This is a genomic window from Streptomyces sp. NPDC052020, from assembly GCF_040680575.1.
Classification (GTDB): Bacteria; Actinomycetota; Actinomycetes; order Streptomycetales; family Streptomycetaceae; genus Streptomyces.
This window is the reverse complement of sequence record NZ_JBFAWY010000008.1, coordinates 109,770-165,226: the sequence shown is the minus strand read 5'-3', so window position 1 is coordinate 165,226 and position 55,457 is coordinate 109,770. Positions and strand designations below refer to the sequence as shown.

The window sequence follows — 55,457 nt, the reverse complement described above, 5'->3', positions numbered from 1 at the left end:
GGCGGACGGCTCGGTGTCGGTGACGCTCCGCGACGCGCACGCCTGGCCCGAGCTGTACTTCGAGGGCGTGGGCTGGACCCGCTTCGAGCCCACTCCCACCCGCGGCACGATGCCGTCCTACACCGTGCCGGACGCGCCCGGTGCCACGGTCCCGGACATCGCGCGGCCGTCCCGGGAGGCGTCGGCGGCGCCCTCGGCCGCGCCGTCGTCGAGCGAGGGCTGCACGGCGCAGCAGAAGAAGGTGGAGGGGTGCACCGGCCAGTCGCCGCAGGCGGCACCGGCCGAGGCGAACGACGGCCGGGCGTGGTACGTGGTACCGGCGTGGGTCCTCGGCGCACTCGCCGTGCTGGTGCTCCCGCTGGCACCGCTGCTGTGGCGGCAGCGGATGCGAAGGGTGCGGCTGGGGGCGCCCGGCCGCACCGGCGCCGACGTGGCACCGCGCACCCTGGCGGCCTGGCAGGAACTGACCGACGCGGCGTGGGACTTCGGGATCGCCCCGGACGAGTCGCAGACCCCGCGCCAGGCCGCGGCCCGGATCGCCCGGCTGGGGCGTCTGGACACGCGGGCCGAGGCCGCGGCGCACCGGGTGGCGGACGCCGTGGAACAGGTCCTCTACGCCCCGCGGCCCCGTCCGGCGGCGGGTCTGGCGGACGACGTGCGCCGGGTGACCGCCGGGCTGCGGGGGTCGGTCGGCCGGGGCGCACGGCTGCGGGCGCGGTTCGCCCCGCGTTCGGCGGTGCGGATGGTCTGGGCGGTGACGGCCTGGTGGTCCGGTGCGAGGGCGCGCGCCGCCGCCGTACGCCCGGCCCTGCGCAAGCTGTCGCGGCAGCGGGGCTGAACGGCCGGGCGGTCGGCCCCGCTGCCGGGCCGCACGCGACCGGACGTCCCGGCGGCAGGGGCTGAACGGCCGACCGGACGTCCCGGCGGCAGGGGCTGAACGGCGGACCGGGCGGCCGGCGGTGTGGCTGCGGCCGGGGGTGGGATGGCCCGGGCGGCGAGTGGTGCCGCCGCCCGGCTCCCTGGGACCCGGGGCCGTCGCCGGGGGCCCGGGGACCGGAGCCCGGGGACCGGAGCCCGCCACGCCGCCCCGGGCCGGATGATCCCGGCCCAGCCCGCGTTCTCCGGATGCGCGCCCGCGTCGCGGGGCGTCTCTCACCGCTCGCCGGAGCCGCCGGGGCGGCCCGCCCCGGCCCTTCGGCACGGCGCCGGACACGCATGGGTGAGGGGGCGGCCACCCTTTCGGTGGCCGCCCCCTCACCCGTGTCTTCGCTTATGCCCGGTGGGCGTCGTCGGCGGGCCGTCGCCCGCCGGTCAATGGCCCTGTTCGTCGCGGCGCCGCTGCCAGCGCTCTTCGATGCGGTCCATCATGGAGCGCCGCTGCCGTGCCTGACGGCGGGCGTGCGGGCCGCCGGCCGCCGGCTGCTGCTCGCCCGGCTTGGGGGCCTTGCGCCAGCCGGTCACGGCGAGGACCGCGCAGCCCAGCATGACGAGGAAGCCCACCACACTGAGCCAGACCTGCTTGGCGACCATTCCGGCCATGAGGAGCGCAATACCTACGAGGAAGCCCGCGACCGCCTGGTAGACCCGCCGCCGGGTGTACGTACGCAGCCCGCTTCCCTCAAGCGCCGACGCGAACTTGGGATCTTCGGCGTACAGCGCTCGCTCCATCTGCTCGAGCATGCGCTGCTCGTGCTCCGAGAGCGGCACGGAGTCCTCCTCATCGTGCAGTCGCCGGGGCGACCCTGGGGGGTCTCTTCAGGATAGGCAGGGAATCGCCCCCGTGAAACCCGCCCCTCTGCGCCAATTGGCCAACCGGGATCCGTCACGGACGTCCCGGCTCGCTGAGACTTCCATTCCCCAGCGACCGGCCCGTCATGCCGGGCGGTCTCCCTCGATCATACGGCGCCGGCCCCCCATTCGGGGGGCCTGTGGCGTACTCCATCCGCAGCCGCACCGCTGATCAGCGGTGCGGCTCACCGGTGCCTCAGGCCCCGCCGGCCCCGGCAGTCGCCCGCGTCTCACCGAGCACGTGGAGCTGCGTGGCCACGGAGTGGAACGCCGGGAGCTCGGCCGCCGCGGCCTCCAGCTTCAGCAGCGCGTCCAGGGCCCCGGGCTCGGTGTCCACCAGCACGCCGGGGACCAGGTCGGCGAAGACCCGCACCCCGTGCACGGCGCCGACCCGCAGGCCCGCGCCCTCGACCAGGCCGGTGAGCTGTTCGGCGGTGAAACGGCGCGGCATCGGGTCACCCGAGCCCCAGCGGCCGTTCGGGTCCTCCAGGGCCTGCTTGGCCTCGGTGAAGTGGCCGGCGAGGGCCCGCGCCAGCACCGCACCGCCCAGTCCGGCGGCGAGCAGGCTCAGCACGCCCTCGGCGCGCAGGGCGGCCACCGCGTTGCGCACGCCCTCGGCCGGGTCGTCGACGTACTCCAGGACGCCGTGGCACAGCACCGCGTCGTAGCCGCCGCGCTCGGCGACGTCGAAGAGGCCGTGGGCGTCTCCCTGGACGCCCCGCACACGGTCGGCGACTCCGGCCTCGGCGGCGCGGCGCTCCAGGGCGAACAGCGCGTTGGGGCTGGGGTCGACGACGGTGACGTGGTGGCCGAGGCGGGCCACGGGCACGGCGAACTTGCCGCTGCCGCCTCCGGTGTCGAGGACGTCGAGCGCCTGGCGACCCGTCGCCTTGACCCGGCGGTCGAGGGCGTCCTGGAGGACCTCCCAGACCACGGCGGTACGGAGGGAAGCGCGGGGGCGCATCGGGTCCGACACGGCAGTTTGACTCCTCGGCGCGGCACCGCCTCGTCTGCGGCGGAGCGAACGGGGTGCCTTCCGGCCCGGCTGCGGGAAGGAAGGCTGCTTTTCCGGCGTCCCCACCCTATTGCCTCCGCCGCCCCGCGCGGTCACCCCGGTGCGCTCGCTGCGCGCCGGTGACCGGCGGCGACGGCCCGTGACGCGCCCCGTGGCGGAGCCCCTGACGAGGGCTCGCGCCGTCGGCCGGGCCGGGCGGCCGGGCCGACGGGCGGCGGCGCCCGGCGGTCAGCCCGCGTCCGGCAGGCCGCCGCCGGGGCCGCCTTCCTCGGCCCCGTCCGGGTCCGGGCGCGGCTGGGGCAGGACCGGCTGGAGGTCCAGCATCCGCTCCACCAGGCGCAGGAACATCGCCGCGTCCCGTATCAGGTCGTCGGCGTCGCGCCTGCCGGCCGCGCCCTCGATACCGGCCTCGGCCCGGGCGCGGCGCCCGGCGCCCGAGGCGAACAGGGCGCTCCACTCGGAGAGCTCGGGCGCGATCTCCGGCAGCACCTCCCAGGCGCTGCGGATGCGGGCCCGGGCCCGGGGCGTGGTCTCCGGCCGCCCGCGCGCGGCCAGGACGGCGGCGGCGGTGCGCAGGGCGGCGAGGTGGGCCGTCGCGTACCGCTCGTTGGGCGTTTCCAGGGCGGTGGCCTCCTCCAGGCCGGCGCGGGCCTTGGCGAGCAGGTCCAGGGCGGCGGGCGGGGCCGTGGTCCGCCGGAGCACGGGGTGCACGTCGCTCGCCGGTCCGGTCAGTGAGGGTGCAGGGCCGAGGGCGCGGCGCCGACGGGCGGCGGCTGCGGAGGGGTTGGCCATGACGAACCTCCTGTCGTCTGCGTGACGGCACTGTGGCCGTATGTACCCATCGTGAGGTATGCCACTGACAATCCGTTCTGACCTGGGCTTTTGCCGCGATCCGAGGTTCGGGATAGTTTTTGCACTGACCAGTCAGTTCAAATCGGCCAGGATGCAGGGGGATGCGGTGGGAGGAGCCGGCGTCACCGCGCGGGGACTGGGGCTCAAGGGCCCGCGCGCATGGGTGTTCCGGAGGATCGGCATCGAGGCGGAGCCCGGCTCGCTGATCGCTCTCGAGGGGCCGTCGGGGTCGGGCCGTACGTCGTTGCTGCTCACGCTGACGGGGCGGATGAGGCCCACCGAAGGCACCGCCGCCGTGGGCGGGGCGGCGCTGCCGCGCCGGATGGCGGCCGTGCGCCGGCTCAGCGCCCTGGCACACGTTCCGGGCGTCACCGACCTCGATCCGGCCCTGACCGTCGAGGAGCACCTGCGCGAGCGCGCGCTGCTGGAGCGCCGGTTCGGCGGCTCGCCGCGCGCACTGCTGCGGCCCCGCGGCGCGCGGGCGGCGGAGAGCCGGCTGCGGATCGGCGCCGCGCTGGCCGCCGCCGGGCTGGACCGGGAGGCGCTGCCCAAGGGCCCGCGTACCGCCGTACGGGATCTGGAGCGCCTGGAAGCGCTGCGCCTGTCCGTCGCCCTGGCACTGATCGGCGGGCCGCGGCTGCTCGGCATCGACGACGCCGACCTGAAGCTCTCCGACGCCGAGCGGCAGGAGTTCTGGGGGCTGCTCGGGGCCCTGGCCGCCTCCGGCGTCACGGTCCTCGCCGTGTGCAGCCAGGCCCCCGAGGGCGCCCTCACCGTGTCCACCGGCGGCGACCGGCACGACGAGCGGAAGGAGGAGGCCGATGCGCTCGCCGAGACTGGCCGCGCTTGAGCTGAGGCGCTTCGGGCGCGGCCGGCTGCCGCGTGCCGCCCTGGTGGCCCTGCTGGTGCTGCCCCTGCTGTACGGCGCGCTGTACCTGTGGTCCTTCTGGGACCCGTACGGCCGGCTGGACCGCATCCCCGTGGCGCTCGTGAACGAGGACGAGGGGGCGACCGCCGGCGGTGAGCGGATCACGGCGGGCGACGACATCGTCGAGGGGCTGCGCGACAGCGAGACCTTCGACTGGCACGAGGTGAGCGCCGCCGAGGCCCGCGAGGGCCTGGAGGACGGCAGGTACTACCTGTCGCTCACCCTGCCCGCCGACTTCAGCGAGCGCGTCGCCTCCGGCTCGGGCGACTCCCCGGAGACGGGGGCCCTCCAGGTCCGTACGAACGACGCGAACAACTACATCGTCGGGCAGATCTCGCGGACGGTCTTCGGCGAGGTGCGCCAGGCGGCGTCCGCCAAGGCCTCGCGGTCGTTCCTGGACCGGATCTTCCTCTCCTTCTCCGACATCCACGGCGAGACCGTCGAGGCGGCCGAGGGCGCCGACACGCTCAAGGGCGGCATCGGGAAGGCGGAGCGGGGCTCCCGGGACCTCGCCCGCGGCCTGAAGGACGCCAAGGACGGCAGTGGCGAGCTGGCCCGGGGGCTGGCCGGGCTCCACCAGGGCGCGGACGACCTGGAGGACGGCGCCCGGCGGGTCGCGGAGGGCACCCGGGCCCTCGCCGCCAAGGCCGACGGCGTCGCCGGCGAGGTGGGCCCCTTCCTGAAGGACAACGAGAAGGCCATCGGGGAGACCGTCCGGTTCGTCGCCGACGCCTCGGGGGCGCTCCGCGGCGACCTCGGTGCCCTGGCGGACAGGGCGCACACCGCCGCCGAGGACGCCCGCGCGGACGCCGCGGCCCTCGCCGCCGCCCGCACGGCGCGCTGCGCGGACCCGGCGCTGCCCGACCCCGCCTGCTCGGACCTGGAGAAGGCCGAGGACGCCGCCGCCCGCGTGGCGGCCGTCGCCGACGACATCGACACGCTGGTCACCGGCCGCGAGGCCGGCCTGGACGACCTCGACCGGCACCTGGCCATCCTCCAGAAGCAGGCCCGGGCCCTGGCCGACCGCGGCCCGCGCCTGTCCGAGGACCTCGACGCCGCCGTGGCGAGGATCCACGAGCTGGACGCGGGCGCCGCCAAGGTCGCCGAGGGCGCCGGGAAGCTGCGCCGGGGGCTCGGCACGGCCAGCGGCGGCGCGGCCGACCTGGACCGGGGCGTCGGTGACCTGAAGACGGGCGCCGACGACCTGAGCGGCGGCATGTACCGGCTGGCCGACGGCTCGCGAAAGCTCGCCGGCGGGCTGCACGACGGCGCCGGGCGGATCCCCGACTACGACGAGAACGAGCGCGACGCGCGCACCGGCGTGATGGCGGACCCGGTCCGGCTCGTCTCCCAGGACCTGCACAAGGCCCCCAACTACGGCACCGGTTTCGCCCCGTACTTCATCCCGCTGTCCCTGTGGGTGGGCGCGATGGTGGCGTACATGCTGATCGCGCCGATGAACCGGCGCGCGCTCGCCGCGGGCGCATCGGCGTGGCGGATCGCGCTGGCGGGCTGGCTGCCGGTGGTCGCGATCGGAGCCTTGCAGACGGTGGCCCTGATGTCGGTGCTGCACTGGGCGGTCGGTCTGGAGATGGCCCGCGCGGCCGGGACGGTGGGCTTCCTGTTCCTGGTGACGGCGTGCTTCGCGGCGATCGTGCAGTGGCTCAACGCGCGCTTCGGGGCGGCGGGCCGCATCCTGGTCCTCGCGCTGCTGATGCTCCAGCTGACCTCCGCCGGCGGTACGTATCCCGTGCAGACCAGTCCGGGCTTCTTCAACGTCCTGCACCCGTTCCTGCCGATGAGCCACGTCGTCGAGGCGCTCAGACGGCTCATCACGGGCGGCGGCCTGGAACCGGTGTGGCGGGCGTGCGCGGTGCTCGCCTTCTTCACCGCGGCCGCCCTGGCGCTGACCGCGCTGTCGGCCCGCCGCCGGCAGGTGTGGACCCTGGACCGGCTGCACCCGGAGCTGAGCCTGTGAACCCTGCGGTGACGGCCCCGGGACGGTTGCTGTGACAATCGGGGCCATGGAAAGCAGCAGCACCACCTCGCACGGCGGCGGCCGCCGCGAGGCCACCCGGCAGAAGCTCTACGAGGCGGCCGTCACCCTCATCGCCGAGCAGGGCTTCTCCGCGACCACCGTCGACGAGATCGCCGAACGGGCCGGGGTCGCGAAGGGCACGGTCTACTACAACTTCGCCAGCAAGTCCGTCCTCTTCGAGGAGCTGCTGCGGCACGGCGTGGGACTGCTCACCGCCTCCCTGCGGGAGGCGGCCGAGGAGACGGCCCGCCGGGGCGGCGGCAAGGTCGACGCCCTGGACGCGATGATCCGCGCGGGCCTGGTGTTCATCGACCGCTATCCGGCCTTCACCCAGCTCTACGTGGCCGAGCTGTGGCGGACCAACCGGGCCTGGCAGTCCACGCTGATGGTGGTCCGGCAGCAGGCCGTCGCGGTCGTCGAGGACGTGCTGCGCGACGGTGTGCGCGGGGGCGAGTTCAGCGCGGAGATCGACGTGCCGCTGACCGCCGCGGCGCTGGTCGGCATGGTCCTGGTGGCCGCGCTGGACTGGAAGTCGTTCCAGCCGGAGCGCTCCCTGGACGACGTGCACGCGGCCCTGTCACGGCTGCTCCAGGGACGGGTGAGCGGCCGCCGCCCCTAGCAGGGCCTCTCGTTCGGATCACGCCGGGCTCGCGGGGTCCGGCCCGATCCGGACGAAAGACCCTGAAGGCGGCGGCGCGCGCGGAAGCGCCGGCCCGGTGTGGCCGCGTCCCCCGCGGGCCACCGCCGGACCGGCGCTCCCTCGTGCTCCCCCGTGTCCCCCGTACGTTCCCCCGCGAGACCCCCCGTTTCGGTCGCCCCGGGTTCCCCCGTGCCTCGCTCCCGCCGGCCGCGCCGGCGGAAGGAGCGGACCCGGGGGCCGCCGCGTTCCGGCGCCCCGTGTCGCCGGTGCCGCGGCCGTGCCCCCGTCCGTGTCCCCCACTCTCTCGTTTCCGCAGGTCGCGGCCTATCCGCACGGGTACTCATCTCGCGCGCTAGGTACGGATACTCAGCCCTGCGCACTCCTGCCCACAGCGCCGCGCCGCCCTCTGGCGCGGACCCCTCCGTGCCGGTACTCCCCCGCCGGCCCCCGCCGCCCGGGCACCGCGGCGGAGGGGAACCGGCCCCTCGGGCGGGGCGGCCGGCGGCGGCCGATAAAGTCCCGGACATGGCACGGATTGCGGTGATCGGCGCCGGGATGGGCGCGATGGCGGCCGCCGCCCGGCTGGCCGTGGCGGGCCACCGGGTGACGGTGTACGAGCGGACGCGGACGTACGGCGGGGCGCTGCGCCGCTTCGAGCGGGATGGCTTCGCCTTCGACACCGGCCCCGGGCTGCTGCCCCTGCCCGCGGTCTGGCGCGATCTGTTCGTCAAAACCGGCAAGGAGCCGCTGGAGGAGTGCGTCGATCTGGTGCAGGTCGATCCGTCGTCCCGGCACCTGTTCGCCGACGGCACCGAGGTCGCGGTGCCCAACGCCTCCCGCGCGGGTGTGGTCGCCGCCCTGGACGAGGCGCTCGGCCGGGGTGCCGGGCAGCGCTGGGGCGACTTCCTGGTGCGGGCCCGCGAAGCCTGGGACCGGACGCGCCGGCCGCTGCTGGAGGAGCCGCTGTGGCCCGACTGGGGGGTGCTGGCCGAGCGCGAGCCCTACCCCGCGGTCCCGCACAAGCGGCTGCTGCGCACCCGCCGGGCCGGCACGCTCGCCGAGATCGGCGCCTGGGAGCTGCGCGACGCCCGGCTGACCGCCCTGCTGGAGAGCCACGCGCTCGCCTACGGCCTGGATCCCCGGGACACCCCGGCGAGCGCGGCCGTGCTGCCGTACATGGAGCACGCCTTCGGCACCTGGTACGTGCGCGGGGGGCTGCGGGAGCTGGCGCGCGCCGTCCACGAGCGGTGCCTGGCGCGCCGGGTGGGCTTCCGCTTCGGCGCCGAGGTCACCGGCATCACCGAGAAGGACGGCAAGGTCACGGGCGTGGAACTGGCCGACGGGACGGTCGCCGAGGCGGAGTACGTGGTCGCCGGTGTCGCGCCCGAGGTGCTGGACCGCCTCGCGGGCGGGGCGGCGGTGCGCGGCGCGGGCGAGGTGCCGCCGCGGCGCGGGACGGCGAGCCGGCTGACGGTGCTGCTGGCGCTGCGCGGCGCCCGCCCCGCGGGCACGGCCCACCGCACCGTGGTGCACGCGCCGGACCGGGAGGCCGAGCTGGCGGCGCTGTCCGGGGCGGCACCGCGCGCGGCCGCGCGGCCGACGGTCACCGTCCTGCGGCCCGACGACCCGCGGCTGGTCCCGGACGCGGAGCACGAGGCGGTCACCCTCACCGCGGTGGTGCCCGCACGGCCCGACGCGGCGGGCCCGGAGCACGCCGAGGAGCTGATCACCGCCGCCGAACGCGCGCTGCCCGGCCTGCGCGACCGTCTCCTGTGGCACGAGGTGCGCACCCCGGCCGACATCGCGGAGGCGACCGGTGCCGCGCGGGGCGCGGTGCCGCCGCCGGCGCTGGCGGCGGCCGGCGGCCGGCTGCTGCACCCGTCGAACGGCACGCGCCTGGGCGGCCTGTTCACCGTGGGCGGCTGGTCGCACCCCGGTGGCGGCCTGCCGCACGCCGGCATGTCGGGCGCGCTGGTGGCCGGGTTGATCGTGGAAGGGCCCGGGTTCCGGGGCTCCCAGTGAGCGGCCGGCCGGGCGGCTGGTGACGCCGGTGGCGAAGCCCCGGCCGGCTCAGTAGCGGTACTGCTCGTCGAGGCCCTGGCCCTGCGGCTGCCCGCCGTCGTGGTACGGGTAGGGCTGCTGCTCCGGCGGGAGCTCTCCGCCGGAGGGCTCGTCGGTGGTGCGCTGCTGCGGGACCCATATGCCGCCCGGGGGCGTCTGGCCGTAGCCGCCGGTGGCGTACGGGTCCTGCCCGTAGCCCTGCCCGGCGTGGCTCTGCCGGCCGGTGTGGCCCGTGTCGTACGCGGGGCCGCCGTAGGCGTGGGTGCCGATGTGCGGGTCGGAGTAGGCGGCGTACTGCTCCCCGCCCGCGGTGTCGTAGCCGTAGCCGTGCTCGCCGTAGCCGGAGTGGCCATAGGCGTAGGGCTGGGCGGCGGCCGGGCCGGCCGGCGCGGGCGGGGCCTGGTCGCGACCGGGATCGCCGTACAGGCCGTACGAGCCGGTGTCGTCCGGCAGGGGCTGCGGCTGGTGGACGGCGGTGGTCTCCGCGGCCGCGGGAGCGACGGGGCGGGCGGGGGTGAAGACGTCGTCGCGGTCGTAGTCGTCGTCGTGGCCGTAGGGTACTCGGTCCTGGACCCGGGTGCCGTCGTCGTCGCCGTGGCCGGCCCCGGCCGCCTCCAGCCCGGAGACCTGGAGGGCCGGCTCCTGGCGGGTCTGCGCGGCGCGGCGGCGCCGGTCGCGGGCGAGCCCCGGCGCGGAGACCGCCCAGCCGGCGGCGAAGCCGCGGCGGAACGACAGGGTGACGAAGGTCTGGCCGACCGCGAAGGCCGCCGCGCCCAGCGCGATGACGACGACGGAGGGGATCAGCACCCCGACCACGACGCCGAGGAAGCCGGCGAAGGCCAGCAGCCGCCAGCGCAGGCGCGCCTTGTACTGCAGCAGCACCTCGCCGAGCAGCCACAGCGCGACGATGCCGAACGCGATGTAGAGGACCGTCCAGCCCATGTACGCCCCTCTCCCAGTGGACGCTTCGCAGTGTGTCGTACGCCCGTGCGGCCGGTCTAGTCCTGCGGTGGGTGGTGCAGGCCCAGGTTCTCGTAGATCTCCAGCGTCGCCGTGGAGTTGTTGAGCGTGATGAAGTGCAGGCCGGGAACTCCCTCGGCCAGCAGCCGCGCGCAGAACTCCGTGGCGAAGTCGATGCCAATGGAGCGTACCGCCGCCGGATCGTCCTGTGCCGCGAGGATCCGCTCTTTCAGCTCGTCCGGGAAGGAGGCGTTGCTGAGCTTGGGCAGCCGCTCCAGCATCTTCACGCTGGTCACCGGCATGACCTCGGGGATGATCGGCGTCTCGCAGCCGGCCGCGGCGACCTTGTCGCGCAGTCGCAGATAGGACTCGGGCTGGAAGAACATCTGCGTGATCGCGTAGTCGGCGCCGGCCCGGCACTTGTCGACGAAGTGCGCGACGTCCGCGTCCCAGTCGGCGGAGCGCGGGTGCATCTCCGGGAAGGCCGCCACGCCCACGCAGAAGTCGCCCGACTCCTTGATGAGGCGGACGAGTTCGGCCGCGTAGGTCAGGCCCCGCGGGTGCGGGACCCACTCGCCCATCGGGTCGCCGGGCGGGTCGCCCCGCACGGCCAGCATGTTGCGGATCCCGGCGTCGGCGTACTGGCCGATGATGTTGCGCAGCTCCGCGATGGAGTGGTTGACGGCGGTGAGGTGGGCGACCGGCGTCAGGGTGGTGTCGGCGACGATCTGCTGGGTCTCCTTGACCGTGCCCGCCCGGGTGGAACCGCCGGCCCCGTACGTGACGGAGACGAAGTCGGGGGCGACCGCCTCGACCCTGCGCAGCGCGCTCCACAGGTTCCTCTGGCCCTTGGGGGTCTTGGGCGCCGAGAACTCGAACGAATACGTCGTCTTGCCGGCGGCGAGGATGTCGCGCACGGTCCGTGCGCGATCAGTCCTGGTGGATGCGGTTCCAAGGGCCATACGGGCAGGTTAGCCAGGGGGCGTCGGTCCCCCAACCGGAGGGGGTCTTTTACCCGCTATGCCCCCTTTTTTGTCCACCCCTTGGACAGCACTCCGGACAGTCGGCCCCGGACAGCCCGCCTCCGACAGCCGCACGGGCCCGGTCGCTACGCCTGCCGCAGCCGCTTGGCGAACTCGGACGCCGCCGCGCCCGGATCGTCCGCCTCCGTGATCGCGCGGACCACGACGACACGCCGGGCGCCCGCCCGGAGGACCTCGTCGAGGTTGCCCAGGTCGATGCCGCCGATGGCGAACCAGGGGCGCTCGGTGCCGAGCGCGGCGGCATAGCGGACCAGGTCCAGGCCGGGCGCGTGGCGGCCGGGCTTGGTGGGGGTCGGCCAGCACGGGCCGGTGCAGAAGTAGTCCACGCCCTCCTGGACGGCGGCCGCGGCGGCCTCGGACTCGGCGTGGGTGGAGCGGCCTATGAGCACGCCGTCGCCGAGGAGGGCGCGGGCGGCGGGCACGGGCAGGTCGCCCTGGCCGAGGTGGAGGACGTCGGCGCGGGCGGCGTGGGCGACGTCGGCGCGGTCGTTGACCGCGAGGAGCTTGCCGTGCCGGGCGCAGGCGTCGGCGAAGACCTCCAGGTGCTCCAGCTCCTCGCCCGCCTCCATGCCCTTGTCGCGCAGCTGCACGATGTCGACGCCGCCGGCCAGCACCGCGTCCAGGAACTCGGGCAGGTCGCCCTGGCGGGTGCGGGCGTCCGTGCAGAGGTAGAGCCGGGCGTCGGCGAGCCGGTCGCGGGCGGTGGCGGCGTTGTCGGGCATGCGGGTGTCCCCCCGGTGTCGGTGGCGTACGGGCCGCGCCGCGCCGGGGCCGTGGCCCCGGCCGGCCGCGGCCCGTACGCCGGACGGTAGGTCGGTCAGACGGCGAGCGCCTGGGCGCGGCGCTTCACCTCCGTGCCGCGATTCTCGCGCAGCGCCTGCGCGGGGGTGCCGGGCAGGGTCGGGTCGGACGTGAAGAGCCACTCCAGCATCTCTTCGACCGTGAAGCCGTCGTCCCGCAGGAGCGTCAGGGTCCCGGACAGGCCCTTGACGACCTTGTCCCCGTCGATGAAGTCCGCGGGGACGTGCAGCGCGCGGTTCTCACCGCGGCGTACGGCGATGAGCTGGCCGTCCTTCACCAGCTGGCGCACGCGGGTCACCTCGACCCCGAGCATCTCCGCGATGTCCGGCAGGGTGAGCCAGGCGGGGACGAGGGCATCGATCTTTGCGTCAATCTCGGTCACGCCTCCAGCCTGCCATCCGGCACCGACAGTGGGAAACCGGACCCCGCCCGGACCGGCACGGGGCGCCCCGGCCGTCTCCCGGCCTCAGGCGGTGGCCGACTTCAGCGGCCGGGCCGCATCCGCCAGCAGCTTTGGGTCCATGGGCGTGCCGGCCTCGATCAGCCGCCTGCCCTGGGCCAGGTCCCGGGGGCGCCCCACCGCCAGCAGGCCGGCCAGCCGGTTCTCCCGCAGCCAGCACACCGTCCAGGCGGGTCCGGACGGGTCGCCGCGCCACAGGGTGGTGTCGGCCGCGGGGTGGTGGCCGGCGTACTGGACGAAACGGCCGAACTGCTCGGACCAGAAGTAGGGCACCGGGTCGTAGGCCGCCGCGGCCCCGGTGACGATGTCGGCGGCGACCGTGCGCGGCCCCTGGAGGGCGTTGTCCCAGTGGTGGACCGTCAGACGCGTGCCGTACCGCGCCGACGGGAAGGAGGCGCAGTCGCCGACGGCGTAGACGTCCGGCACGCCGGTGCGCAGGCGGTCGTCGGCGACGACCTCGCCGTGCGCGCCGAGCTCGACGCCGGAGCCGGCCAGCCAGGCGGTGGCGGGCCGGGCGCCGATGCCGACGACGACGGCGCCCGCGGGCAGCCGGGTGCCGTCGTCGAGGACCACCGCGCCCGGCTCGACGCGCTCCACGCGCGCGTGGGTGCGCAGTTCGGCGCCGGCGTCGGCGTACCAGGCCGCCATCGGCGCGGCCACCTCGACGGGCAGCGCTCCGGCCAGCGGGCGGCCGGCGGCCTCCACGACGGTCACCGCGCAGCCCGCCTCGCGCGCGGCCGTGGCGAACTCGGCGCCGATCCAGCCGGCCCCCACGACCACGACGTCGTGCTGCCGGGCGAGGACCGGGCGCAGCCGTTCGGCGTCGTCCAGGGTGCGCAGCAGATGCACGCCGGGCACGCCCTCCGCGCCCGGCAGGCGGACCGGTTCGGCGCCGGTGGCGAGGACGAGGACGTCGTACGGCACGGGCCCCGCGGAGGTGTCCAGGACGTGCGCCTCGGGGCGCAGGCCCAGCGCCTCGCAGCCCAGCCTGAGGTCGATGCCGAGCGCCTCGAAGTCGATGTCGAAGGCGGAGTGCTCGGCGGTGCCGAGCAGGATCGCCTTGGACAGCGGGGGCCGGTCGTAGGGCTGGTGCGGTTCGGCGCCGATCAGCGTCACGGTGCCGGCGAAGCCCTGCTCGCGCAGGGCGGCGGCGGTCTGCACGCCCGCCATGCCGGCGCCCACCACGACCACGCGGCGCGGCGCGGACGCTCCCGTCCGTCCCGGCTCGCCCGTCTCCGCCGCTTCCCGCCTCTGCTCGCTCACCCGATCACCATAGACACCCGCGTCACCTCCGGCGCCTGACGGGGCATCAGTCACCGTTTTGGGTCCGGGATCTGCTCCACCACGCTCGTCCCGCTGCCCGCCCGCGACTCCCACTGCCAGGTCTCCTCCAGCCGCACCCGCCCGTCGGGCAGGTCCACGACCGTCGCCAGGCAGTGCCCCGACGACGTGCCGCCGTCGGTCTTGAGCTGCACGTACCGGAAGTCGAGCCGGTCGCCCTCGCGGGTCCCCACCAGGAACCCGCGGACGACGTCGCCGCCGGCGTACTCGGCCCAGACCTCGCCGTCCTTCTCGTGGTAAGTGAACCGGGTGCGGGTGCCCACCTGGCCCGGCGCCTGGTCGGCGACGGGGGCGAGCACGAGACCGTGCAGCGAACGGGCCATGGGGGGAGGCTCCCTTACAGACATGCGGCGGCTAGGGCTAGGGTGGCCAACGTAAAGCACTCGCGGGAGCCCGGACGCACCGGGCTGAGAGGGAGGCTGGCGGCCTCCGACCGTACGAACCTGATCCGGGTCATGCCGGCGAAGGGAGGGGCTGGACGCCCATGTCACGCACGTCCGACACCTCAGACGTCCTTGTCGTCGGGGGCGGGATCATCGGCCTGGTCACGGCCTGGCGGGCCGCGCAGCGGGGGCTCGCCACGGCCCTGGTGGACCCCGAGCCGGGCGGCGGGGCCGCCCAGGTGGCGGCCGGGATGCTGGCCGCCGTCACGGAACTGCACTATGGCGAACAGACCCTGCTCGCCCTGAACGTCACCTCCGCGCGCCGCTACCCGGAGTTCGCCGCCGAACTCACCGAGGCCACCGGTCACGACCTCGGCTACCGCCGGTGCGGCACCCTCGCCGTCGCCCTGGACGCCGACGACCGCGCCCATCTGCGCGAGCTGCACGCCTTCCAGCTCCAGTCGGGGCTGACGGCGGAGTGGCTGTCGGGGCGGGAGTGCCGGCGCCTGGAGCCGATGCTCGCGCCCGGCGTGCGCGGCGGGCTCAGGGTGGACGGCGACCACCAGATCGATCCGCGGCGCCTGGCCGCGGCCCTGGTGGCCGCCTGCGAGCGGGCGGGCGTGGTCTTCCACCGGACGTGGGCCGACCGGCTCACCGTCGTCCGGGACCGGGCGACCGGGGTCGTCACCGCCGACGGCACGGCGCTCGGGGCCGGCCGGACGGTGCTGGCCGCGGGCAGCCTCAGCGGGCGGCTCGCGGGCGTGCCGGACGCCGTCCTGCCGCCGGTGCGGCCCGTGAAGGGGCAGGTGGTGCGGCTGACGATGCCGGACGGGCGGGCGCCGCTGCTGAGCCGCACCGTGCGCGCCGTGGTGCGCGGCAACGCCCTGTACCTGGTGCCCCGGGAGAGCGGCGAACTGGTCGTCGGGGCGACCAGCGAGGAGATGGGCTGGGACACGACGGTGACCGCCGGCGGCGTGTACGAGCTGCTGCGCGACGCCCACGAACTGGTCCCCGGCATCACCGAGCTGCCGCTGGCGGAGACCCGCGCGGGCCTGCGCCCCGGCTCCCCGGACAACGCGCCGCTGCTCGGCCCGACCGCGCTGGAGGGCCTGCTGCTGGCCACCGGGCACTACCGCAACGGCGTGCTGCTCACCCCGGTCACCGGCGACGTCATGGCGCACGTCCTGACCACCGGCGAGCTGCCCGCCGAGGCCCGCGCCTTCACCCCCGGGCGCTTCACCGCCTTCCCCCCCGCCCCCGCACTCACGGAGCAGTCCGCATGAACGTCCTGGTCAACGGGGAGCCGCGCGAGGTGGCTCCCGGCACGGCCCTCGACACCCTGGTGAGGACCCTCACCCAGGCGCCGTCCGGAGTGGCCGCCGCCCTGAACGAAACCGTCGTCCCGCGCGCGCAGTGGCCGGACACGGCCCTGGCCGAGGGTGACCGCGTCGAAGTCCTCACCGCCGTCCAAGGAGGCTGAACGATGGCCGACGATCCCTTCGTCATCGGCGGGACGACCTTCACGTCCCGCCTGATCATGGGCACGGGCGGGGCGCCCAGCCTCGACGTGCTGGAGCGGGCGCTCGTCGCCTCCGGGACGGAGCTGACCACCGTCGCGATGCGGCGCGTGAACCCCTCGGTGCACGGGTCCGTGCTGTCGGTGCTGGAGAAGCTCGGCATCCGCGTGCTGCCGAACACGGCGGGCTGCTTCACGGCCGGCGAGGCGGTGCTGACCGCCCGCCTCGCGCGCGAGGCCCTCGGCACCGACCTGGTCAAGCTGGAGGTCATCGCCGATGAGCGGACCCTGCTGCCCGACCCGGTCGAGCTGCTGGAGGCGGCCGAGACGCTGGTCGACGACGGGTTCACGGTGCTGCCGTACACCAATGACGACCCCGTGCTGGCACGGAAGCTGGAGGACGTCGGGTGCGCCGCCATCATGCCGCTCGGGTCGCCGATCGGCTCCGGGCTCGGCATCCGCAATCCGCACAACTTCCAGCTGATCGTGGAGCACGCGCGCGTGCCGGTGATCCTGGACGCGGGCGCGGGCACGGCGTCGGACGCAGCGCTGGCGATGGAGCTGGGGTGCGCGGGTGTGATGCTCGCCTCGGCGGTGACCCGGGCGCAGGAGCCGGTGCTGATGGCGGAGGCGATGAGGCACGCGGTGGAGGCGGGCCGGCTGGCCCGGCGGGCCGGGCGCATCCCCCGGCGCCACTTCGCCGAGGCGTCCTCACCGGCGGAGGGCCTGGCCCGGCTGGATCCGGAGCGGCCCGCGTTCTAGGGAGTGTCCCCAGATCCGGAAGCGGTCCCAGGTCTGCCGCGGGACCCCGGCCGACGTCTCGGCGGTGAGCGGTGTCGGCGGCGGCTCGTAGACTCGCCTGCGTGGACACGACCCTTCAGGACCCTCTGGTCGGGCGACTGCTCGACGGCCGGTACCGCGTCGACGCGCGGATCGCGGTCGGCGGGATGGCCACGGTCTACCGGGCCGTGGACACCCGCCTGGACCGTGTGCTCGCGCTGAAGGTGATGCACCCGGCGCTCGCGGCCGACGCCTCCTTCGTCGAGCGGTTCATCCGCGAGGCCAAGTCGGTGGCCCGCCTCGCCCACCCCAACGTCGTCCAGGTCTTCGACCAGGGCACCGACGGGGCGTACGTCTATCTGGCCATGGAGTACGTCTCCGGCTGCACCCTGCGCGACGTGCTGCGCGAGCGCGGGGCGCTCCAGCCCCGGGCCGCCCTGGACATCCTGGAGCCGGTGCTGGCCGCGCTGGGCGCGGCACACCGCGCGGGGTTCGTGCACCGGGACATGAAACCGGAGAACGTCCTGATAGGGGACGACGGCCGGGTCAAGGTGGCCGACTTCGGGCTGGTCCGCGCCGTGGACACGGTCACGCACACCACCGGGGCCGTCCTCGGCACCGTCTCCTACCTGGCGCCGGAGCAGATCGAGCAGGGCACGGCCGACCCCCGGGTCGACGTGTACGCGTGCGGTGTCGTCCTGTACGAGATACTCACCGGCGCCAAGCCGCACGACGGCGACTCCCCCGCCCAGGTGCTCTACCGGCACCTCCACGAGGACGTCCCCCCGCCGTCGGCCGCCGTGCCGGGGCTGCCGTACGAGCTGGACGAGCTGGTCGCGTCGGCGACCGCGCGCACCCCGGAGATCCGGCCGCACGACGCCGTGGCGCTGCTCGCGCTGACCCGCGAGGCGCGCGGGGCGCTCACCGAGGAGCAGCTGGACGCGGTGCCGCCGCAGGCGCTGGCCGCGGGGCACGACAACGCCGAGGACCGCACGAGCGTGCTCCCCCGCGCGCTGACCGTCCCCCGGCCGCTGCCCGTCAACGAGGACGACCGGGAGGAGCGGCCCGGCCCGCGGGGCCCGGACGACGGGCTCCACCGCACCAGCCGGCTGGAGCCCCCGGCGCCGGTTGCGCCGCGCCGCCCCGCCGCCCGGCGCGGCCCGCTGGCGATCGTCGCCGCCGTGCTGCTGGTGCTCGGCGTCGGCGCGGGCGTGTGGTACATCAACTCCGGCCAGTTCACCAAGGTGCCGCCGCTGCTGGAGAAGACCGAGGCGCAGGCCCGGGACCGGCTGGAGCGGGCCGGCCTGGACGTCGGCGCGGTCCGGCACGCGCACAGCGACACGGTCGAGCGCGGCTCGGTCATCAGCACCGACCCCGGGCCGGGCGCCCGGATCCGCGGCAACGACGCGGTGTCGCTCACCATCTCCGACGGCCCCGCGTTCGTGAAACTGCCCGACCTGGCGGGCTACCGGCTGGACAAGGCGCGCACCGTGCTGCGGCAGGAGGGCCTGGAGCCCGGCATGGTCACGCGGGCGTTCAGCGAGGACGTCCCCAAGGGCTTCGTGATCTCCACCGACCCGGCGACGGGCACCCGCATGCGCGCGGGCGCGGCGGTGGCACTCACCGTCAGCAAGGGCCGTGCGGTGGATGTGCCCGACGTCACGGGCGAGGATCTGGACGACGCGAAGACCGCCCTGGAGGAGGCGGGCCTGAAGGTGCGCGTCTCGGCCGACCAGGTCACCTCGGAGCACGACAAGGGCCAGGTCGCCCGGCAGTCGCCCGGCTCGGGGCGCCAGGCGGCCGAGGGCGACACCGTGACCCTGACGCTGTCCAAGGGCCCGGAGATGGTCGAGGTCCCGGACGTGGTGGGGGACGGCGTCGACGACGCCCGGCGCGCGCTGGAGGGCGCCGGCTTCCAGGTCGAGGAGGACCGCGGCCTGCTGGGGCTGTTCGGCGACACCGTCAAGAGCCAGTCCGTGGAGGGCGGCGACACGGCGCCCAAGGGATCCGAGATCACGGTCACGATCCGCTGACCGCAGGCTCACCCGCCGCAGGCACCCGGAAGGGGACGGTCCGGACTCATGCCACCCTGAATGGGTGAAGAGTCAACAGCCCGTCCCCTCCCCCCTCTCCCGTCCCTCCTCGGCCGCCCCCCGCACCCGCAATCCGGTCGGCGCCCACGTCCCGGTCGCCGGGGGCCTGCACTCCGTGGGTCTGCCCTACGCCCGCGACCTGGCGGCGGAGGCCGTGCAGGTCTTCGTCGCCAACCCGCGCGGCTGGGCCACGCCGGCCGGGAACCCGCGGCAGGACGAGGCGTTCCGCGCGGCGTGCGCGGCCGAGTCGATCCCCGCCTACGTACACGCGCCGTACCTGATCAACTTCGGTTCGCACACCGAGGCGACGGTGGAGCGGTCGGTGGAGTCGCTGCGGCACTCGCTGCGGCGGGGCCGGGAGATCGGCGCGCTCGGCGTCGTCGTGCACACCGGCAGCGCGACGGGCGGCCGGGACCGGGCCGTGGCGCTGGAGCAGGTGCGGGAGCACATGCTGCCGCTGCTGGACGAGCTGACCCATGACGACGACCCCGATCTGCTCCTGGAACCGACGGCCGGCCAGGGCGCCTCGCTGTGCTCGCGGACCTGGGACCTCGGACCGTACTTCGAGGCGCTGGACGCCCACCCCAAGCTGGGCGTGTGCCTGGACACCTGCCACATCTTCGCCGCCGGGCACGACCTGACCGGTCCCACCGGCATGCACCAGACCCTGGACCTGCTGGTGGAGACGGTCGGCGAGGGACGGCTGAAGCTGGTCCACGCCAACGACTCCAAGGACGTGGCGGGCGCCCACAAGGACCGGCACGCGAACATCGGCGCCGGCCACATCGGCGAGGACCCGTTCCGGGCGCTGATGGCGCACCCCGCCACCGCCGGCGTGCCGCTGGTCATCGAGACGCCGGGCGGCAAGGAGGGGCACGCGGCGGACGTGGAGCGGCTGAAGAAGCTGCGCGAGGGGTGAACCGAACACGGAAGGCGGAATACCCCTGGGGGGTATATGGTTCCCCTGAGCGCGGGAACCGTCATCCGGCCTCGGGGGCAGTCATGCAGCACGACGCACACCACGCACACGCCGCGCGCGACCACCGGCACCAGGGGCACGCGCACGCCCAGGGGAGCGGGGACGCCGGGTGGGCCATGGCCGTCCGGGCCACCCTGCACTGCCTGACCGGGTGCGCCATCGGCGAGGTGCTCGGCATGGTGATCGGCACCGCGCTGGGCTGGGGCGACGTCCCGACCATGGCCCTGGCGATCGCGCTCGCCTTCCTCTTCGGCTACGCGCTCACCCTGCGGGGGATCCTGAAGGCCGGCGTGGGGTTGCGCGCCGCCGTCCGGGTGGCGCTGGCCGCGGACACCCTGTCCATCGCGGTGATGGAACTGGTCGACAACGGCGTGCTCGTCCTGTGGCCGGGTGCGATGGAGGCCCACCTCGACTCGGCGCTGTTCTGGGTGGCCCTGGCCCTCGCCCTGGCGGTCGCGTTCGCCGTCACGACCCCGGTCAACAAGTGGATGATCGGCCGCGGCAAGGGCCACGCGGTGGTGCACCGGTACCACCGCTGATCCCGCCCGCGCGGGAGATCAGAGCTCGGGGCCGTCCCCGGGCTCCTCCTGGTAGGAGTAGCGCTGCTCCTTCCAGGGGTCGCCGATGTTGTGGTAGCCGCGCTCCTCCCAGAAGCCCCGGCGGTCGGCGGTCATGTACTCCACGCCGCGGACCCATTTGGGGCCTTTCCAGGCGTACAGATGGGGGACGATCAGCCGCAGCGGGAAACCGTGCTCGGCGGTCAGCAGCTCGCCGTCCTTGTGCGTGGCGAAGAGCGTGCGCTCCGAGGCGAAGTCGGACAGGCGGAGGTTGGAGCTGAACCCGTACTCCGCCCACACCATCACATGGGTGACGGCGGGCGCGGGCGGGGCGATGTCGAGGATGGTGCGGGCCGGGATCCCGCCCCACTCGGCCCCGAGCATGCTGTACTTCGTGACGCAGTGCAGATCGGCCACGACGGTGGCGTACGGCAGGGCCGTGAACTCCTCGTGGGACCAGCGGCGCTTCTCCCCGTCGGCGGTGGCGCCGAAGACCCGGAACTCCCAGCGCTCGGGCCGGAACCGGGGCACCGGCCCGTAGTGCGTGACCGGCCAGCCGCGCTGCACGCGCTGCCCCGGCGGAAGCTCGGACCGTACCGCTTCTCCAGATTCACGCTCCACCGGCTGACCCATGTCTCCATCCTGACAGACCGGGACCGATGCACCCGACCAGGGACCGATACACCTGGCCAAGACCGCCCCAAACCGGACAACTCCCAATAAGCATGCCCTTACTTACTAAGTAAGCACTTACTGGACGATCTTCTGCGGCGGTGTCATCATGCGGCGGCAAGCTCCCCCGTTCTCTCGACGTGGAAGGAAACCCCGCCATGCAGGGCGACCCCGAGGTCATCGAACTGCTGAACGAGCAACTGACCGCCGAGCTCACCGCGATCAACCAGTACTTCCTGCACTCCAAGCTTCAGGACCACAAGGGGTGGACGAAACTCGCGAAGTACACGCGCGACGAGTCCTTCGACGAGATGCGGCACGCCGAGCTCCTCACCGACCGGATCCTGCTCCTGGACGGCCTGCCCAACTACCAGCGGCTGTTCCACGTCCGGGTGGGCCAGTCGGTGACGGAGATGTTCCAGGCGGACCGGCAGATCGAGATGGAGGCGATCGACCGGCTGCGGCGCGGCGTGGAGGTGATGCGCAACAAGGGCGACGTCACGTCCGCCAACATCTTCGAGGCGATCCTCGCCGACGAGGAGCACCACATCGACTACCTCGACACCCAGCTGGACCTGATCGAGAAGCTCGGCGAGTCGCTCTATCTGTCGACGGTCATCGAGCAGAGCCAGCCGGATTCCTCGGGTCCCGGCACGTACTCGGCCCACTAGTGCCGCTCCAGGCCGGGCCGGGCGGTTCCTAGGCGGCGGCGCCGGGCAGCCCGGCCGCCGGAGTGAGCCGGGCGAGGGCCGACTTGCCCTGGTCGGCCAGTTCCCGGCGCGGGCAGGCGCCGCGGCCCAGCAGGGCCTGGATGCGCCGCACACAGCCGCCGCAGTCGGTGCCCGCCTTGCAGGCCGAGGCGATCTGCCGAGGGGTGCACGCACCGGCTTCCGCGTGCTTCTTCACCTGTTCCTCGGTCACGCCGAAGCAGCTGCAAACGAACACGCGGTCCACCTCCCGACGGGACTCCTGGGTCGTGCCACCACCCGCTTTCTCGGTGAGGCAAACCTAACCTTACCCGTCACGCAAGGACCGCAAAAGCCACGTGGGGCGCGGATCGTGTGATCCGCGCCCCACGAGGACGACCGGGCCCCCCAGGGACGGAACGTCACTGGTCGCGGTACATCTCCGCCACCAGGAACGCCAGGTCCAGGGACTGGCTGCGGTTCAGCCGCGGGTCGCAGGCGGTCTCGTAGCGCTGGTGCAGGTCGTCGACGAAGATCTCGTCGCCGCCGCCCACGCACTCGGTGACGTCGTCGCCGGTCAGCTCGACGTGGATGCCGCCCGGGTGGGTGCCGAGCGCCTTGTGGACCTCGAAGAAGCCCTTGACCTCGTCGAGCACGTCGTCGAAGCGGCGGGTCTTGTGGCCGGAGGCCGCCTCGAAGGTGTTGCCGTGCATCGGGTCGGTCACCCAGGCCACGGTGGCGCCGGAGGCGGTGACCTTCTCGACCAGCTCGGGGAACTTGTCGCGGATCTTGTCCGCGCCCATGCGGACGATGAAGGTCAGCCGGCCGGGCTCGCGCTCCGGGTCCAGGCGCTCGATGTACTGGAGCGCCTCCTCGGCCGTGGTCGTCGGGCCGAGCTTGATGCCGATCGGGTTGCGGATCTTCGACGCGAACTCGATGTGCGCGTGGTCCAGCTGGCGGGTGCGCTCACCGATCCACACCATGTGCGCCGAGACGTCGTACAGCTGCCCGGTGCGGGAGTCGACCCGGGTCAGGGCGGACTCGTAGTCGAGCAGCAGCGCCTCGTGCGACGCGTAGAACTCGACGGTCTTGAACTCCTCCGGGTCGGCCCCGCAGGCGTGCATGAAGTTCAGCGCGTTGTCGATCTCGCGGGCGAGCTGCTCGTAGCGCTGGCCGGACGGCGAGGACTTCACGAAGTCCTGGTTCCAGGCGTGCACCTGGCGCAGGTCGGCGTAGCCGCCGGTGGTGAAGGCGCGCACCAGGTTCAGCGTGGACGCCGACGCGTGGTACATGCGCTTGAGCCGCTCGGGGTCCGGGATCCGGGCCTCTTCGGTGAAGTCGAAGCCGTTGACGGAGTCGCCGCGGTAGGTCGGCAGGGTCACGCCGTCGCGGGTCTCGGTCGGCTTGGAGCGCGGCTTGGAGTACTGGCCGGCGATCCGGCCCACCTTCACCACGGGCACGGAGGCGGCGTACGTCAGGACGGCGCCCATCTGGAGCAGCGTCTTGAGCTTCGCCCGGATGTGCTCGGCGGACACCGCGTCGAACGACTCGGCGCAGTCGCCGCCCTGGAGCAGAAACGCCTCTCCCTTGGCGACGGCCGCCATGCGCGCGCGCAGCTGGTCGCACTCGCCGGCGAATACCAGGGGGGGATACGTCTCGAGCTCGGCGATCACATCGCGCAGAGCCTCGGCATCCGGGTACTCGGGCTGCTGCGCCGCGGGCAGGTTTCGCCACGTCGCCTGAGCGGCGACACTTCGGGAATCAGCGTTCACGGTCACGCCTCAACCCTACGCGGTCGGCCCGGGGGTCCATCGCCGCGCTCAGCCTGTGAGACGGGTGCGCGTGACGACGCGGAACCGGGCCGCGTCACGGTGATCTCGTGTAGCCTGCGTTCCATGCACGCGCACTCGACCCAGAACCAGAACTGGTGGTGGACCGCTTCTTCGGCGGCCCACTGATCGCGCGTACGCACCGACTTCGCGAAGGCCGCCCGAGGGGCGGCCTTCCGTGTGTCCGGCACCGGGGCCGTTCCTCACCGAACATCGATGGAAGAGGACCCCATGGACCTGGACTCGAAGCTGGCACGGCTCGTGCCCGACGACCGCCCCTTCGCCCTGCTCCGCCGCCGCACCCCCGGCCATGACCACGACGTGGTGGAGCTGCTGATCGGCCCCGTGGCCGCGTACGGACGGCTGGCCGACCTCCCCGGCGAGAGCCTCGCCCTCGTCCCCTTCCGGCAGATCCGCGAGCGCGGCTTCGACGTCCGCGACGACGGCACCCCCCTGCTGGCGCTCACCCCCGAGGAGCGGCACGCGATCCCGCTCGCCACCGCCCTCCGGGAGCTGCCCGCGCACGGCGTCCGCGTCGAGGACGGCGGCTTCGACGTGGCCGACGAGGAGTACGCGGAGATCGTCGGGCGCGTGCTGCGGGAGGAGATCGGGCGCGGCGAGGGCGCCAACTTCGTGATCCGGCGGACCTATGAGGGGCGGATCCCCGGCTTCGGGCGGGCGGACGCGCTGGCGCTGTTCCGGCGGCTGCTGGAGGGGGAGCGGGGCGCGTACTGGACGTTCGTCGTGCACACCGGGGAGCGCACGCTGGTGGGCGCGAGCCCCGAGGTGCATGTGCGGATGTCCGGCGGCACCGTCGTGATGAACCCGATCAGCGGCACCTACCGCTACCCCGCCGGCGGCCCCACCCCCGAGCACCTCCTCGGCTTCCTCGCCGACGGCAAGGAGATCGAGGAGCTGTCGATGGTCGTCGACGAGGAGCTGAAGATGATGTGCACGGTCGGCGACATGGGCGGGGTGGTCGTCGGGCCGCGGCTGAGGGAGATGGCGCACCTGGCGCACACCGAGTACGAGCTGCGCGGCCGGTCCTCGCTGGACGTGCGGGAGGTGCTCAAGGAGACGATGTTCGCGGCGACGGTGACCGGCTCGCCGGTGCAGAACGCCTGCCGGGTCATAGAGCGGCACGAAAGCGGGGGGCGCGGCTACTACGCGGGGGCGCTGGCGCTGCTCGGCCGGGACTCCGGGGGCGCCCAGACCCTCGACTCCCCCATCCTCATCCGCACCGCCGAGATCGGCGCGGACGGGCGGCTGCGGGTGCCGGTCGGCGCCACTCTGGTACGCGGCTCGGATCCGGCGGGCGAGGTGGCCGAGACCCACGCGAAGGCGGCGGGGGTGCTGGCCGCGCTGGGGGTCGTGGAGCGGCGGTCCCGTGGGGAGGCCGTCCGGCCGCGGCTCGCCGACGACCCGCGCGTGCGGGCGGCGCTGGACGGGCGCCGGGCCTCCCTGGCTCCGTTCTGGCTGCGGATGCAGGAGCGGACGGACGCGCTGGCGGGGCACGCCCTGGTCGTCGACGCGGAGGACACCTTCACCGCGATGCTCGCGCACGTGCTGCGCTCGGCGGGGCTGGAGGTGACCGTCCGCCGGTACGACGAGCCGGGGCTGCGGCGGGCGGTGCTCGCGCACCCGGGGCCGGTGGTGCTGGGGCCCGGCCCGGGCGACCCCTCCGACGCGGCCGACCCCAAGATGCGGTTCCTGCGGGCGCTGACCGCCGATGTCGTCCGGGACCACCCGCACGGCGTCCTCGGCGTCTGCCTCGGGCACGAGCTGATCGCGGCCGAGCTGGGGCTGGAGATCGTCCGCAAGGAGGTCCCGTACCAGGGGGCGCAGACCCGGATCGACCTGTTCGGACGGCCGGAGACCGTCGGCTTCTACAACAGCTTCACGGCGCGCTGCGACGACGAGGCGGCGGCGGAGCTGGCCGCGCACGGGGTGGAGGTGAGCCGGAGCGCCTCGGGCGAGGTGCACGCGCTGCGCGGGCCGGGGTTCGCCGGGGTGCAGTTCCACCCGGAGTCGGTGCTGACGCTGAACGGCGCCGCCGTCGTCCGGGAGCTGCTCCGTCAGCTCCGCGGCACCAGCACGTTCTCCGAGCGGCGGCCGGCCCGGTAGTCCAGGACGTTCTTCACCGTGGCCTCGACGATCTGGCCGACGGCGTCCTCGGTGTAGTACGCCTGGTGCGAGGTGACGAGGACGTTGGGGAAGGTGACGAGGCGGGCCAGGGTGTCGTCCTCGATGGCCTGAAGGGACTTGTCGAGGAAGAACAGGCCCGCCTCGGCCTCGTACACGTCGAGGCCCACGCCCGTGAAGCGGCCGGCGCGCAGCTCCCCGACCAGGGCGGCGGTGTCGATGAGGCCGCCGCGGCTGGAGTTCACCAGGATCGCGTCGTCCTTCATGGCCTTCAGGGCGTCCGCGTCGATCAGGTGCCGGGTTTCCGGCATCAGCGGAACGTGCAGGCTGACCAGGTCGGACTCGGCGAGGAGCTGCTCCTTGGGGACGTAGCGCATGCCCAGTTCCATGCAGGCGGGGTTCTCGGCGACGTCCCAGCCGAGCAGCCGCATGCCGAAGCCGTGCGCGATCCGGGTGAACGCCTCGCCGATCTTGCCGGTGCCGAGGACACCGGCGGTGCGGCCGTGCATGTCACGGCCCATCAGGCCGTCGAGGCGGAAGTCGAAGTCGCGGGTGCGGGTGGAGGCCCGCACGACACGGCGGTTGACGGCCATGGCGAGCGTCCAGGCGAACTCCGCGACCGAGTACGGGGAGTAGTACGACACCCGGGCGATCGTCATGCCGAGGCGTTCGGCCGTCCTCAGGTCGATGTTGTTGAAGCCGGTGGAGCGCTGGGCGACCAGGCGGGTGCCGCCCGCGGCCAGGGTCTCCAGGACCCGCGGGCCGAGGTCGGCGTTGACGGAGGTCGAGATGATCTCGTGGCCGGCCGCGATGGGGGCGGTGTCCTCGGTGAGGAAGACGTCCAGGCAGCGCACGTCGTGCCGCCCCCGGAAAGCCTGCTCGATCAGCGGCCTCTCGTCGGCCTGCACACCGAAGGCGAGGATCTCCACGACCGCTCCCGTTCTGCCGGTGATCTACGGTGCCGAATATACGGGCCGGGGCCCGGCGGCGCCGGTCGGGAGCGGCGGCCGTGCGCGGGCCGGAGGCGAAGACGTCTCGAAGTCCGGACCGCGTCCGTCCCGCGCACGACCCGCGTCCGTCCCGCGTAAGGCGCGCCTACGCGTCGTCGAGTCCGCGCTCGATCGCGTACCGCACCAGCTCGACGCGGTTGTGGAGCTGGAGCTTGCCGAGGGTGTTCTGCACATGGTTCTGCACCGTGCGGTGGGAGATGACCAGGCGCTCGGCGATCTGCTTGTAGCTCAGGCCCTTGGCGACCAGGCGGAGCACCTCGGTCTCCCGCTCGGTCAGCCGGGGCGCCTTGGGGCCGTCGGTGTCCGGGGCGGGCGCCGGTTCGGAGGCGAGCCGGCGGTACTCGCCGAGGACCAGGCCGGCCAGGCCCGGGGTGAACACCGGGTCGCCGGCGGCGGTGCGGCGCACCGCGTCCTGGAGTTCCTCCGTGGAGGCCGACTTCAGCAGGTAGCCGGTGGCGCCCGACTTCACCGCCTCCAGCACGTCCGCGTGCTCGCCGCTCGCCGACAGCACCAGGACGCGGACCGCCGGGTCGGCGGCCACGACCTCCTTGCAGACCTGGACGCCGGGCTTGCCGGGCAGGTTCAGGTCGAGCACCAGGACGTCCGGCGCGGCGGCCCGGGCGCGGCGCACCGCCTGGTCGCCGTCGCCCGCGGTGGCGACGACCTCGAAGCCGGACTCGGACAGGTCGCGGGCGACCGCGTCGCGCCACATCGGGTGGTCGTCGACCACCATCACCTTGATCGCGTCCCGCCCTTCCGGCGTGGTCTGCGTCATCACCGCTCCGCCTTCCCCCGTGTGTCCTTCGCGTTCTTGGGTACCTTCAGTTCCACTTCCGTGCCCTGCCCCGGCACCGAGATCAGCTCCGCGCTGCCGCCGAGGTCGCGCAGCCGTCCGCGGATCGACAGGGCCACCCCCAGCCGCCCCTCGCCCTCGGCCTGCGCCAGCCGGCCCTCCGGGATGCCGGGCCCGTCGTCCCGCACGGTGACGATCACTTCGTCCGGTTCGTCCTCGATCAGGAGCCACGCGCGCGCCTGCTCCCCGGCGTGCCGGCGGACGTTGTCCAGGGCGGCGCCGACGGCCGCGGCGACCTCGCGGGCCGCGTCCGGCGCCAGCGGGACGGGCGCCCCGGGCTCGGCGAGGCTGACGCGCGCACCGGCGTACGGGGCGAGCAGGGCCCGCAGATCGACGGGGCCGTCCCCGCCGGTCTCCGCGCCGGCCCGCCCGGCGGCGTGCCCGGGGCCGCCGGACGCGGGCAGCGGGGAGGCGGGCACCCGGGGCGCGGGCACCACCCCTTTGGAGACCAGCGTGCGCAGCGCCACCTCCTGCTCGCCGGCCAGCCGCCCCAGCTCGGCCGCCTCACCGCCGATGACGGCGCCGCGCCGCTGCACCATGGCCAGCACCTGGAGCACGCTGTCGTGGATGTCGCGGGCGAGGCGCTCCCGCTCCCGGGTGGCGGCCTCGATCTCCAGGGCGCGGGCGAGGGTGCGCTCGGAGGCGCGGGCGACCTCGACGACGTACCCGATGGCGATGGCGGCCACCCAGACGAGGATGACGTTGTGCACGGTGTCGCGGGCCGGGGCGCCGCGCTCGATCAGGTTGGCGGCGGCGACGAGGGTGGAGGCGAGGGCGGCCCAGCGCCAGCCGCCCTTGATCGCGAAGGCCAGCACGGACCCGGCGGTCCATATCGAGGGCAGGGTCGGGCCGCCCGCGGTGATCCGCTCGTGGGTGTCGGCGAGGGGGGTGAGCAGGATGCCGGTGAGGGCGATGGCCAGGTCGGCGGTGAGGAAGCGCTTGGTGCAGCCGGCCGCGCCGGCGACGTTGCGGAGGGTGGCCAGCGTCCACACGGACAGCACGGCGTAGTAGGCGACGGCCAGCCAGGGGCGCGTGAACTCGTGGTACGCGGTGGCGAACAGGCCGATGGCGTACACCGTCGCGAGCACCCGGTAAGCGGTGAGCGCCTGCCACAGCGGCTGCTCGACCGACATCCTCCTGACCGACTCACGCCTGGCCATGTCCCCCACCCCGGCCCTGTCCCCCGTGCGGGACTAGGGCTGCTCGTTCTCCGCGCGTTCCTTGTCCGCCTGGTCCTGCTCGGCCCGGGCGAACGCGGCCTTCGCCGCCTTGCCCGCCTCCTTCTCGGCCTTCGCCGCCTCCGCGAGCTGCCGCTTCATGGCGGTCGCGTACATGTCGACGTACTCCTGGCCGGACAGCTTCATGATCTCGTACATGACCTCGTCGGTCACCGCGCGGAGCACGAAGCGGTCGTGTTCCATGCCCTGGTAGCGGCTGAAGTCCAGGGGCTTGCCGATGCGGATGCCCGGCCGCATCAGCTTCGGGACGATCTTCCCGGGCGGCTGGATCTTCTCGGTGTCGATCATGGCGACGGGGAGGACGGGGGCGCCCGTGGCCAGCGCCACGCGCGCGAGGCCGCCCGGCTTGCCCCGGTACAGGCGGCCGTCGGGCGAGCGGGTTCCCTCCGGGTAGATGCCGAACAGCTCGCCGCGCTTCAGGACCTCGATGCCGCTCTTGATCGCGGCCTCGCCGGCCCCCCGCGCGCCGGAACGGTCCACCGGGAGCTGGCCGACACCCTTGAAGAACGCGGCGGTCAGCCGCCCCTTGACGCCCGGCGTGGTGAAGTACTCGGCCTTGGCGATGAAGGTGACCTTGCGGTCGAGGACGGCGGGCAGGAAGAACGAGTCGGAGAACGACAGGTGATTGCTCGCCAGGATCGCGGGGCCCTCGGCGGGGACGTGCTCCAGGCCCTCCACCCAGGGCCGGAAGGCAAGCTTCAGCGGACCCCCGACGGTGACCTTCATCGCGCCGTACAACAACCGAGTGCCTCCTGTGTGTCTCGAACAGACCTTAACCCGGCCCGCCGCCCGAAGGGGCCGACGACCCTGGTCGGTGTCAGTGCGGTCGCGTACGGTGAAGTACCTGCAACCGGCGGCGTGCCCGCCCCGTCCCGAACAGACGACGTGCCAGCCCCTGCACGCCCACACGAAGGAGACCGAAAGGTGCCGGTCCTCCCCGGAGCCGAGCCGTACCGCCACGAGGGCGGCGACGCCGGCGTCCTGCTCTGCCACGGCTTCACCGGTTCCCCGCAGTCGCTGCGCCCCTGGGCGCGGTACCTCGCCGCGCGGGACGTGACCGTCACCCTGCCGCTGCTGCCCGGGCACGGCACGCGCTGGGAGGACCTGCGGCCGACCGGCTGGCAGGACTGGTACGCGGAGGTGGACCGCGAGCTGCGCGCCCTGCGCGAGCGGTGCGCGCGGGTCTTCGTGGCCGGTCTGTCCATGGGCGGCGCCCTGGCGCTGCGGCTGGCCGCGCGGCACGGGGACGCGGTCGACGGCGTGATCGTCGTCAACCCGGCGAACAAGGTGCACGGCCTGTCCGCGTACGCCCTGCCGGTCGTCCGCCACCTCGTCCCTACGGCGAAGGGCATCGCCGACGACATCGCCAGGCCGGGCGGCGCCGAGCTCGGCTACGACCGGGTGCCGCTGCACGCGGCCCACTCGCTGCGCCGGTTCTTCCGCCTCGTCGACGGCGAGCTGCCGCGGGTCACCCAGCCCCTGCTGCTGCTGCGCAGCCCGCAGGACCATGTGGTGCCGCCGGCCGACTCCGCCCGCATCCTCGGCCGCGTCTCCTCGACGGACGTGACGGAGATCCTGCTGGAACAGAGCTACCACGTCGCGACGTTGGACCATGACGCCGAGCTGATCTTCGAGGAGAGCGCCTCATTCATCGGCCGGCTCGCGCCCGGTGCCGTCAGGGAGCCGGAGCCCGGTCTCGGCAAGGAAGGGGCGACCACCGGTGGCTGAGCACGATTCCGACCGTGAGGACCGCGAGGGCAGGGAGAGGCCCGAGCCGGAGGAGCAGCGCGTGCCCTTCGACGAGGACGCGGTCTGGGCCGCCATCGTCGCCGGGTACGGCGAGGAGCCGCCGGACCCGCCGGGCGCCAAGCCGTTCAAGTCGGTGGAGGACCTGGCGCTGCTGGAGCCCGTCACCAACGACGACGAGCCGGCCAAGCCGGCCGAGGACAGACCCTCGCCGGCCGCGCCGCTCGGCAGCTCGGTCTCCTTCGCGCCCGGCGTCGGCCCGCGCGACTACACGGTGGCCGAACCGACCGGTGACGACTTCGCCGAGGACGACGAGGGCCACTTCGTACCGCCGGAGCCGCCGCCGCTGCCGCAGGGCGACACGACCTCCAGGTTCGCCTGGCTGGCGGTGATCGGCGGACCGCTGCTGCTCCTGGTGGCGGTGCTGCTGCGCTGGGACATGACCTGGTGGCTGGGGACGCTCGGCATCGGCGGCTTCCTCGGCGGCTTCGCCACCCTGGTGGCCCGGATGCGCACCGACGAGGAGGACGGCGACGACCCGGGGCGCGGAGCGGTGGTCTGAGCCCGGCCGCGAGGCAGACGGGAGTTCGACGACAGGTCCTAGCCGGCGGGGACCCTGAGCGCGGCCAGCACCGGCAGGTGGTCCGTGGCCGCGCGCAGGTCCGCCTCGCTCACCCCGGGCTGGCCCAGTGGCACCCCGCAGCCGAGCACCTCGATGCCCGGGGAGGCGAAGACGGCGTCGATGCGCTGGCGGGGGTCGGCGGGCGTGGAGGTGTGCTCGCCGCCCCAGGGTGCCGTCTCCCAGCAGTCCTGCATCCCCTCGGCGAGGCGGCGGAACGTGCGCCCGCCGGGCCGCTCGTTCAGGTCGCCGCCCGCGACGACGTGCTCGACGCCCATCGCGGCGAGCCGGTCGAGCAGCAGGCCGCCCTGGATGTACCGCTCGTCGCTCCGCAGCGACAGATGGCAGCTGAGCACGCCGAGCCGGGCGCCCCCGAAGCGGACGACGGCCGTCGCGAAGCCCCGCCGGTGCAGGCCCGGGGTGAGCGGCAGGAGCACGTCCTCGGTGCGCTCGACGGTGGCGCGCAGGGAGCAGAGGATCGCCGGTCCGGCCGCCGTCGCCCCGCCGGTGAGGACCACCAGCCCCGACGCGGCGGCGAGCCGGGCGAGCTTCTTGCGCCAGCGGAAGAAGCGGGGTGCCTCCTGCACCAGGACCAGGTCCGGCGCGCAGGCGCCGATCACCCGGGCGAGGGCGGCGGTGTCGTCGCGCAGGGAGCGGATGTTGTAGCTGAGGACGCGGACGACGGCGGAACCGTCGTCTTCCGTGCGGGAGCCGGGGAGCAACTCGGTCGCGTTCGCCATGGCGATCAAGATACGCCCGCGCCCGCCGTCCCCGGGGCGGGGACGGCGGGCGCGGGCGCGTGGACGACAACGCGCGCACGCGCCGGTCGTCACATGATCGGGTCGGGCTCCCGGGCCAGGTCCGCCGCTCCGACCAGGCCGGCCTTGTTGCCGAGCTGGGCGGCCAGCACCTCGGCCACCGGACGCCAGTTGCCGCCGACCAGCCAGCGCTTGTAGGACTTGCGGATCGGGCCGAGGACCAGCTCGCCCTCGTCGGACAGGCCGCCGCCGACGATGAAGGCGGACGGGTCGAACAGGGAGGCCAGGTCGGCCAGGCCCGCGCCGACCCAGCGGGCCAGCTCGCGGTAGGAGTCGACGGCGACCGGGCAGCCCTGCCGGGCGGCCATGGAGATGTGCTTGCCCTCGATGCCGTCGGGGGTGCCGTCGCCGAGGCCGAGCAGGACGTCGGCCTGCTCGGGGGTGGCCTTGGCACGCTGCTTGGCGTAGCGCACCAGGGCGCGGCCGGAGGCGTACTGCTCCCAGCAGCCCTGCGAGCCGCAGCCGCACAGCAGGCCGTCGGGCACCATGCGGATGTGGCCGAACTCGGCGGCCACGCCGAAGTGGCCGCGGCGCAGCTTGTTGCCGATGATGATGCCGCCGCCGAGGCCGGTGCCGAGCGTGATGCAGATGACGTTCCGGTGGCCCTTGCCGGCGCCGAACCGGTACTCGCCCCAGGCCGCCGCGTTGGCGTCGTTCTCCACGACGACCGGGAGGCCCACGCGCGCTTCGACCTTGTCCTTCAGCGGCTCGTTGCGCCAGTCGATGTTGGGCGCGAAGTACACCGTCGAACGCTGGCGGTTGACGTATCCGGCGGCGCCGATGCCGACGCCGACGATCTCGTGCCCCGCGCGTGCGCCCTCCACCGCCGAGGCGATGGCGTCCACGATGGCCTCGGACGTGGTGGGGGTCGGCACCTTGAAGGTCGAGAGGATGTTGCCTTCCTCGTCGACCACGCCGGCCGCGATCTTCGTGCCGCCGATGTCGACGCCGATGGTGAGTCCCATGAATCCCTCAGTTTCGGTCGAGCCCCGCTACGGCCAACCGTACCCGAGGCACCGCCGTGCGTTGCCGGTCGGTCGCCCGCCCGGGGACGGCCCAGGCGGCCCCGCGGGACCCTTCGCGGGACCGCTCCCGGGGACCGTCAGTCCAGGTCGATGCGTTCGCCGGGGCCGGTGCCCTCGCCGCCGTCGCCGCGCTCGTCCCGGGCGCGGGCGTCGTCGTCGCGGCCCGTCCAGCGCCGCTCCTGGGCCTGGACGGCCGAGCGGTAGGCGGCGAGCAGTTCGCCGCCGGCCGCCGCCAGGTGGTCGAAGACGTCCGGGTTGCGCTCGATGACCGGCTCGACGGCGGCCTTGGCCTGCTGGACGACCTGCCGCACCACCTGCTGGGCGGCGGGCCCGGCGACCGCCCCGAGCAGCGGCGACTGGAGACCGGAGAGCTTGTCGGCGACGGTGTCGACGAGCTTGCGCAGTTCCTCGGCCGCCGACCCGGGCGGCGGGCCGTACCGGGCGCGGCGGCGGTCCTGCTCCGCCCGGAGGTCCTCGGCGCACGCGGTCGCCCACGCGTCGGCGTCGGCCGCCGGCACCTCGTCGGCCGTCTCGTCCCGGGCGGCGCCGGGCGGGGGGAGCTCTTCGCTCATGACGACACTCCTGACTGCGGCCGGCTGCGGCCGCCTGCGGCCCGACTACGGTTCGTCCCTACGACGTTACCCGAACGGGGCGGTTCACCGGGTGCGCGGCCACAGCGCGGGGTCGGGCGCGAAGCGGACCCGCAGCTCGCCGTCGCGCAGGGCGGCCCCGTCGACGGTGCAGCGGCGCAGCGCGGAGGGCAGCGGGACGATCCGGCGGAAGGGGCCCGCGGTGACGACCAGTTCGTCGCCGCGCCGGACGAGGTCGAGGTCCTCGCGCCGGGCGCCCGGCAGCGGGATGTGCCACACCAGGACGCCGTCGGCGGCGAGCCGGTCGGTGACGGGCCACCGCACCGGGGACGCCTGCGGGCCGGTGCCGGGCACGGCGAGGGCGGCGAGGTCGTCCGCGCCGCGCGGGTCGCGCCCGAGGTGGGCGACGCGGCGCACGTCGTACGCCTCCTGCCATTCCTCCAGGGCCTTGCGCTGCTGGGCGACGGGGCCGGCGAGCCAGCCGTCGGCGGGGGCGTCCTCGGGCAGGACCCGGTTGGCGAGGAGGGCTTCCACGGGCAGGCCGTGCAGGGCGAGGCCGAGGGCCGCGGTGCGGACGGCGTCGGCGCCGGCCGGGCCGGGTTCGGCGACCAGCCGGACGGCGGTGCCGGGGTCGGCGAGGACCGCCTCGGCCGCGGCGAGCTCGGCGTCCCAGCGGGCGGCGGTCTCGTAGAGCGACTCCGCGGGCATGGGGACGCCGGCGAGCCGGCCGAGGACGGGGCGCAGGGCGCGGGCCGCCTGCCGCTCCGGCGGCAGCAGCCGGCGCAGGTAGCGGCGCAGTTCGCCGGGCAGGGCGAGCAGGGCGAGCGCCCGCGGGGCGGCCGGGAGGTCGACGACGAGCAGGTCGTGCCGGCCGGCGAGGGCGCCGTCGCGCAGCGCGCGCAGCAGGGCGAGTTCCCCGGCGCCGGGCAGCGGGGTGAGTTCCTCGGGATCGAGGCGGGCGGCGCCGAGCAGGTCGAGGGCGGAGGCGGCGCGGTCCTGGAGGGCGGCGAGGCCGTCGCGGAAGCCCTGGGCGGCGTCGGGCCGCCAGACGCTGAGGTGCGGCGCGGCGGGCACGGGCTCGGGGCCGGTCGGCGTCCCGAGGGCGGTACCGAGGGTGTCGTCGCGGTCGGCGCCGAGGAGCAGGGTGCGGGTGCCCTCACGGGCGGCGGCCAGTGCGGTGGCGGCCGCGACGGTCGTCCGACCGCTGCCGCCCGGGCCCGTGATCAGGATGGTGCGCATGGGGGTGAACGGTACCTCCGGGCGCCGTCCGTGAACCGGGCGGTTACCGCGCGCCCGACTCCACGCGCTTCTTCAGCCCGGCCAGCGCCCGGTCGATGATGACCTTCTCGGCCTTGCGCTTGATCATGCCGAGCATCGGGATCTTGACGTCGACGGTCAGCCGGTAGGTGACCTCGGTGGCGCCCGCGCCGGCCGGCTTCAGGAGGTAGGAGCCGTCCAGGCTGCGCAGCATCTGGGACTTCACCAGCGTCCAGGACACCTCGTGGTCGCCGGTCCAGGTGTAGGCCAGCGTCTGGTCGTCCTTGATGGCCCCGGCGTCCATGACGAGACGGACCTGCTCGGCGCGGCCCCGCTCGTCGGTCGCGAGGACCTCCGCCTCCTTCACCTCGCCGGTCCAGTCGGGGTAGCGGGCGAAGTCGGCGATCACTCCCATGACGTCGGCCGGTGCCGCCTCGATGGTGATGCTCGAGCTGGTGTGTTCCGCCATCGCCGTGGCTCCTCCAGATGCGGGCCGGTGGTGCAGTGGTGCGCACGTGTGTGCAGCGTGAAGGCTACCGCGCACGGGCGGCGCCGAGGTCACCCCGGGCCCGCGCGCCCCGGCCCGCGGCGGCTCACCACTGGAGCACCCACGGCCTGCCCGTGGAGGCGAAGTGCCCGACGTTGACGCACTCGGTCGCCCCGATCCGCATGCGCCGCGCCAGGGGCTGGTGCACATGCCCGAACAGCGCGTACTTCGGCCGGGTGCGGCGGATGGCGTCCAGCAGCGCCCGGCTGCCCCGCTCGAAGCGGCGCGCCACCGTGTCGTACACCAGCTCCGGCACCTCCGGCGGGATGTGCGTGCACAGCACGTCGACCTCGCCGACCGCCTCGATCTTGGCCGCGTACTCCTCGTCGGAGATCTCGTACGGCGTGCGCATCGGGGTGCGCAGTCCGCCGCCGACGAAGCCGAAGACCCGGCCGCCGATCTCCACCCGCTCCCCGTCCAGGACGGTCGTGCCGGGGCGGGCGTACTCGCGCCACAGGGGCGGCATGTCGACGTTGCCGTAGGTGGCGTATGTAGGGGCGGGGAACGCGGCGAACAGCTCCGCGTACTGCTTGCGGACCGCCTTCTCGATGACGGCGGGGCGGTCGCCGTCGAGATCCGCCCACAGCCGGGCCTGGAACTCCCGCGCCTCCGCGAAGCGGCGGGCGGTGCGCAGCTCGACGATGCGGTCGGCGTTCTCGACGCCGAACAGGTCGGGGAAGATGCCGCGCGAGTGGTCGGCGTAGTCGAGGAAGAGGACGAGGTCCCCGAGGCAGACCAGGGCGTCGGCGCCCTCACCGGCGCGGGCCAGGTCACGGGCGTTGCCGTGTACGTCGCTGACCACGTGGACGCGGGTGACCGGTTTTCCGGGGGGTGTGGGTGCCATGACGATCAAGCGTAAGTGTGTGCGGCAACCGTGAACAGTGGCGGTCCCACCTGCGGTTACTGGCTGGTTGGTCTATATGTGGACTACTGTGCGCGTCAGGAAACCCCATCGTGTGACGCAGCGAACATCTCCCCGGGACCCCCTGTCGGAGACGCCATACCGGCGGGTAACGTCCGGGCAGTCCAGTCGTGCTCGGGGTTTCGTCCTGCGAATCGGCGGGATTCCCCGAGCACCAGCCCGAGCCATGGACCGCACCGTCGCATCACACAACGTCGTGGCGCCGGCGCCCTATGAGGAGCAGCAGTCTTGCGCGAGTTCAGCCTTCCGGCCTTGTACGAGGTCCCCGCGGACGGGAATCTGACCGACATCGTCCGCAGAAACGCCGCGCAGCACCCCGACGTCGCCGTGATCGCCCGCAAGGCGGACGGCGGCTGGCAGGACGTGACCGCGCGCGCCTTCCTCGCCGAGGTGCGGGCCGCCGCCAAGGGACTGATCGCCGCCGGGGTCCAGCCGGGCGACCGGGTGGGGCTGATGTCCCGCACCCGCTACGAGTGGACGCTGCTGGACTTCGCGATCTGGAGCGCGGGCGCGGTCACCGTGCCGGTGTACGAGACCAGCTCGCCGGAGCAGGTGCAGTGGATCCTCGGCGACTCCGGCGCGACCGCCTGCGTCGTGGAGTCGGCGGAGCACGCCGCGGCCGTGGAGTCGGTGCGCGAGCAGCTGCCCGCCCTCAAGCACGTGTGGCAGATCGAGGCCGGGGCGGTGGAGGAGCTCGGGCGGCTCGGCCAGGACGTCACGGACGAGACGGTCGAGGAGCGCGGCTCGGCCGCCAAGGCCGACGACCCGGCGACCATCGTCTACACCTCCGGCACCACCGGCCGCCCCAAGGGCTGTGTGCTCACCCACCGCAGCTTCTTCGCCGAGTGCGGCAACGTGGTGGAGCGCCTGCGTCCGCTGTTCCGCACCGGCGAGTGCTCCGTCCTGCTCTTCCTTCCGCTGGCGCACGTCTTCGGCCGGCTGGTGCAGGTCGCGCCGATGATGGCGCCGATCAGGCTGGGCTGCGTCCCGGACATCAGGAACCTCACCGACGAACTGGCCTCGTTCCGGCCGACGCTGATCCTCGGTGTGCCGCGGGTCTTCGAGAAGGTCTACAACTCGGCGCGCGCCAAGGCGCAGGCCGAGGGCAAGGGCAAGATCTTCGACAAGGCGGCGGACACGGCGATCGCCTACAGCAAGGCGCTGGACACCCCGTCCGGCCCGTCGCTCGGCCTGAAGCTCAAGCACCTGCTGTTCGACAAGCTGGTCTACGGCAAGCTGCGCGCGGTCCTGGGCGGGCGCGGCGAGTACGCCATCTCCGGGGGCGCCCCGCTGGGCGAACGCCTCGGCCACTTCTTCCGGGGCATCGGCTTCACCGTCCTGGAGGGCTACGGCCTGACCGAGTCCTGCGCGGCCACCGCCTTCAACCCCTGGGACCGGCAGAAGATCGGCACGGTCGGGCAGCCGCTGCCGGGCTCGGTGGTCCGCATCGCGGACGACGGGGAGGTGCTGCTGCACGGCGAGCACCTGTTCAAGGAGTACTGGAACAACCCGGACGCCACCGAGGAGGCTCTCGCCGACGGCTGGTTCCACACCGGTGATCTCGGCACCCTCGACGAGGACGGCTACCTGCGCATCACCGGCCGCAAGAAGGAGATCATCGTCACCGCGGGCGGCAAGAACGTCGCCCCGGCCGTGATCGAGGACCGCATCCGCGCGCACGCCCTGGTCGCCGAGTGCATGGTGGTCGGCGACGGGCGGCCGTTCGTGGGCGCGCTGATCACGCTGGACGAGGAGTTCCTCGCCCGCTGGGCCGCCGAGCACGGCAAGCCGGCCGGTTCCACGGCCGAGTCGCTGCGCGGGGACGCGGACCTGCTCGCCGCGGTCCAGGCGGCGGTCGACGACGGCAACGCGGCGGTGTCGAAGGCGGAGTCGGTGCGCAAGTTCCGCGTGCTGCCGCACCAGTTCACGGAGGAGTCGGGGCATCTGACGCCGTCGCTGAAGCTGAAGCGGAACGTGGTGGCGAAGGACTACGCGCACGAGATCGAGGCGATCTACGCGAAGTAGGGCCGACGTACGGCCGACGCACGGCCGAAGCAGGGCCGGGCAGCGGGACGCGGGCGGCGCGTCAGTGTGCGAAGGGCGCGGTGCCCGGCCCGGGCACCGCGCCCTTCGCACGCTCACAGCAGTGTCTTGAGCCGGTCCGCCAGCAGGTCCCACCGCCACTTCTCCTCGACCCAGGCCCGTCCCCGCTCCCCCATCCGGCGCCGCAGTTCCGCGTCGCCGAGCAGGGTGACGATCCGGTCGGCGGCCTCCTCGGGCACCCCGCCCCGCACCACCCAGCCGGTCTCGCCGTCCAGCACCGCGTCCGGCGCCCCGCCGGAGTCCCCGGCGACCACGGGCAGCCCGGTCGCGGACGCCTCCAGGTAGACGATCCCGAGTCCTTCGACGTCGAGCCCGCCGCGCCGGGTGCGGCACGGCATCGCGAACACGTCGCCGGCGCCGTAGTGGGCGGGCAGCTCCTCCCAGGGCACACCGCCGGTGAAGCGGACGGAGCCGGCGACGCCGGTCTCCCGCGCGAGCCGGCGCAGCTCCTCGCCGTAGGGCCCGTCGCCGACGATCAGCAGCACGGCGTCGGGCTCGGCGGCCAGGATCCGGGGCATGGCCCGGATGAGGGTGTCCTGCCCCTTGCGCGGCACGAGCCGGGAGACGCACACGACCACGGGCCGGTCGGTGAGCCCGAGCCGTGCCCGGACCTCCTCTCCGCCCGATCCCGGGTGGAAGGTCTTCTCGTCCACCCCGGGCGGCAGTTGCGTCATCCGCGCGGCGGCCCGCGCGGTGAGCGCGCCGGCGATCCGCGAGCGCGTGTACTCGCCGAGGTAGGTGAGGGTGTCCGTGGACTCCCCGATCCGCCGCAGCAGCTGCCGCGCGGCGGGCAGCTGGGCCCAGCCGGCCTCGTGCCCGTGGGTGGTGGCCACGATCCGCTCGGCGCCCGCCCGGCGCAGCGCGGGCGCCATCAGCCCGAGCGGCGCCGCCGCCCCGAACCACACGGATGTACATCCGTGCTCGCGCAGCAGCCCGACGGCCCGCCGGGTCGCCGCGGGCGTCGGCAGCAGCATCGTCGTGGCGTCCCGGACGACGGGGAAGGGCTGCTCGGCGTCGAAGGCGGCGGTCGCCCGGATGCCCTCCCGGCTCCGTTTCCAGGTGGAGGCGTAGACCACCACCCGCTGCGGGTCCAGGCGCAGCGCCATGTTGTGCAGGAACGCCTGGATGCCGCCCGGCCGGGGCGGGAAGTCGTTGGTCACGATCAGGGTCTTGTGCATCGCCGCCGACCCTACCGAACCCCCCGGCGGGCGGCGGGCCCCGGCCGGGCCTGTGGCCGCCCACCGGCGCCCGGGTCATCATGGGACCGGCGACGGCACAGGGACGGGCACGGGCAGGGAGCGGGTGGAGACGACGGACACGAGGCGGCTCCCGGTACGCCTCCTGGCGGCCTGGGCCGCGACGCGGCTGGTCCTGCTGCTGTTCGTGTTCAAGGTGTACGTCTTCCCGGGCCCGGACGTGACCGCCGACGTCTCCGTGATCTACCGGGGCTGGTACGGCGTCCTGCGCACCGGAACGTTTCCGCTGGACGATGTGACCTGGCAGTACCCCCCGGGCGCCGCCCTCGCGGTGCTCTCCCCCGCCCTGCTGCCCTTCCTGGACTACGCGACCGCCTTCTCCGTCCTGGCCTGCCTCGCCGACCTGGCCGTGCTCGTCCTGCTGACGCGCGCGGGCCGGCGCCCCGGCCGGACGCCGCGCGGCGCCGCCGTGTGGGTGGCGGGCGTCCCGCTGCTGGGGCCGACGGTGTACGCGCGTTACGACGTGATGGTCACCGCCGTCGCGGTGGCCGCGCTGCTCGCCGCGGCCCGGCACCCCCGGGCGGCGGGGGCGCTGGCGGCCCTCGGGGCGCTGGTGAAGGTGTGGCCGGCGCTGCTGCTGGCCGGCGAGCGCCGGCGCGGCCCCTGGGCCGCCGCGGCGGTGACCGGCGCGGCGCTCGCGGCCCTGTTCGCGCTCGCCCTGCCCGGGGCGTTCGCGTTCCTGGCCTTCCAGCGCGACCGGGGCACCGAGGTGGAGTCGCTGGGCGCGCTGGTCTTCCACGTGGCGCGGCACGCCGGCTGGGAGGGCGAGGTGCGGCTCGCCTACGGCTCGGTGGAGTTCCTCGGCCCGTACGTCGGCGCGGTGAGCACGGCCGCCCTCGCGCTGACCGCGGCGGCCTTCGGCTGGCTGCTGCTGTGGCAGCTGCGGGCGCGCCGGTTCGGGGCGCACACGCTCGCGGACGCGGCGTTCACGGCGGTGCTGCTGTTCACGGTCACCAGCCGGGTCATCAGCCCGCAGTACCTGGTGTGGCTGGTGGGGCTGGCGGCGGTGTGCCGGTCCTTCGCCGCGAGCGGGATGCGGCTGCCGGCCGGGCTGGTGCTGGCCGCCTGCGCCGTGACGGTGCTGGAGTTCCCCGTCTGGTTCGCGCACGTCGTCGCCAGTGACCCGCTCGGCGTCGCCCTGCTGTCCGTCCGCAACGGCCTGCTGGTGGCCGCCGCCCTCACCGCGGCCCGCGTGCTGTGGCGGCGGACGGTGCCGCGCCGGACGGCCGCGCCCGGACCGCGCCGCACCGCCCGCGCCCGGCGGGCACCGGTCTCCTCCTGAGCCCGGCCGCGCCGCGCCGGCGCCCCCGCCGCCGCGCCCCGCACCCCCGTGGCCGGTGCCGGGCCCACCCCGGTCGGCCCGCGGCCGGACCGGCCGTACGCCGGTGCCGGCCGTCACCGCCGTACCCGGCAGAGCCGCCCGGAGGAGGGCGGGTGCCCGGCCGCCCGGCCGCCGCTCATGACCTGCTCCCTCGCGTCGGCGCGGTCTACGGGGGGCGGACCGGCGCCGAAGGCTGCCGCGGGCCGCGGGCCACGATCGCCGGCGCGCCGGATCAGCCGAGCCGCGCCCGCAGATACTCCCGCCACTGCGCCGTGAACGCCTCCGGCGTCGTCCCCAGCACCGTCGCCATCGCGTCCTCGACCGCGCCCTCGCGCCGCTCGTGGGCGCCCACGGCCCGGTAGAAGGCGCCCAGTGCCTCCTCGCCCCAGCGCTCGGCGATCATCCGGCACGCCGTCCAGCCGGCCTCGTAGGCCCGAGCCAGCCCCTCGGCGTCCTCCGTGAAGCCGAAGTCCCCGTCGTCCGGGAGTGCGCCGGGCACCCGTCCCTCGGCGACCGCCCGGGACAGCTCCGGGGCGGCCTGCGCGGGGGTGCGCCCGCTGGCGCGGTAGCCGACCCAGTCGGCGTAGCCCTCGGACAGCCACAGCGGGGTCGCGGGACCGGTGTGGGCGCGGGTGGCGACGTGGGTGGTCTCGTGGGTGAGGACCACCTCTTTGCCGAGGGTGCCGAGCAGGCCGTAGGCGTCGGGGTTGACCACGATCCGGTCGGCGGGAGCGCTCGCGCCGCCGCCCGTCCGCCCGGTGGTGACGGCCGCAATCCCCCGGTAGGAGGAGGCGGGCGAGCCGAGCAGCGCCGCCATGTCGCGGAGCGACCCGGGCACCAGCACGACGACGCGCCGGGGCCAGCGCTCGCCCCAGGCGTCGTCCACGGCGGGCACCGCCCGGTCCACCAGCTCCGCCAGGCCGCGCAGCGTGCCGGCCGGCTGCCCGACGCCGAGCACGATGCCGTGCGCGCCGCGGACGACGCGCACCGGGCCCTGGTCCCACGGCAGCCGGCCGGCCCCGGGGGCGGGCCGGTCGGAGTCGACGCGCCAGTGCCCGTCGCGTTCCCGGCTCAGGCGCAGGGTGCGGCCGGCGGTGGCGGGGGCCGGGTCGTATCCCGCGAGGCGGTAGCGGAGCCGGACGTCGGCGGTGGCCGTGTCGCCGGCCCGGTCCAGGCCGGTCACGTCGTAGGACCAGGCGGCCAGCGGGATTTCGCGCAGGTCGGCGAAGCCGGACCGGGTGCCGGTGCGCGCGAAGGCGGCCTCGTCGCGGGCGAGGACGGCGGCCGCGCGGCGGTCCAGCAGCCCCTGCACCTCGGTCGTGGCGGCGTCGGGGCCGGACCGGCCGCCGCACCCCACCAGGGAGACGAGCAGCAGGCACAGCGCCAGCGCTCCGGAACCCCACACCCGCCTTCGATCAGCCACCTGCCCGATCGTACGGGCGCCGGGCGGTGCGCGGGCCGGGAGTCAGACCCGGGTCACCGAGGAGATCGGCATCATGCCGACCGGGTCGTAGCGCACCGGTGCCCCGGGGTAGGGCGCGTGGATGACCTGGCCGTTGCCCGCGTACATGCCGATGTGGCTGGCGTCGTCCCGGTAGGCGACCAGGTCGCCGGGCCGCATCTGGGACAGGGGCACCCGCCGCCCGGCACCGGCCTGGGCCTGCGAGGTGCGCGGCAGGGCGATCCCGGCCTGCGCGTACGACCACTGCACGAGCCCCGAGCAGTCGAAGCCGGCGGGCCCGCTGGCGCCCCAGACGTACGGCCTGCCGAGCGCCGCGCGGGCCGCGGCGACGGCGGCCGCGGCCCGGCCCGAGGCCGGGGCGCCACCGGCGACGGCACCGGCCAGGTCCGCGCGGGAGGAGCGGGAGGAGCGGTCGTAGGCGGCGCGCTCGTCCTCGGAGAGGGAGTTGAGCAGCCGCCGGGCCTGGGCCAGTTTCCGCTCGACGGTCCGCTTGTGGGCGGCGACGGCCTTGCGGCCGCGGTCCAGGGCGGCGAGCTGCCGGGCGGCCTCCGCCCGCTCCTGGGTGAGCCGGCGCAGGGCCGCCTGGAGCTCCTTGAGCTCTCCGGCCCGGCGGGTGCTGAGCCGGTCGAGCACGGCGGCCTTCTCCAGGTACTCCTCCGGCTCGGCGGACAGCAGCAGGGCGAGGGCCGGGTCGAGGCCGCCGGAGCGGTACTGGGCACCGGCCAGCGCACCGAGCGCCTCCCGCATGGTGTTGACGCGGTCCTGCTGCCGGGCGATCCGGTCCTGCCGGGCGCGGACCTGCCGGCGCAGGGCGTCGGCGCGCTCGTCGGCCTCGTTGTACGCCTCGGTCGCCCGCTCGGCCTCCTCGTAGAGGCGGTCCACCCGCGCACGGATGTCGTCGTGCGGCGCGGCCCCGGCCGGTGCGGCGCCCAGCGCGGCGGCGGCGGCGGACAGCAGACCGGCCGCGACACCGGCGCCCCGGTCGAACCCGGACGGTGCAAGACGACGATGGGACCCCACGGGTGGCCGCGCTCCTTCCGCTGGCGGACAGGGAAACGCGGCAGACAGTAGCCCCGCGCCCGGGGCGCCGACCAACGCCCCGGCGGGGCGTGCAACGCGACGCCAACGCGACGCCCCGCCGCTGACGCAGGTCAGGGGCGGGGCGGGGGGTCGGGACGCGGTCCGGCGATTTCGCCCGTTCGGGCGGCATGCCGTGCGCGGATTCAGGGCACCCGGTGGGCCGGTCAGACCCGGACGCCCCACATGAAGGGACCGCCGATGGTGCTCATCGACTCGTACCGGACCACCGTGCCGGTGCGCGGGGCGTGCAGGACCTGGCCGTTGCCGGCGTACAGGCCCACGTGGTGCAGGTCGTTGAAGAAGAACACCAGATCGCCGACCTTCAGGTCGTTGACCGAGTAGATGCGCGTGCCGATGCCGGACTGGGCCTCGGAGGTACGCGGTATGGAGACGCCGGCCTGGGCGTAGGCCCACGAGGTCAGGCCCGAGCAGTCGTAGGAGGACGGGCCGGTGGCACCGTAGACGTACGGCGAGCCGATCTTGCTCTGGGCGGCGGCGAAGGCGGCGGCGGCACGGCCGGAGGCGGTGGCGGTGGAGCCGGTCAGGACCTGGCGCTCGCTGGTGCGGGTGGCGCGCTGCTCCTCGGCGGCCAGGGCCGCCTTCTCCTGCGCGGTGAGGCTGTTGAGCAGCTTCTGCGCGGCGGCGAGCTTGCCCTGCACCTCCTTCTTCTTCCTGCCCAGCTCGGTGCGGGTGGCGTCGAGGTCCTTGAGCTTCTCGGACGCCTCGGCGCGCTGCTGGGCGAGGTCCCGCTGCTTGACCTGGATCTTCTTCAGCGCCTCGACCTGCTGGCCGCTGAGCTGGTCCAGCGTGGACGCCTTGTCGAGGTAGTCGTCCGGGTCGGCGGAGAGGAACAGCTGGAGGGACGGGTCGATGCTGCCGGTCCGGTACTGGGAGGCGGCGGCGAGGCCCAGGCCGTCGCGCAGCTCGTTGAGCTCCGCCTGGCCGCGGGCGACGTTGTCCTGGATGGTGGAGATCTCCTCCTGGAGCTTCTCCTGCTTCTCCTTGGCCCCGTTGTACTTCTCGGTGGCCTTCTCCGCCTCTTCGTAGAGCTTGTCGACCTTGGTCTTGACCTCGTCCTTGCTCGGCTTCTCGCTGGGCGCCGCGTTGGCGGCCTGGGAGCTGAGGGCGACGGCAGCGGCGGCTGCGGTGGTCAGCACGGTCACGCGGGCGCGACTGGGCTGCTTGGGTCGACGGTGGGACGCCACGGAGGTGAAACCCTTCTTTTGAGTGATCACCCGCTCGGAGGTTCGTCGCCTGACCCTAGTGACCTCATTGTGATCAGTTCAAATCCTCAGCTGAAAAATCTCGTCACACGCGCCATTCTACGCCCTCAAGTAGCACCTGGTGACGCCGAGTTGACGCTACGTGCCGCCCCCGGTGCGTCAATTCCGACAAGCGGACCTTACGTTGACCATCAGGACAGACGTTTGAGAAGCACCGCGGAAGCGACCGGCCGGGCGCCCGCGCGGGCCACGCCGTCGGCCACCTCGCGGTCGGTCGACACGACGACGACCGGACGGCCCGGCGGCTCGGCGCGCACCAGCTGGCGGATCAGCTCGTCGGCGGTGACGCCCGGCTTGGAGAACAGCACGCGCACCCCGCGCGGCGGCGCCAGCAGGACCGGGGCGGCGAGTTCCGCCCCGTCGAAGACGCACGTCACCTCGGCGCCGGTCTGCGCGGCGAGCTGGGAGAGCTGGCCGAGCAGCCGCAGCCGCTGCTTCTCCAGCGGCATCTGCGGATAGCCGGTCTTGGTGACGTTGTAGCCGTCGACGACCAGATGCACCTGAGGCAGTGCCAGAAGCTGGTCGAGGATGGCGGGGTCGTGCTCGGACAGGGCGCGGGCCGCGATGTCCTTCGGTGTCATCCGGCCGGGCTCGACGGCGTCGACCGTCTCGGCGGGGCGCACCGACACCGGCGGCAGCGCGAGCTCGCGCCGCAGCCCCTGGGTGGCGTCCAGCAGGGTGTCCAGCAGCAGCCGTACCCGCATGTCCTCCACGCTGCGGCCCTCGCGCGCCGCCCGGCGCGCGGCCTCCAGGGCGGCCTCCGTCTCCCCGAGCCGGGCCCTGAGCCGCCGGGCCTCGCTGTCGGCGGCGGAGACCTGGGCGTGGCTCTCGGCGCGCACGGCCTCGATCTCCGCCCGCACCTTGCGCAGCGCCGCCTCGCCGCGCTTGACGTCGCTGAGGGCGGAGCGCAGTTTGCGGTGGAGGGACTCGGCTTCCTTCCGGGCCGCGTCCAGCTCGGCGCGCAGCCGCTCGGTCTCGGCCCTGGTGTGCTCCCGGGCCCGGGCCAGCTCGGCGCGCAGCCGCTCCAGCTCGGCCCGGTTCTCCTCGCCGGCCCGCTCGGCGTCGGCGCGCTGGGCCTCCTCGCCGGCGGCGGTCACCAGCTTCACCCAGCCCGCCGGGCGCAGTACGTAGGCCGCGGCCGCCACGTCGAGCGGGTCCGCGGCCGGGGGCGGAGAGCCCGAGTCGAGGGCTCCGGCCAGCTCCGGCTGGGCCTCTTTGAACTTCTCGCCGATCCGCTGCCGGAAGAGCGTGTCGGTCTCCAGCGCCGCGGCCATGGCGTTGCCCGCGAACTTGGCGCGCCGGTTCGGTGCGAACCGGGCGTACTGCCGCAGTTGCGCGGGCAGTTCGGCCGGTGTCAGCCCGCCGAAGCCGTCGGACACGATCTGCACGACCCTGCGCCGCACTCCGTCGGGCAGCGGACGGTCGAGCACCTCAGCGGCGCCGTCGCCCGGCCCCCCGCCGTGTGTCTCCGCCATCCGTCACCCCAATGCCTCCGCGCCCCCGGCTGGGTCCGGGGCCGCCTCGCCCGGGCCGCTCCCCTCAGGAGCCGGCGCCCGGCCTGTCCACGAGTTCCACCTGGTCCACGGCGTTGCACCAGCGGCACCGCACCGACTCGATGGTCTCACTGACCACCTCGCGCTCCTCCACCGTGGGCTCTCCGGCCAGATCGAGGTGGACGTACTCGACGACCTTCGACGAGCGGGTCACGTCGAAGCGGGTGAGGTTGCCGCAGAGCGCGCAGCGCCACCGCGTCGTGGCGGTCGGCAGGGGAACCGTCATCGTGACTGTTCGCTTTCTTCCAGTGTCCGTGACGCGCCGGACTTCCCGGTGCGTGTGGCTCGTAACCCTACGGCCTGCCGGGTCCGCCGCGCCCGTCCGTCCACGGCGGCATGGCGGTCTGTGCGGTTGCGTCCGGTTACGTCATGCTCTGTGTTCATGATCCGCAAGTGGAGCGCGGCCGTCGGCCGGACGATCGGGACGGGCCGGACGGCCAGGACGGGCCGGACGGCCCGCGCCGCCGCGCGGGCCCGGCCGGGCCGGCGCACGGGGGCACCGGTGACGTACGGCCTGATGGCGCTGTGCTGTCTCCTCTTCCTGGCCGGCCCGGCCTCGGGCCTCAGTCCGGCGTACGGCTCCGGCGAGGAGCTGATCGCCGCGCAGCGCGCCTATTTCCGGCAGTGGGGCGTGATCCCCGCGGAGCTGTTCACGGGCTCCGCGCGGGCCGTGCTCACCCCCGCCACGGCCCTGTTCGTCCACGGCAGCTGGGTCCACCTGCTCGGCAACATGCTGTTCCTCTACGTCTTCGGGGCGATGACCGAGGAGCGGATGGGCCGGATCCGGTTCCTCCTCTTCTCCACCGGCTGCGGCTACCTGGCCCTGCTGGGCTACGCGCTGGCCAACGCCGACTCCCGGCAGCCCCTGGTCGGCGCCTCCGGGGCGATCTCGGCAGTCCTCGGCGCGTTCCTGTTCCTGTTCCCGCGGGCCCGGGTGACCAGTCTGCTGCCGTTCCTGTTCTTCCTGCCGCTGCGCTTCCCGGCGTGGATCGTGCTGCCGTTCTGGGCGGCCCTGCAATGGCTGGCCGCCGGGCGGGCGGGCAGCGGGCCGGGGGTGGCGTACCTGGCCCACCTGGTGGGGTTCGGGCTGGGCTTCGGCTGCGCCTGGGTGCTGTTCGGCCCGGGGACTAGAGTGAGGAGCGCCCCAGCGACGGCCCCCGAGGGAGAGAACCAGCCGTGATCACCGCGATCGTCCTCATCAAGACCAGCGTGGACCGCATCCCCGAGATCGCGGAGCGGATCGCCGCGCTGGAGAGCGTCAGCGAGGTCTTCTCCGTCACCGGCACCTACGACCTGATCGCCATGGTGCGGGTCACGGAGCACGAGGAGCTGGCCGAGGTCATCCCGGGCCGGATCAGCAAGATCCCCGGCGTGGAGGCGACCGACACCCACGTGGCGTTCCGCACCTACTCGCAGCACGACCTGGAGGCGGCGTTCGCGATCGGGCTCGACAGCTGACGACGCCCCCGGAGGGGGGACGGCCGCCGAGGGCCCCCGCCCGCCGGAGATGAACGGTTCTTCATCCGGAACTCATCCCGGGCGCCCGGCCCCGGGGGCAGGATCGGAGCATGGTCTTCTCCCGCCGGATGGCGGCGCTGGCCGCCGTCGTGCTGATCCCCCTCGGCATCGCGGCGACGAGCTTCGTCCTCGCCGACACCCCCGAGCCCCCGAAGGTCCCCCCCAAGGTGGAGCTGGTCAGCGACTCCCCCGCCCCCGCGGCCGCGCCCACGCCCACCGCGGCGCCCACGGCCACGGCCGCGCCCACCGCCGCACCCGCGGCCACGCCCACCGCCACCGCCACCGCCAGGTCCGCCGCCACGGCCACGCCCACGCCCGCCCGCCCGGCCGAGCCCGCCGCCACGGCCGCGCGGCCGCAGCCGGCGCCGGGCGACGAGGTGGTCCAGCGGCCGCCGGTGACCGACAGCCCAGCCGGGGACGACGATGACGACGACCGCAGCGGGCCCGCAGCCACCTCGGGCGCGGGAGACGACGACGCCGACGACGGAGCCGGCACCGACGGCTGACCGCGCGCGCCGGCGGCTGTCGGCACGGGTCCGCATCCTGCTGTGGCTGCTGCTGGTCATGACCGTCGCGCTGGCCTCGGTCGCCACGACCACCCGGTCGATCCTGCTGCGGGACGCCGACGCCCGGGCCGCCGCCGAACTGTCGCAGGAGGCCCACGAGTTCATCAACTTCCAAAAGCGCGCCGCGGACCCGGCCACCGGGCGCCCGTTCACCGATCCGCGGCGGCTGCTGCGGACGTACCTGGCGGGGCAGTACGCCGATCCGGAGGAGGAGCTGATCGGTCTCGCCGGGCGCCGGGGCACCACCCCCGCGAGGCTGGTCCAGGACCGTGAGGTCCCGGTGCGGCTGCCCCTGCACCTGGACACCGCCGGACTGCGGGAGATCTTCGGCTCCGCCGGCTCCACCGGCACCCTGCGCCGCGCCTCGGGGGAGGTCCGCTGGGCCAAGGTCGCCGTCGCCCGCCCCGGCACCGAGCCGGACGCGGCGTTCGTCGTCGCCGTCCACCCGGTGCACGAACACGCCCGCGTGGAGCAGGTGTTCCGGATCCTGCTCGTCATCTCCGGTCTCGCCCTGCTGATGACCACCGGCATCGGCTGGGTGGTCGCCGGGCGCATCCTCACCCCCATACGCCTGGTGCGGGTCACGGCGGCGGAGCTGACCGAGCGGGACCTCACCCGCCGCATCCCGGTGCACGGCCACGACGACATCGCCGCCCTCGCCAAGACGTTCAACGCGATGCTGAACCGGCTGGAGCAGGCATTCGCCGCCCAGCGGCAGTTCGTCGACGACGCCGGGCACGAGCTGCGCACGCCCATCACCATCGTGCGCGGCCATCTGGAGCTGATGGGCGACGACCCGGCCGAGCGGGAGGAGACCGTCCGCCTGGTCACCGACGAACTGGACCGGATGAGCCGGATCGTGGAAGACCTGCTGCTGCTCGCCAAGGCCGAACGCCCCGACTTCGTCACCCGCGAACCGGTGCAGCTCGCCGAGCTCACCGCCGACGTCTACGTCAAGGCCCGCACCCTCGGCGACCGCGACTGGCGGCTGGCGGAGGTCGCCGACCGGGAGGTGCTGCTGGACCCGCAGCGGATCACGCAGGCGATGGTGCAGCTCGCGCAGAACGCCGTGCAGCACACCGTGCCCGGCCAGGCCATAGCGATCGGCTCCCGGGCCGGGGAGTCGGGGATCGAGCTGTACGTCGCCGACTCCGGGCCCGGCATCCGGCCCGAGGACGCCGAGGTGATCTTCGAGCGGTTCCGGCGCGGCGACTCCCGTCGCGGGGCGCGCGGTTCGGGGGCCGGGCTGGGGCTCGCGATCGTGAAGGCGATCGTGGAGGGCCACGGCGGCCGGGTCCGGCCGCACACGACCGAGGGCGGCGGCGCCACCTTCGTCCTCACCCTGGAGGAGACCCGTCCATGACCCGCATCCTCATCGTCGAGGACGAGGAGCGCATCGCCTCCTTCGTCGAGAAGGGCCTGCGCGCCAACGGCTTCACCACCACCGTCGTCGGCGACGGCGACGCCGCCTACGAGTACGCCCTGACCGGCGGCTTCGACCTGATCGTCCTGGACATCGGACTGCCCGGACGGGACGGCTTCACGGTCCTGCGCGAGCTGCGCGAGGCCCGGGTGACCACTCCCGTGATCGTGCTGACCGCGCGGGACTCCGTCCGGGACACGGTGGCCGGCCTGGAGGGCGGCGCCGACGACTGGATGACCAAGCCGTTCCGGTTCGAGGAACTGCTCGCCCGGGTCCGCCTGAGGCTGCGTACGGCGGCCCGGGCGCCGGAGGTGACGGTGCTCAGGTCCGGCGAGCTCTCCCTGGACCTGCGCACCCGCCGGGCACGGGCCGGGGAGCGCACCGTGGACCTGACGGCCCGTGAGTTCGTGCTCCTGGAGCTGTTCCTGCGGCACCCCGGGCAGGTGCTGTCCCGGGAGCAGATCCTGTCCCACGTCTGGGGCTACGACTTCGACCCGGGCTCCAACATCGTCGACGTGTATGTGCGGGCGCTGCGCAAGAAGCTCGGGGCGCGGCAGGTGGAGACGGTACGGGGGATGGGGTACCGGCTGCCGGCCGCGTGAAGTTTCCTTCATGTGCGGCTCATCGACGGCTCACGGCCCGGGCGGACCCTCGGTGATGTGACGCTGACTCCCCGTCTGACCGTGTCCCTGTGCGCGGCGCTGTCGCTGTGCGCGCTGCTCGCGGTCCCCGCCAACTTCCCCGCCCTCGGCGGTGACGCCCGCCTGACCCTGGCGGTGTTCGCGCTGGCGACCTGCGCCTGGATCGGCACGCCGATCGACGACACCTACATCGCGCTGGGTGCCGGGCTCGCGCTGACCGTGACCGGGGTCATCAGCAGCGACACCCTCTTCGGCACCCTCGGCGACTCGACCGTATGGCTGCTGATCTGCGCGTTCGTGCTGGCCGCCGCGGTGACCCGGACCGGGCTCGCCGGGCGGGCCGCGGCGTTCCTGGTGAGCGGGGCACGCACGGTGCGGCAGCTGGTGCACCTGACCACGGCCGCGCTCGTCGTCACGGCGTTCGCGGTGCCCGCCACCTCCGGCCGGGCGGCGCTGGCGCTTCCGGTGTTCCTCGCCCTGGCCCGGGTGCTAGTGCCTCCGCCGGCAGCGTTGGCCCCGTCGCGACGCCCGGCACGCCCTCTCGCCGCACCGGCCGAAAGCCCCAGTACGTCCAGTACGAGGACTTCCGGCCGGCACGCCGAGAGCACGCACCGGACTCCGCTCCTTGACGGGCAAGCGTCGCCTGCCGAGGCACTAGCCGGCCGCAAGCGGCTGGTGGTGATGCTGGCGCTGCTGTTCCCCACCGTGATCCTGCTGTCGGCGGTGGCCACCCTGATCGGCGCCGGCGCGCACCTGATCACCGTGTCGGTGCTGTGGGAGGCGACCGGGCAGCGGATCGGCTTCACCGAGTGGCTGCTGCTGGGCCTGCCCCTGGCGGTGGCCTCCTCCCACCTGGCCGCGGAGACGGTCCTGCTGACGACGACCCGGCGCGCGGACCGCGCGGGTGCGGTGCGCATCACCCCCGAGGAGGTTCAGCGGCACAGCGACCGTCCCGTCACCGGCCCCTGGACGCAGGAGGAGCAGCGCTGCGCACTGCTGCTGGCCACGGTCGTGGTGCTGTGGTGCAGCGAGCCGCTGCACCGGGTGCCGCCCGCCGTCGTCGCCCTGATCGGCGCGATCGTCGCCGCGACCCCCGCCCTGGGCACCGTACGGCTGAAGGACGCGCTCAGGACGGTCCCCTGGTCCCTGCTGCTGTTCATGGCGGCGACGATGGCGATGGGCGTGGCGCTCACCGACTCGGGCGCGGCGAAGTGGCTGGTGGCCGGGCTGCCGGCGGACGTGTCCCCGGCGGTGTTCCTCATGGTCGTCGTCGCGGTCAGCACGGCGGCTCATCTGCTCCTCCAGTCCCGTTCGGCCCGCTCCTCGGTGCTGGTGCCACTGGTGATCGCCGCGGCCGCGGGCGCCGGGGTCAACCCGGCCGCCGCCGCGCTGGCGTCCACGGCCGCCGCCGGTTTCTGCCACACCCTTCCGGCCTCCGCCAAGCCCGTCACCCTCTTCTCCGACCTGCCCGGCACCCCCACCTACACCCCGCGCCACCTGCTGCGCCTGTCCGCCGTGCTGGCCCCGCTGACGGCCGCGCTCGTCTGGCTGTTCGCCGTCGCCGTCTGGCCGCTGCTCGGCGTGCCCGTGACCCCCTGAGGCCCGCCCCCGCCCGCACCGAAGGAGCCGTCCATGCTGAACCGAGTCGTCGTCGCCCCGAGCGGCTTCAAGGAGTCCCTGTCCGCCCAGGCCGCGGCCGACGCCATCGCAGCGGGCGTACGCCGGGTGCTGCCGCACGCCGGGATCGACCTCATCCCCCTGGTGGACGGCGGCGAGGGCACCGCCGTCGCGCTGTCCGCCGCGACCGGCGGGCGGCTGGTCGCGCTGCCGGCCACCGGGCCGCTCGGTGAGCGGATCGGCACCCACTTCGCGCTGCTCGGCGGCGGGGACACGGCCGTGGTGGAGATGGCGGCGGTCGCCGGCCTGTCCCTCGTCCCGCGCTCCTTGCGCGATCCGGGCGCGACGACGACGTACGGCGTCGGCGAGCTGATCCGCACCGCGCTCGGCACCGGGGTGCGGCGCGTGCTGGTCGGCTGCGGCGACTCGGGCACCTGCGACGGCGGCGCGGGCGCGCTCCAGGCGCTGGGCGCCCGGCTGCTGGACGCGGACGGCTTCGAACTTCCGCGAGGAGGGCGGGAGTTGCTGCGGCTGGCCCGTATCGACCCGTCCGGCCTCGACCCCCGCCTCGGGAACGTGGAGCTGCTCGTGGCCTGCAATCCGTACAACGTGCTGTGCGGCGAGCGGGGCGTGGCCCGCGTCTTCGGCCCCCAGAAGGGGGCGACCCCCGCCCAGGTCGAGGAGTTGTCGGAGGCACTGGAGAACTGGGCCCGCGTCCTGAACCGCGACCTGCCCGCCGGCGGCACCGACCTGCGCCTGGACCCCGGCACCGGCGCCTCGGGCGGCCTGGGCGCGGGTCTGGCCGCCCTCGGCGCCCGGCTGCTGCCCCGCTTCGACGTACTGCTGGACCACCTGGACCTGGACGCCCGTCTGGCCCGCGCCGACCTCGTGGTCACCGCCGAGGGCGCCCTCGACCGCCAGACGCCGCGCGGCAAGGTCCCCGCCGAGGTGGCCCGCCGCGCCAAGCGCCACGGCCGCCCGGTGCTCGCGCTGGCGGGCACGCTCGGCGAGGGCGCCCACGAGGTGCCGGGCATCGACGCCTGCCACGGCATCCTGCCCGCCCCGATGGCCCTGGCGGAGGCGCTGCTGCGGGCCGCCGAACTCCTCACGGACGCCACCGAGCGCGCCCTGCGCATGATTTTGCTGGGCGCCCGGCTGCCGGCTCAGGCGGCCGCGGCGGACGTGTCCGGCACGCACCGCCCGTCCTCGGTTCGGTAGTTCCACCGCGCGCCGTCGCGCACCAGTTCCCGCACCGCCGTCAGGAAGCGCTCCACGTGCTCGTCCGGCGTGCCCGCGCCGAAGCTGACCCGGATCGCGTTGAGGGACTTCTCGCCGGGCGCCGCCTCGGGGGCGCCGCACTCGCCCTGCGCCTGCGGGTCGCTGCCGAGCAGGGTGCGCACCAGCGGGTGGGCGCAGAACAGGCCGTCGCGCACGCCGATGCCGTACTCGGCCGACAGGGCGGCGGCGAAGTGGGAGCTGTTCCAGCCCTCGACGACGAAGGAGATCACCCCCACGCGCGGGGCGTCGTCGCCGAACAGCGACAGCACCCTGACCTCGGGCACCTCGGCCAGCCCCGCCCGCACCTTCCCGATCAGGTACCGCTCCCGGGCGACGAGATCGTCGAACCCGGCCTCGGTGAGGGCCTTGCAGGCGGAGGCGATGGCGTAGGCGCCGATCACGTTGGGCGACCCGGCCTCGTGGCGGGCGGCGCTGTCGTGCCACTCCACGTCCACTCCCCCGTCCGCGCGCCGGGTGACCCTGCGGCTGGCGCCGCCGCCCGCGAGGTACGGGTCGGCCTCGCGCAGCCAGTCGGCACGGCCGGCCAGCACACCGGAGCCGAAGGGGGCGTACAGCTTGTGCCCGGAGAAGGCGACCCAGTCGACGTCCAGGTCGCGGACGCTGACCGGGTGGTGCGGGGCGAGCTGGGCGGCGTCCAGCACGATCCGGGCGCCGTGGGCGTGCGCGGCGGCGGCCAGCTCGCGCACCGGCCACAGCTCGCCGGTGACGTTGGAGGCGCCGGTGACGCAGACGAGGGCGGGGCCGTAGGGGTCGCGGTCGGCGAGGGCGCGCTCCAGGGTCTCCACGGCCTGGCGCGGGGTGCGCGGGGCGTCGAGGTAGGTGACGTCCGCGTCCCGCCAGGGCAGCAGGGAGGCGTGGTGCTCGGTCTCGAAGACGAAGACCCGGCAGCCGGCGGGCAGGGCGGCGGCGAGCAGGTTGAGGGAGTCGGTGGTGGACCGGGTGAACACCACCTGGTCGGCCTCCCGGCAGTCGAGGAACTCCGCGACGGTCTTGCGGGCGTTCTCGAACAGGTCGGTCGACAGTTGCGACAGGTACCCGGCGCCGCGGTGCACGCTGCCGTAGTACGGCGCGTACGCCGCCACGTCGTCCCAGACCCGCTGGAGCGCCGGGGCGCTGGCGGCGTAGTCGAGCGCGGCGTAGGTGACCTCGCCACCGGTGACGAGGGGGACGGTGACATCCCGGCCCAGAACGGGCAGCGGGGAACAAACGGACTGGTCGGCGGCAGCGGTGGAGACGGACATGGGGGAACTCCCGTACAGGCAGGCACGCCTCACCACGCGAGCGCGTGCGGCTCCAGCGCGGGAGAAGGCGAGAGAACGGTGAAAAGGGGTGTGCGGAGGCGGGGCTCTGCGGCCCTAGGGCCTGTCGTCACACTCCCGTCGTCCGCCGAAGGGCGGGCCTCGCGGCGTCAGGTGCGTGCTCTCGCCGTGCCGGGCCCTGATCCTCGTACCGGACGTACGTGGGTCGGGGCCCGGTGCGGCGAGAGTGCGTGCGTGGCGCCGCGAGGCAGACGGGAGTGTGACGACAGGCCTAGCGCATTCGCTTGCTCACGGAAGGCTCCCTCGAACGACCAGGACCCCTGGCCCCGCGCTCGCTCACGAGCGCGTGAGGGGTCCGCGCTTGCCGCAGACCCTGCTGTCTGCGGCCTGGTCTTCACCCGGGGCACCCCGCCACGGACGGAGGGTTGCCGGACAGCCGGCCGGGGCCGAATGGCTGTCGCTCATGACCTGGACAGGAACGTACGGGAAAAGATCGACGTCCCGCAACCCGTGTCCGGATCGCGGGACGTCCGTCACGTCCGCGGTGGCGCGTCAGGCGTTGCTGACGGCCACCCAGCGCTCCAGGGTCCGCAGGGCGGCGCCCGAGTCGATCGACTCGGCCGCCCGCTCCATCCCGGCCCGGATCTGCTCCGTCAGGGGCGCCTCGCCGGGCGCCAGCGCCACCAGGGCCGCCGCCGCGTTGAGCAGCACCGCGTCCCGCACCGGCCCGGTCTCCCCATGCAGCAGGCGCCGCGCCACGTCGGCGTTGTAGGAGGCGTCGGCGCCGCGCAGCGCCTCCACCTCGACCAGCTCGATGCCGACGTCCCGCGGGTCGAAGCACTCCTCGGTGACCTCGCCGTCCCGCACGATCCACACCCGGGAGGTGG

At 74.5% G+C, this 55,457-nt stretch carries 54 protein-coding genes and 2 riboswitches (2 of these 56 cut by a window edge); of the genes, 24 read left to right on the top strand and 30 right to left on the bottom strand.

Annotation, left to right across the window (positions count from 1 at the left end):
- On the top strand, window positions 1-838 hold the final stretch of the coding sequence (locus AB0L74_RS11000) for a DUF3488 and transglutaminase-like domain-containing protein (RefSeq protein WP_365648659.1). Its footprint begins 1,553 nt before the window's first position; only the last 838 of its 2,391 coding nucleotides appear in the window; its start codon lies beyond the left edge, outside the window; its stop codon occupies window positions 836-838.
- Window positions 839-1,311: 473 nt separating this feature from the next.
- Here the strand turns inward: AB0L74_RS11000 and AB0L74_RS10995 are convergent, their stop codons facing one another.
- The 3 genes from AB0L74_RS10995 to AB0L74_RS10985 all read right to left on the bottom strand — a co-directional run bounded on the left by AB0L74_RS10995 (window position 1,312) and on the right by AB0L74_RS10985 (window position 3,595).
- Window positions 1,312-1,707: a DUF3040 domain-containing protein gene (locus AB0L74_RS10995; protein WP_029386508.1), complete on the bottom strand. Its 396-nt coding sequence runs from the start codon at window positions 1,705-1,707 to the stop codon at window positions 1,312-1,314.
- A 277-nt stretch (window positions 1,708-1,984) separates the two neighbouring features.
- Window positions 1,985-2,764 (bottom strand): methyltransferase, encoded by a 780-nt coding sequence (locus tag AB0L74_RS10990; protein ID WP_365648655.1) that lies wholly within the window; start codon window positions 2,762-2,764, stop codon window positions 1,985-1,987.
- Between the two features lie 267 nt (window positions 2,765-3,031).
- A complete protein-coding gene (locus AB0L74_RS10985) occupies window positions 3,032-3,595 on the bottom strand; it encodes an SAV_6107 family HEPN domain-containing protein (RefSeq protein WP_365648652.1) in 564 nt (187 codons plus the stop codon).
- A 166-nt stretch (window positions 3,596-3,761) separates the two neighbouring features.
- On the opposite strand from AB0L74_RS10985, the gene AB0L74_RS10980 reads away from it, so the two are divergent.
- The 4 genes from AB0L74_RS10980 to AB0L74_RS10965 all read left to right on the top strand — a co-directional run bounded on the left by AB0L74_RS10980 (window position 3,762) and on the right by AB0L74_RS10965 (window position 9,283).
- Window positions 3,762-4,505, top strand: a complete 744-nt coding sequence (locus AB0L74_RS10980) for an ATP-binding cassette domain-containing protein (RefSeq protein ID WP_365648649.1) — start codon at window positions 3,762-3,764, stop codon at window positions 4,503-4,505.
- Window positions 4,477-6,561 (top strand): YhgE/Pip domain-containing protein, encoded by a 2,085-nt coding sequence (locus AB0L74_RS10975; RefSeq protein WP_365648646.1) that lies wholly within the window; start codon window positions 4,477-4,479, stop codon window positions 6,559-6,561. Before AB0L74_RS10980 ends, AB0L74_RS10975 begins: the two co-directional genes overlap by 29 nt.
- A 46-nt stretch (window positions 6,562-6,607) precedes the next feature.
- Complete coding sequence (locus AB0L74_RS10970; RefSeq protein ID WP_365648643.1) at window positions 6,608-7,240, top strand: TetR/AcrR family transcriptional regulator; 633 nt, start codon at window positions 6,608-6,610, stop codon at window positions 7,238-7,240.
- Window positions 7,241-7,786: 546 nt separating this feature from the next.
- Window positions 7,787-9,283 carry an NAD(P)/FAD-dependent oxidoreductase gene (locus AB0L74_RS10965; RefSeq protein WP_365648640.1) on the top strand — a complete coding sequence of 499 codons (1,497 nt, stop codon included), beginning with the start codon at window positions 7,787-7,789 and terminating at the stop codon, window positions 9,281-9,283.
- Between the two features lie 48 nt (window positions 9,284-9,331).
- On the opposite strand, the gene AB0L74_RS10960 is transcribed toward AB0L74_RS10965, so the two are convergent.
- From AB0L74_RS10960 to AB0L74_RS10935, 6 genes are all read right to left on the bottom strand, one after another.
- Window positions 9,332-10,264 (bottom strand): hypothetical protein, encoded by a 933-nt coding sequence (locus AB0L74_RS10960; protein WP_365648637.1) that lies wholly within the window; start codon window positions 10,262-10,264, stop codon window positions 9,332-9,334.
- A 56-nt stretch (window positions 10,265-10,320) separates the two neighbouring features.
- Window positions 10,321-11,244 (bottom strand): methylenetetrahydrofolate reductase [NAD(P)H], encoded by a 924-nt coding sequence (metF, locus tag AB0L74_RS10955; RefSeq protein WP_365648635.1) that lies wholly within the window; start codon window positions 11,242-11,244, stop codon window positions 10,321-10,323.
- 146 nt (window positions 11,245-11,390) lie between these two features.
- The gene (gene thiE, locus AB0L74_RS10950; RefSeq protein ID WP_365648632.1) at window positions 11,391-12,047 is read right to left on the bottom strand and encodes a thiamine phosphate synthase; all 657 of its coding nucleotides are present in this window, start codon (window positions 12,045-12,047) and stop codon (window positions 11,391-11,393) included.
- A gap of 95 nt (window positions 12,048-12,142) precedes the next feature.
- Entirely contained in the window at window positions 12,143-12,508 is a 366-nt protein-coding gene (locus AB0L74_RS10945; protein WP_365648629.1) for an Rv2175c family DNA-binding protein, read from the bottom strand.
- 84 nt (window positions 12,509-12,592) lie between these two features.
- Entirely contained in the window at window positions 12,593-13,756 is a 1,164-nt protein-coding gene (locus AB0L74_RS10940; protein ID WP_365648903.1) for an FAD-dependent oxidoreductase, read from the bottom strand.
- Window positions 13,757-13,899: 143 nt separating this feature from the next.
- Window positions 13,900-14,250, bottom strand: a complete 351-nt coding sequence (locus tag AB0L74_RS10935) for a hypothetical protein (protein WP_365648626.1) — start codon at window positions 14,248-14,250, stop codon at window positions 13,900-13,902.
- A 52-nt stretch (window positions 14,251-14,302) separates the two neighbouring features.
- Window positions 14,303-14,414: riboswitch (TPP riboswitch) on the top strand.
- On the opposite strand from AB0L74_RS10935, the gene thiO reads away from it, so the two are divergent.
- The 6 genes from thiO to AB0L74_RS10905 all read left to right on the top strand — a co-directional run bounded on the left by thiO (window position 14,412) and on the right by AB0L74_RS10905 (window position 20,217).
- The gene (gene thiO, locus AB0L74_RS10930) at window positions 14,412-15,593 is read left to right on the top strand and encodes a glycine oxidase ThiO (RefSeq protein ID WP_365648623.1); all 1,182 of its coding nucleotides are present in this window, start codon (window positions 14,412-14,414) and stop codon (window positions 15,591-15,593) included. It overlaps the preceding riboswitch by 3 nt.
- Entirely contained in the window at window positions 15,590-15,790 is a 201-nt protein-coding gene (gene thiS, locus AB0L74_RS10925; protein ID WP_365648620.1) for a sulfur carrier protein ThiS, read from the top strand. Before thiO ends, thiS begins: the two co-directional genes overlap by 4 nt.
- Window positions 15,791-15,793: 3 nt before the next feature.
- Complete coding sequence (locus AB0L74_RS10920; protein WP_365648617.1) at window positions 15,794-16,588, top strand: thiazole synthase; 795 nt, start codon at window positions 15,794-15,796, stop codon at window positions 16,586-16,588.
- A gap of 101 nt (window positions 16,589-16,689) precedes the next feature.
- Window positions 16,690-18,639 (top strand): Stk1 family PASTA domain-containing Ser/Thr kinase, encoded by a 1,950-nt coding sequence (gene pknB / locus AB0L74_RS10915; RefSeq protein ID WP_365648614.1) that lies wholly within the window; start codon window positions 16,690-16,692, stop codon window positions 18,637-18,639.
- A gap of 64 nt (window positions 18,640-18,703) precedes the next feature.
- The gene (locus AB0L74_RS10910) at window positions 18,704-19,618 is read left to right on the top strand and encodes a deoxyribonuclease IV (RefSeq protein WP_365648611.1); all 915 of its coding nucleotides are present in this window, start codon (window positions 18,704-18,706) and stop codon (window positions 19,616-19,618) included.
- 83 nt (window positions 19,619-19,701) lie between these two features.
- On the top strand, window positions 19,702-20,217 hold the full coding sequence (locus AB0L74_RS10905) for a DUF4396 domain-containing protein (RefSeq protein ID WP_365648610.1): 516 nt from the start codon (window positions 19,702-19,704) through the stop codon (window positions 20,215-20,217).
- Window positions 20,218-20,235: 18 nt separating this feature from the next.
- On the opposite strand, the gene AB0L74_RS10900 is transcribed toward AB0L74_RS10905, so the two are convergent.
- The gene (locus AB0L74_RS10900; protein ID WP_365648607.1) at window positions 20,236-20,868 is read right to left on the bottom strand and encodes a sulfite oxidase-like oxidoreductase; all 633 of its coding nucleotides are present in this window, start codon (window positions 20,866-20,868) and stop codon (window positions 20,236-20,238) included.
- A 197-nt stretch (window positions 20,869-21,065) separates the two neighbouring features.
- Between AB0L74_RS10900 and bfr the strand changes: the two genes are divergently transcribed.
- Complete coding sequence (bfr, locus tag AB0L74_RS10895) at window positions 21,066-21,578, top strand: bacterioferritin (protein ID WP_365648604.1); 513 nt, start codon at window positions 21,066-21,068, stop codon at window positions 21,576-21,578.
- 28 nt (window positions 21,579-21,606) lie between these two features.
- Here the strand turns inward: bfr and AB0L74_RS10890 are convergent, their stop codons facing one another.
- Together AB0L74_RS10890 and AB0L74_RS10885 are read right to left on the bottom strand one after the other, a co-directional pair.
- On the bottom strand, window positions 21,607-21,861 hold the full coding sequence (locus tag AB0L74_RS10890) for a (2Fe-2S)-binding protein (RefSeq protein WP_365648601.1): 255 nt from the start codon (window positions 21,859-21,861) through the stop codon (window positions 21,607-21,609).
- Between the two features lie 154 nt (window positions 21,862-22,015).
- Window positions 22,016-23,371, bottom strand: coding sequence for a class II 3-deoxy-7-phosphoheptulonate synthase (locus AB0L74_RS10885; RefSeq protein WP_365648598.1), 1,356 nt, complete (start codon window positions 23,369-23,371; stop codon window positions 22,016-22,018).
- A gap of 267 nt (window positions 23,372-23,638) precedes the next feature.
- On the opposite strand from AB0L74_RS10885, the gene AB0L74_RS10880 reads away from it, so the two are divergent.
- A complete protein-coding gene (locus tag AB0L74_RS10880; protein ID WP_365648595.1) occupies window positions 23,639-25,546 on the top strand; it encodes an anthranilate synthase family protein in 1,908 nt (635 codons plus the stop codon).
- Here the strand turns inward: AB0L74_RS10880 and AB0L74_RS10875 are convergent.
- The 4 genes from AB0L74_RS10875 to AB0L74_RS10860 form a co-directional block, all read right to left on the bottom strand.
- The gene (locus tag AB0L74_RS10875) at window positions 25,498-26,493 is read right to left on the bottom strand and encodes a 2-hydroxyacid dehydrogenase (RefSeq protein WP_365648592.1); all 996 of its coding nucleotides are present in this window, start codon (window positions 26,491-26,493) and stop codon (window positions 25,498-25,500) included. The genes AB0L74_RS10880 and AB0L74_RS10875 overlap by 49 nt on opposite strands.
- Before the next feature lie 166 nt (window positions 26,494-26,659).
- On the bottom strand, window positions 26,660-27,349 hold the full coding sequence (locus tag AB0L74_RS10870) for a response regulator transcription factor (RefSeq protein ID WP_365648589.1): 690 nt from the start codon (window positions 27,347-27,349) through the stop codon (window positions 26,660-26,662).
- Window positions 27,349-28,587: a DUF5931 domain-containing protein gene (locus tag AB0L74_RS10865; RefSeq protein WP_365648586.1), complete on the bottom strand. Its 1,239-nt coding sequence runs from the start codon at window positions 28,585-28,587 to the stop codon at window positions 27,349-27,351. Before AB0L74_RS10865 ends, AB0L74_RS10870 begins: the two co-directional genes overlap by 1 nt.
- Before the next feature lie 33 nt (window positions 28,588-28,620).
- The gene (locus tag AB0L74_RS10860; protein WP_365648900.1) at window positions 28,621-29,391 is read right to left on the bottom strand and encodes a lysophospholipid acyltransferase family protein; all 771 of its coding nucleotides are present in this window, start codon (window positions 29,389-29,391) and stop codon (window positions 28,621-28,623) included.
- Between the two features lie 198 nt (window positions 29,392-29,589).
- Between AB0L74_RS10860 and AB0L74_RS10855 the strand changes: the two genes are divergently transcribed.
- The gene (locus AB0L74_RS10855; protein WP_365648584.1) at window positions 29,590-30,393 is read left to right on the top strand and encodes an alpha/beta fold hydrolase; all 804 of its coding nucleotides are present in this window, start codon (window positions 29,590-29,592) and stop codon (window positions 30,391-30,393) included.
- Window positions 30,386-30,973, top strand: a complete 588-nt coding sequence (locus AB0L74_RS10850; RefSeq protein ID WP_365648581.1) for a hypothetical protein — start codon at window positions 30,386-30,388, stop codon at window positions 30,971-30,973. The genes AB0L74_RS10855 and AB0L74_RS10850 overlap by 8 nt, the downstream gene beginning before the upstream one ends.
- Before the next feature lie 38 nt (window positions 30,974-31,011).
- Here the strand turns inward: AB0L74_RS10850 and AB0L74_RS10845 are convergent, their stop codons facing one another.
- The 6 genes from AB0L74_RS10845 to AB0L74_RS10820 all read right to left on the bottom strand — a co-directional run bounded on the left by AB0L74_RS10845 (window position 31,012) and on the right by AB0L74_RS10820 (window position 36,111).
- On the bottom strand, window positions 31,012-31,770 hold the full coding sequence (locus tag AB0L74_RS10845) for an endonuclease/exonuclease/phosphatase family protein (protein WP_365648578.1): 759 nt from the start codon (window positions 31,768-31,770) through the stop codon (window positions 31,012-31,014).
- Between the two features lie 89 nt (window positions 31,771-31,859).
- Window positions 31,860-32,813: an ROK family glucokinase gene (locus AB0L74_RS10840; RefSeq protein ID WP_365648575.1), complete on the bottom strand. Its 954-nt coding sequence runs from the start codon at window positions 32,811-32,813 to the stop codon at window positions 31,860-31,862.
- A 137-nt stretch (window positions 32,814-32,950) separates the two neighbouring features.
- On the bottom strand, window positions 32,951-33,445 hold the full coding sequence (locus AB0L74_RS10835; protein WP_365648573.1) for a DUF5304 family protein: 495 nt from the start codon (window positions 33,443-33,445) through the stop codon (window positions 32,951-32,953).
- An 84-nt stretch (window positions 33,446-33,529) separates the two neighbouring features.
- Complete coding sequence (locus tag AB0L74_RS10830; RefSeq protein ID WP_365648570.1) at window positions 33,530-34,702, bottom strand: ArsA-related P-loop ATPase; 1,173 nt, start codon at window positions 34,700-34,702, stop codon at window positions 33,530-33,532.
- A 43-nt stretch (window positions 34,703-34,745) separates the two neighbouring features.
- Window positions 34,746-35,189, bottom strand: a complete 444-nt coding sequence (locus AB0L74_RS10825) for an SRPBCC family protein (RefSeq protein WP_365648566.1) — start codon at window positions 35,187-35,189, stop codon at window positions 34,746-34,748.
- 124 nt (window positions 35,190-35,313) lie between these two features.
- Window positions 35,314-36,111 (bottom strand): metallophosphoesterase, encoded by a 798-nt coding sequence (locus AB0L74_RS10820; RefSeq protein ID WP_365648564.1) that lies wholly within the window; start codon window positions 36,109-36,111, stop codon window positions 35,314-35,316.
- A 306-nt stretch (window positions 36,112-36,417) separates the two neighbouring features.
- Here AB0L74_RS10820 and AB0L74_RS10815 point away from each other — a divergent pair, with 306 nt between their 5' ends.
- On the top strand, window positions 36,418-38,214 hold the full coding sequence (locus AB0L74_RS10815) for an AMP-dependent synthetase/ligase (RefSeq protein WP_365648562.1): 1,797 nt from the start codon (window positions 36,418-36,420) through the stop codon (window positions 38,212-38,214).
- Between the two features lie 113 nt (window positions 38,215-38,327).
- Here the strand turns inward: AB0L74_RS10815 and AB0L74_RS10810 are convergent, their stop codons facing one another.
- Window positions 38,328-39,470, bottom strand: a complete 1,143-nt coding sequence (locus AB0L74_RS10810) for a glycosyltransferase family 4 protein (RefSeq protein WP_365648560.1) — start codon at window positions 39,468-39,470, stop codon at window positions 38,328-38,330.
- A 124-nt stretch (window positions 39,471-39,594) separates the two neighbouring features.
- On the opposite strand from AB0L74_RS10810, the gene AB0L74_RS10805 reads away from it, so the two are divergent.
- Complete coding sequence (locus tag AB0L74_RS10805; RefSeq protein ID WP_365648557.1) at window positions 39,595-40,830, top strand: glycosyltransferase 87 family protein; 1,236 nt, start codon at window positions 39,595-39,597, stop codon at window positions 40,828-40,830.
- Window positions 40,831-41,101: 271 nt separating this feature from the next.
- On the opposite strand, the gene AB0L74_RS10800 is transcribed toward AB0L74_RS10805, so the two are convergent.
- From AB0L74_RS10800 to AB0L74_RS10780, 5 genes are all read right to left on the bottom strand, one after another.
- A complete protein-coding gene (locus AB0L74_RS10800; RefSeq protein ID WP_365648554.1) occupies window positions 41,102-42,292 on the bottom strand; it encodes a hypothetical protein in 1,191 nt (396 codons plus the stop codon).
- Between the two features lie 42 nt (window positions 42,293-42,334).
- Window positions 42,335-43,351 carry an NlpC/P60 family protein gene (locus AB0L74_RS10795; RefSeq protein ID WP_365648551.1) on the bottom strand — a complete coding sequence of 339 codons (1,017 nt, stop codon included), beginning with the start codon at window positions 43,349-43,351 and terminating at the stop codon, window positions 42,335-42,337.
- A gap of 224 nt (window positions 43,352-43,575) precedes the next feature.
- On the bottom strand, window positions 43,576-44,616 hold the full coding sequence (locus tag AB0L74_RS10790; RefSeq protein WP_365648548.1) for an NlpC/P60 family protein: 1,041 nt from the start codon (window positions 44,614-44,616) through the stop codon (window positions 43,576-43,578).
- A gap of 209 nt (window positions 44,617-44,825) precedes the next feature.
- Window positions 44,826-46,169, bottom strand: coding sequence for an NYN domain-containing protein (locus tag AB0L74_RS10785; protein WP_365648545.1), 1,344 nt, complete (start codon window positions 46,167-46,169; stop codon window positions 44,826-44,828).
- Window positions 46,170-46,233: 64 nt separating this feature from the next.
- Window positions 46,234-46,473 carry a hypothetical protein gene (locus AB0L74_RS10780; RefSeq protein WP_029382693.1) on the bottom strand — a complete coding sequence of 80 codons (240 nt, stop codon included), beginning with the start codon at window positions 46,471-46,473 and terminating at the stop codon, window positions 46,234-46,236.
- 156 nt (window positions 46,474-46,629) lie between these two features.
- Between AB0L74_RS10780 and AB0L74_RS10775 the strand changes: the two genes are divergently transcribed.
- The 7 genes from AB0L74_RS10775 to AB0L74_RS10745 all read left to right on the top strand — a co-directional run bounded on the left by AB0L74_RS10775 (window position 46,630) and on the right by AB0L74_RS10745 (window position 53,230).
- Window positions 46,630-47,427 (top strand): rhomboid family intramembrane serine protease, encoded by a 798-nt coding sequence (locus AB0L74_RS10775; protein WP_365648542.1) that lies wholly within the window; start codon window positions 46,630-46,632, stop codon window positions 47,425-47,427.
- Window positions 47,424-47,705, top strand: a complete 282-nt coding sequence (locus AB0L74_RS10770; RefSeq protein WP_365648540.1) for an Lrp/AsnC ligand binding domain-containing protein — start codon at window positions 47,424-47,426, stop codon at window positions 47,703-47,705. The genes AB0L74_RS10775 and AB0L74_RS10770 overlap by 4 nt, the downstream gene beginning before the upstream one ends.
- 110 nt (window positions 47,706-47,815) lie before the next feature.
- A complete protein-coding gene (locus AB0L74_RS10765) occupies window positions 47,816-48,271 on the top strand; it encodes a hypothetical protein (protein WP_365648537.1) in 456 nt (151 codons plus the stop codon).
- Complete coding sequence (locus AB0L74_RS10760; protein WP_365648534.1) at window positions 48,189-49,694, top strand: ATP-binding protein; 1,506 nt, start codon at window positions 48,189-48,191, stop codon at window positions 49,692-49,694. Before AB0L74_RS10765 ends, AB0L74_RS10760 begins: the two co-directional genes overlap by 83 nt.
- Window positions 49,691-50,356, top strand: a complete 666-nt coding sequence (locus AB0L74_RS10755; RefSeq protein WP_365648531.1) for a response regulator transcription factor — start codon at window positions 49,691-49,693, stop codon at window positions 50,354-50,356. Before AB0L74_RS10760 ends, AB0L74_RS10755 begins: the two co-directional genes overlap by 4 nt.
- A 57-nt stretch (window positions 50,357-50,413) precedes the next feature.
- On the top strand, window positions 50,414-51,994 hold the full coding sequence (locus tag AB0L74_RS10750) for an SLC13 family permease (RefSeq protein WP_365648528.1): 1,581 nt from the start codon (window positions 50,414-50,416) through the stop codon (window positions 51,992-51,994).
- Window positions 51,995-52,027: 33 nt separating this feature from the next.
- Window positions 52,028-53,230, top strand: coding sequence for a glycerate kinase (locus AB0L74_RS10745; protein ID WP_365648526.1), 1,203 nt, complete (start codon window positions 52,028-52,030; stop codon window positions 53,228-53,230).
- Here AB0L74_RS10745 and AB0L74_RS10740 read toward each other — a convergent pair.
- Entirely contained in the window at window positions 53,176-54,552 is a 1,377-nt protein-coding gene (locus AB0L74_RS10740) for an aminotransferase class V-fold PLP-dependent enzyme (RefSeq protein ID WP_365648523.1), read from the bottom strand. The two genes, AB0L74_RS10745 and AB0L74_RS10740, sit on opposite strands and share 55 nt — an antisense overlap.
- 370 nt (window positions 54,553-54,922) lie before the next feature.
- Window positions 54,923-55,039: riboswitch (SAM riboswitch) on the bottom strand.
- Window positions 55,040-55,122: 83 nt separating this feature from the next.
- Window positions 55,123-55,457, bottom strand: partial view of an anthranilate phosphoribosyltransferase gene (trpD, locus tag AB0L74_RS10735; RefSeq protein WP_365648520.1) — the 3' end only. Its footprint extends 730 nt past the window's final position; the window shows 335 of its 1,065 coding nt (coding positions 731-1,065); its start codon lies off the right edge, out of view — the gene reads right to left on this strand; its stop codon occupies window positions 55,123-55,125.

Bases quoted from the DNA above. Each gene is read 5' to 3' on its own strand.
- thiO (WP_365648623.1), top strand. From the start codon at position 14,412: ATGTCACGCACGTCCGACACCTCAGACGTCCTTGTCGTCGGGGGCGGG.
- AB0L74_RS10840 (WP_365648575.1), bottom strand. From the start codon at position 32,813: ATGGGACTCACCATCGGCGTCGACATCGGCGGCACGAAGATCGCGGCC.
- AB0L74_RS10860 (WP_365648900.1), bottom strand. From the start codon at position 29,391: ATGAAGGTCACCGTCGGGGGTCCGCTGAAGCTTGCCTTCCGGCCCTGG.
- AB0L74_RS10935 (WP_365648626.1), bottom strand. From the start codon at position 14,250: ATGGCCCGTTCGCTGCACGGTCTCGTGCTCGCCCCCGTCGCCGACCAG.
- AB0L74_RS10760 (WP_365648534.1), top strand. From the start codon at position 48,189: ATGACGACGACCGCAGCGGGCCCGCAGCCACCTCGGGCGCGGGAGACG.
- AB0L74_RS10965 (WP_365648640.1), top strand. From the start codon at position 7,787: ATGGCACGGATTGCGGTGATCGGCGCCGGGATGGGCGCGATGGCGGCC.
- AB0L74_RS10880 (WP_365648595.1), top strand. From the start codon at position 23,639: ATGGAAGAGGACCCCATGGACCTGGACTCGAAGCTGGCACGGCTCGTG.
- thiE (WP_365648632.1), bottom strand. From the start codon at position 12,047: ATGCCCGACAACGCCGCCACCGCCCGCGACCGGCTCGCCGACGCCCGG.
- AB0L74_RS10940 (WP_365648903.1), bottom strand. From the start codon at position 13,756: ATGGCGGGCGTGCAGACCGCCGCCGCCCTGCGCGAGCAGGGCTTCGCC.
- AB0L74_RS10975 (WP_365648646.1), top strand. From the start codon at position 4,477: ATGCGCTCGCCGAGACTGGCCGCGCTTGAGCTGAGGCGCTTCGGGCGC.
- AB0L74_RS10830 (WP_365648570.1), bottom strand. From the start codon at position 34,702: ATGCGCACCATCCTGATCACGGGCCCGGGCGGCAGCGGTCGGACGACC.
- AB0L74_RS10755 (WP_365648531.1), top strand. From the start codon at position 49,691: ATGACCCGCATCCTCATCGTCGAGGACGAGGAGCGCATCGCCTCCTTC.
- AB0L74_RS10785 (WP_365648545.1), bottom strand. From the start codon at position 46,169: ATGGCGGAGACACACGGCGGGGGGCCGGGCGACGGCGCCGCTGAGGTG.
- AB0L74_RS10810 (WP_365648560.1), bottom strand. From the start codon at position 39,470: ATGCACAAGACCCTGATCGTGACCAACGACTTCCCGCCCCGGCCGGGC.
- bfr (WP_365648604.1), top strand. From the start codon at position 21,066: ATGCAGGGCGACCCCGAGGTCATCGAACTGCTGAACGAGCAACTGACC.
- AB0L74_RS10870 (WP_365648589.1), bottom strand. From the start codon at position 27,349: ATGACGCAGACCACGCCGGAAGGGCGGGACGCGATCAAGGTGATGGTG.
- thiS (WP_365648620.1), top strand. From the start codon at position 15,590: ATGAACGTCCTGGTCAACGGGGAGCCGCGCGAGGTGGCTCCCGGCACG.
- AB0L74_RS10865 (WP_365648586.1), bottom strand. From the start codon at position 28,587: ATGGCCAGGCGTGAGTCGGTCAGGAGGATGTCGGTCGAGCAGCCGCTG.
- AB0L74_RS10970 (WP_365648643.1), top strand. From the start codon at position 6,608: ATGGAAAGCAGCAGCACCACCTCGCACGGCGGCGGCCGCCGCGAGGCC.
- AB0L74_RS10920 (WP_365648617.1), top strand. From the start codon at position 15,794: ATGGCCGACGATCCCTTCGTCATCGGCGGGACGACCTTCACGTCCCGC.
- AB0L74_RS10745 (WP_365648526.1), top strand. From the start codon at position 52,028: ATGCTGAACCGAGTCGTCGTCGCCCCGAGCGGCTTCAAGGAGTCCCTG.
- AB0L74_RS10900 (WP_365648607.1), bottom strand. From the start codon at position 20,868: ATGGGTCAGCCGGTGGAGCGTGAATCTGGAGAAGCGGTACGGTCCGAG.
- AB0L74_RS10740 (WP_365648523.1), bottom strand. From the start codon at position 54,552: ATGTCCGTCTCCACCGCTGCCGCCGACCAGTCCGTTTGTTCCCCGCTG.
- AB0L74_RS10960 (WP_365648637.1), bottom strand. From the start codon at position 10,264: ATGGGCTGGACGGTCCTCTACATCGCGTTCGGCATCGTCGCGCTGTGG.
- AB0L74_RS10820 (WP_365648564.1), bottom strand. From the start codon at position 36,111: ATGGCACCCACACCCCCCGGAAAACCGGTCACCCGCGTCCACGTGGTC.
- AB0L74_RS10905 (WP_365648610.1), top strand. From the start codon at position 19,702: ATGCAGCACGACGCACACCACGCACACGCCGCGCGCGACCACCGGCAC.
- metF (WP_365648635.1), bottom strand. From the start codon at position 11,244: ATGGCCCTTGGAACCGCATCCACCAGGACTGATCGCGCACGGACCGTG.
- AB0L74_RS10825 (WP_365648566.1), bottom strand. From the start codon at position 35,189: ATGGCGGAACACACCAGCTCGAGCATCACCATCGAGGCGGCACCGGCC.
- AB0L74_RS10780 (WP_029382693.1), bottom strand. From the start codon at position 46,473: ATGACGGTTCCCCTGCCGACCGCCACGACGCGGTGGCGCTGCGCGCTC.
- AB0L74_RS10835 (WP_365648573.1), bottom strand. From the start codon at position 33,445: ATGAGCGAAGAGCTCCCCCCGCCCGGCGCCGCCCGGGACGAGACGGCC.
- AB0L74_RS10985 (WP_365648652.1), bottom strand. From the start codon at position 3,595: ATGGCCAACCCCTCCGCAGCCGCCGCCCGTCGGCGCCGCGCCCTCGGC.
- AB0L74_RS10775 (WP_365648542.1), top strand. From the start codon at position 46,630: ATGATCCGCAAGTGGAGCGCGGCCGTCGGCCGGACGATCGGGACGGGC.
- AB0L74_RS10765 (WP_365648537.1), top strand. From the start codon at position 47,816: ATGGTCTTCTCCCGCCGGATGGCGGCGCTGGCCGCCGTCGTGCTGATC.
- AB0L74_RS10845 (WP_365648578.1), bottom strand. From the start codon at position 31,770: ATGGCGAACGCGACCGAGTTGCTCCCCGGCTCCCGCACGGAAGACGAC.